We start from the raw sequence: 57,671 nt of genomic DNA, 5'->3' as shown, positions 1-57,671 counted from the left end.
ATTGTGTTGAATACACATTTCGGACAAGTTGTTCTCCCGATTGGAAAACCTTTTGGCATTTTTAAAAAGTAGGCTCTGTTAATTTTTATTGATGATTTTAAAAGAAGGTTCGAAGCAGGAATACACTTCGCTTTCCACGGGCGAATGCCAAGCCTCCTCGTCACTTCGCTCTTGCGGGGTCTCGCCTCTTTCGCTTTTCCCGTAGGAGTCTTCGTGTATTCCTGCTGCTTGGTGCTTCAAATATAGACAAAAACAACAATATTGTTTTACAGAGTTAAAAAGTAAATAAAAAGAGGCTGCTTTATAAGCCTTTAAACCCTGAAAAATCCACTAGAAGAATTTCTTAGTGGATTTTTTTCTTACACTGATTATTCATAACAATCATGCTTTTGCTTTTAAAATCCCGCTTTGCCGAAAAAAAACAATAGACATAACATACATAATAGCTGTAAAAGTGGTCACCGCAAGGAAATAGTTAAAGTAATGATAAAGCTGACCGGCGATCAATGCACCTACCGTTGTACCTATGTACATAAGTGAATTGGATAATGCGGCGATTGTTCCTCTTGCAGTTGCGGATAAAGATTGCAGCAAGCTCATCATAAGAGGAAACAAAATGCCGCCAATAAAGAACAGAAAGAAAAATGAAATTTCTACAAGGGAAATATTAGAGTAAAAGGGAAGACAAAAATATAAGATGCCCATCAGTGTAATTCCGCCTAAGAGGGCAGAAGTCGTACCGATTTTATGAATATATCTGCTGCCGAAAATGCTGCCGCATAAATTCCCTAGTCCTAATACAAGCATAGCACCGCCTATCTGACTGACACTAAAATTATAATCGTGGTTCAGCCATGTTCCTAGAAAGGTAAATGTTGCAAAATTTCCTGTTTGAAAAAGAAAGTAGGCTAAAAATAATATAGAGGTTCTAGACTGGGAGAATAATGATTTGTAACGATGAAATATGGATTCTTTATTTTGGATATTTTTATTATTTTCTATAGAAGGAATGAGAAATATGATTAGAAAAAGTAGAATAAAAGAACAAGACGATAAGATAAAAAATGGCATATTCCAAGAGAAAGAAGCAAGGCAGCTGCCGATAGGCAATCCAAATAATTGGGATACTGCTAAACCAGCAGTTACTATCCCCATGCTTTTTATTATCTTTTCTGGTGAAACCAACAAAGGAATCGAAGCCCAAACTTGCGGAGTTACAAATGCAGCACTAACTCCGGCGATAAATCTCATCGTACACATTAGCCAAAAATTTATGGCTAATCCGCATAAAAAAGTAGAAATCATAAAACAGATCATTCCGTAGATCATCACTTTTTTTCGATTAAGATTATCAGAGATAGGTCCAGAAATAAAAGCGAAAATGGCGTATCCCAACGCATAGGAACTGACCATCCACCCAGAGATATCTGTCGGTACATGATAAAGTGCAGAAAGTGTGGGCAATAATGGAGAAATCAAAAAAGTATCTGTTCCTATAACAAACATCACAAAGAAAAATAAAATGATTACTTTATTCATAAAAAATCCCCCTAAACATTTAATAGTTTCAAAACTTTAAAACTTTGGAACAAAAAGTGAAATAAATTCGCAAAAATTTCAAGCTGTACGCTAACATTTATCCCACTCTTAACGGGCAGTAAGACCCCCACCTCAAGATGCCGAGAAATCGAGGAAGCTAGGTGGGGGATAACTGCCCGTAAAGGTCCGATAAGTGCAACTAACCATCAGTGGGGGGTGAGGAAAAACCCCCACTGATGGAAGTTTACTTTATCGACAGCTTGAAACTATTTAAAGTGTTTCTAAAAAATTCGGCAAATATTTTTCGAATGTTTCTAAGTTCAGTTTGACATATTTAGTTCGTGAATCTTTTCGTACAAGCGTCAACTTTGCTTCTCTTAGTGTTTTAAAATGATAGGAAGCAGTTGTTTTTAAAATATTGCACCTCTCACCAACCTCTCCACAGCTTAACTCCTTTCCGCTAAGATAAAGTGTACGAACAATCGCAATTCTTGATTCATCTGATAAGGCCTTAAATATTTGTACTCTTATTTCATCATCCAATAGTTTTATATCCATGAAACTATGGTATTATATAAATCTGGAAAAATCAAGTGATTTTTACAGAAAGGATCAAAGTTTAAAAGAAGTCATTTGATTAAAACAAAAGCTATTATTTACTGTGACATTTAAAGAACTATTTGAAGTAAACTGGTGAATTAAAGCCAAAAGATAGCTATAATGAATGCAACAGAAAGAGAAAAGGGTTTCAAGTTTCTTTTCATATAGAAGGAGGAACAGTAACTTTGTATCATCTAACCGAGATGGAGATGCTGATTCAATTATTTGAAAGAGCAGCCTTATTGCTGATTTCTTTATTTTTTATGGCAAGGGTGCCTAAGTTTAAAGAAATCTTGCAAAAGGACAACCATACACCTACTGAATTAACTTTTATAAGCATGATTTTTTGCCTTTTTGCTATATTTGGCACTTATTCTGGCATTGAAGTGGAAGGATCTCTTGTCAATATAAGAACCATCGCGATTATGTCCGGCGGCATATTATTTGGTCCATGGGTGGGAATCATTACTGGTATTGTTTCCGGGATGCATCGCTATTTAATCGATATTGGAGGAGTAACATCCGTTCCTTGCCTTATTACGAGTATTTTAGCTGGTATTGTTTCTGGATATATTTATTGGCGTGTAAAAAAAGCAAACCGCTGGATAATAGGAATCGCTGCCGGAATGATTTGTGAAAGTTTAACGATGGTATTCATTTTATTGTTGGCAGAACCTTTTCATCTTGGTTTGGATATAGTGATAAAAATAGCCATTCCAATGATAGTGGGACAAGTCAGCATAGGATTGATTGTCTTATTGATTGCAAGTGTAGAAGGGGAAAAAGAAAGAATTGCAGCAAAACAGGCGAAGCTTGCTTTGGATATTGCCAATAAAACATTGCCATATTTTCGTTCTATTAATGCAGATTCCCTACATACCATCTGTACGATTATTAAAAATGATATTAAAGCAGATGCAGTTGCCATTACAGATACAAGAGACGTACTTGCATATGTGGGATTCGGCGAAGAAAAATATAATGGAAGCCATGAAATTATCAGTGATTTAACAAAGGAAACCATTCGAAGCGGAAAAATTACGATTCGAAATAATATTGCGGATCATCACACCCCGCAGATTCACTGTTTACTTATTATTCCTTTAGAAGAAAGAGGGATTATTACAGGGACTTTAAAAATCTATTATCGAGAAGCATATACGATTACCTATACTTTGCAAACAATGGCAATTGGTCTTGCCCAGATTATTTCGACATTAATGGAAGTTTCCAGAATAGAACAAATGAAAGAAGCGGCAAATAAAGCGGAATTAAAAGCCCTGCAAACAAAGATTAATCCTCATTTTTTATTTAATGCACTAAATGCAATTGCTTCTACAACAAGAAGAAATCCAGAAAAAGCAAGAGAACTAATTCATAATCTATCTGGGTATATGCGTTATAACTTGGAAGTAGGGGAAGAATTAATCGATATTCAAATCGCTCTTCAGCAGGTTCGAGACTATATTGAAATAGAGCAAGCGAGGTTTGGAAGCAGACTCCAAGTTGAGTATGAAATAGAAGACATTCATGTAAAGCTTCCAAGCTTGCTCATTCAACCGCTTGTTGAAAACGCTGTAGTTCATGGAATATTAAAAAGAAAGGATCCTGGTCTAGTCAGTATTTCTGTGAAAGAGATGGGAGAGAAAATCAGAATTAGTGTGAAGGATACCGGAGAAGGAATAACACAAGAAGTGATTGATAAGTTATACAACAATGAAGTGCCGTCGAAACAAATTGGTTTATCCAATGTCCATCAGCGAATAAAATTGATTTATGGAACAGGACTAGTAATAAAACGATTAAATCCAGGTACAGAAGTATATTTTGAGATGGTAAAGGAGAAAAAATGAAAGCGATTATTGTAGAGGATGAAATTCCGGCAAGAGAAGAAATGGAGTATTTAATAAAAACACACAGCAACATCGATATTTTAGCATCCTTTGAAGATGGTTTAGACGTTTTAAAGTTTTTACAAGAAGAAGAGGTAGATGCTATTTTTCTCGATATTAATATCCCATCTTTGGATGGAATGCTGCTTGCCAGCAATATTAGCAAGTTTGCGAAAAAACCGTATATTATTTTTACAACTGCTTATAAAGAACACGCTGTACAGGCATTTGAATTGGAAGCATTTGATTATATTTTAAAGCCATACGATGAAAAAAGAATTGCTGCCATGCTGAAAAAATTAGAAGAGGCATTTAACAGAAATTATAAGGGATTAACAAAAGAATCAGATTCAAAAGGGCAAGTAGCAAACACAAGGACACAAGGCAGAATAAATCTGCGGAAAAATGATCATATTATTGTGACGGATGTAAATGAAATTTATTATGCAGCAGCAAGTGAAAAGGTAACACTCGTTTATACGAAGGAAGATGAATATATGATGGCAATGAGCATCTCTGAATTTCATTCCAAATTGCCTCAAGAAATCTTTTTTAAATGTCATCGTTCTTATACAGTCAACTTAACGAAAATTCATGAAATTGTTCCATGGTTTAACCATACTTATTTGCTGCGATTGAAAGATTTAAAGGGAGAGGTCCCAGTGAGTAGAAGTAAGACAAAAGAATTCCGGCAAATTATGCACTTGTAAATGCCGTTCATTCCGAATTTTGTGCATTTCATTCTGATAATGATTTCACTTTTGTTTCCGGTGGTATAATTTTTCATGTAAGGGTTATCATTAATGGTTTATTTAATGAAAAAAACATACAAAATACTATTCTGAAAAAATAGGAGACTGGAAGGAAAAGAGGAGAACGATATGAAAATGAAAACTGAAAAACGGTGGCAGATTGTAATTGGCACGATTATTGTTCAAATGGGGTTGGGAACCATTTATACGTGGAGTTTATTTAATCAGCCATTGGTGGATGCTTTTGGATGGAAATTAAGTTCTGTCGCTATTACTTTTTCCATTACGAGCTTTGCTTTAGCATTTTCTACTTTATTTGCTGGCAAGTTGCAGGATAAATGGGGCATTCGTCGCTTAATAAGAAATGCAGGCATCTTGCTAGGTCTGGGACTAATATTATCTTCCCAAGTTTCGTCCTTATGGATGCTGTATATTTTAGCAGGTGTTGTGGTTGGTTTTGCAGATGGAACAGCATATATAACTTCTCTATCCAATTTAATTAAATGGTTCCCAGAGAAAAAAGGATTCATATCCGGAATTTCTGTTGGAGCATATGGTACAGGAAGTTTATTATTCAAATTTATAAATGGTTCATTTATTGCATCGTTTGGTGTTTCAAAAGCATTTATGTTTTGGGGGATTATCGCATTGATCATGGTGGTAGGCGGATCATTTTTGATTAAAGAGGCAAAGGCAGCAAGTCAAAAACAATCCTCTCAAGCGATTCAAAAAGAGTATACAGTAAAAGAAATGCTGAAAACAAAGCAAGCATACCTTTTGTTTGTGATGTTTTTCACAGCATGCATGAGTGGATTATATTTAATTGGCATTGTCAAAGATATTGGGGTAAGTTTAGCAGGATTAGATATGGAAACAGCAGCAAATGCGGTGGCATTAGTAGCTATCTTTAATACAATTGGCCGGATAATATTAGGAGCATTATCAGATAAAGTAGGCCGCTTAAAAGTTGTATCAGGTGCATTAGCTGTAACTGCAATAGCGGTTTCTGTTTTAAGTTTTGCACCACTTAATTTCCCATTGTTCTTCGCTTGTGTTGCAGGAATCGCCTTCTGTTTTGGAGGGAATATTACGGTTTTTCCTGCTATCGTTGCAGATTTCTTCGGACTTAAAAATCAAAGCAAAAACTATGGAGTCATTTATCAGGGGTTTGGAATAGGAGCATTATCCGGTTCCTTTATCGCAGCGGCACTAGGTGGATTTGTTCCAACATTTACGGTTATCGCTATCCTTTGTATTGTTTCGTTTATTATAGCTTTAACAGTAAAACCACCGTACCAAGGAAAATCCATACAAGAAAAGAAACAAAAGCTTCACGGCATGAAGCCATATACAAGACTTGGATAATTGGTTGAAATTATAGTAGAAAAGAGTTTTCCATAGGAGAGCTCTTTTTTTAAGGCAATCCAACTTTTTAATCACTAAGCTTTTTGTATAACATGTATCGCATTTTAATAGTTGAGAGCGCTTTCTAAAAAACTTTGATAAAAGCGAACAACTTTTCTTTAATTCTTCATAAATGTTCGTTTTTTTATATTGACGGATGAAAGACATCTTGATAAACTGAAACAGTAGTGCAAAATGTTTCATAATCGTATAATCTCGTATAATTTTGGGAAATATGGTCCAAAAGTTTCTACCAAGCTACCGTAAATAGCTTGACTACGAGGGAAGTGCATAGAGGGGTTATTAGTATCTAATAGATATTTTTATTAGTTTCCCTTACTATACACCAAATCCCCCTGGTCAACGCTCCTTACATTTTTTGGAGTGTTTTTTTGTTTTATTGCTCAAAGCAGTGTATTTTTACATGCATTTGACTGAATAAATTCGGATTATTCGAAAGGGAATATTCGAAAGAGAGAAAATATTTTAATAATTTTGTATTTTTGTGCTTGTTTTTAAAATATTCTTAATTTATACTGTGAACATGCGATGTTATTTAAGTTAACACCGCATGAGAGAAATATAAAAGATTATGTAATTTAACAGTTGAATAATAGACAGATAGTTAAAATACAGGGGATGATAGGATTTCATTGAATTTATTTATCCATATAGGAAAACCTTTTCCTGAAAAGTCTAGTTTTAATTTTACTAATGTTTTTATAAAGTGGTGAATTAAAGATTTTCTGGGGAGAACTGTATTTCCCACCAAATTTTACTGATTTAGGAAAACCTTTTCCTGAATTTGGATTAAAAAGCAGATTATCCTTCTCTTTAAAAATTCACTAGAATGGATATCGTTAGAATTTTCTTGTGATAGAGTCGAAAAACAACGTAATCATAGTATTTAACTATTTAACTATTTAACTATTTAACTATTTAACTATTTAACTATTTTACATAAGGAGGTTATCGGAATGGCGGGTATGCGATTTAATCATGTAAAGAAAAAATATAAAAATGATGCTTATACAGTTAAAGATTTTCATCTAGAAGTAAAGGATAAAGAATTCCTAGTACTTGTTGGTCCATCCGGCTGCGGAAAGTCAACAACGCTGCGAATGATTGCTGGCTTGGAGGACATAACAGAGGGAGAGTTTTATATTGGAGATAAATTGGTGAACGAAATTGCTCCAAAAGATAGAGACATTGCAATGGTATTTCAAAACTATGCTCTGTATCCACATATGACTGTTTTTGAAAACATGGCATTTAGTTTAAAGCTTCGCAAAGTATCAAAAAAGGAAATTGAAAAACAAGTAATAGAAGCAGCAAAAATATTAGATCTTGAGCATCTGCTGAAAAGAAAGCCTAAAGCTCTTTCAGGTGGACAAAGACAGCGTGTTGCGTTGGGTCGAGCGATTGTCCGTGATCCGCAGGTTTTCTTAATGGACGAGCCATTATCCAATTTAGATGCAAAACTGCGTGTCCAAATGCGGGCTGAAATCAGCAAGCTGCATAAGCGTTTGGAAACAACATTTGTTTATGTAACCCATGATCAAACCGAAGCGATGACAATGGGAGACCGCATCGTTGTTATGTATAACGGGGAAATTCAGCAAGCCGCAACGCCAACAGAAATTTATGAATATCCCGTTAATAAATATGTTGCAGGCTTTATTGGTTCTCCTGCTATGAATTTTATAGGTGGGAAAATTACCGAAGAAGATGGCAGCATCTATTTTACAGCACCAGGAGTAAAGTTTAAGGTTTCCAAAAACAATGATACCGCACTTCGTTCCAAAGGATATGTAAATAAAGAGATTATCCTTGGAATTAGACCGGAAGATTTTTATGATTCGAACAACGAGAATGCTTTAGCTCCAATACAAGTAGAGATAGAAGTTGTGGAAAATATGGGCTCCGAACAGTATTTGTATGTACAGATTAATGGCACACAATTGACAGCAAGGGTAAAAGGAAAAGAAATATTCACAAGTGGTGAGCAGCTGAATTTATATATGGATACGAACAAAGTTCATTTCTTTGATAAAGAAACAGAACTAGCAATACGCTGATTTTTCATAAAGTTCTGGGGGAAATGCAGTGAAGATTATGGATAGCTACTTTTCTTGCAATCACTAGTTTAGTGAAGACAGGCTGTTTTTTTAAAACACTAATGTGTTTCAATATATAAAATATAAGAGAGCAGAGGGGAATTGGAAATGAAAAAAGGGCTAATTTTATTTATTGCAATGATGATGTTGTTGCTTGCTGGATGTAGTGGGAAGTCAGATAGTGATAAGAAGTCAACCGATGATCAAGCAAATGCAGGTGGAACTTCTGAAGAACTAGTACCAGAAGATGGAGCTACTTTGAAATTATGGACAGTTAAAAATAAATTTACAGAAGATGCAATTGCAGAATTTGAAAAGCAATATGGTGTTAAAGTCGAGTTGGAAGATGTTTTTTACACGGAAACGTTAGATCGTTTGAAAACAGATGGACCAGCAGGATTGGGAGCAGATTTGCTTGCGTTCGGTCATGACCGTGTAGGTGATGCAGCTAAGTCAGGACTTATTTTGCCAAATGATTATTTTGAGGAAGAAACAAAAAGTAATACGGAACAATCAGCTATCGATGCCGTAACATTTGATAATATTTTATATGGATATCCACAATATATGTACACATATGCAATGTATGTCAACAGAGATATTGTAGGTGATGCTAAGCTGGATACTTGGGATGAAGTAATGGACATTGCGAAAAAGTACAATGATATTCCAAATAATAAATATGGGTTTATGATGGAAACAAACAGTCTTTATGATGTGAATTCCTTTATGGCAGGTTATGGTGGATATGTTTTCGGAAAGAATGGAACAGATAAAAATGATTTAGGGATTAATAGTGAAGGATCTGTCAAAGGGATGGAATTCTTTAAATCTCTTAAAGAAATTCTACCAATTAAAAATACAGAAATCACACGTGATGTAAAAACTAGTTTATTCCACGAAGGAAAAGTAGGGTTAAATATTGACGGAACATTTAATGCAGCTTCTTATAAAGATGTATCATTTGATATGGAAGTTGTTCCTCTACCAGAAATGCCTGGTGGAAAGCGTCCATTGGCATACTCTGGTATCAGTGGATTATATGTTTCTGCCTATTCAAAATATCCAAATGCAGCAAAACTATTTGCACACTTTATGGCATCAAAAGATAATCAAATAAAAAGTGCAGAAGCATTAGGTAATATTCCAGTATTTAAAGGCGTTGATAGCAGCATGCCTGAATTTAAAGACAATAAATTAATGCAAGGATTTATTGAACAATCAAAATACACAACACCAATGCCTAATATCCCAGAAATGGAATACTATTGGGTGAATGTGGTTCCAGCTTTAGAGCTAATTTGGAATGGTGCAGACATTCAAAAGACTTTAGATCAAGCACAGGAAAAGATGAAAGAAAGTATTGAGGCAGGCAGTAAATAATCGGAGTGAAGAGGTTTTTTTCATCGAGGACCATCTGGAAAAAAAATCCAGATGGTCACAATCTTGTTTGACTGAAGGGAGTTGTAAGGAAGAATGATTCAGGAGTCGAACATAAAGGAATATAAATATTCTAATGTTTCTCTGCATCGCAAGAAAGCAGTTATCCTATCGATTATAGCTATGGGTCTAGGACAAATTTATAATAAGCAATATATAAAGGGAATAATTCTTTTTGTTATTCACCTTTTTAGTTTATATACAGTCATATTTCGGCTTCCACATGCACTTTGGGGATTGACAACATTAGGAGAAAAAGCCACTCGTTTAGAAAAAGTGGGCAGACTCTATCAAAACGTAATCGGAGATCACTCCATCTATTTAATGGTAGAAGGTCTTATTACAACCTTTATTTTAATTATTGTTGCATGTATATATGTTATGAATATTAAAGATGCATTTCGTACAGGGAAACTAAGAGAACAAGGGAAAAAATTAAACAATTTTGGGCAGACGGTTAAATATGTGTCTGAATACAAGTTCCCCCAAATCATTTTATCTGTTCCGATGTTAGGGATATTTTTCTTTACGGTTTTGCCTATCATCTTTATGATATTAATTGGTTTTACAAATTATACAAGAGAAACGATGCCACCTGCACATTTAATAGATTGGCATGGTTTTAAGACATTCACCGATATATTTAAAATAAAAGCATGGAGCAACACATTCTATGGAGTAACAATTTGGACTTTTGTATTTGCTCTTTTTGCCACTCTTTTATCATTCATTGGAGGGTTTGCTGTTGCGTTATTGCTGCAGCAGAAAGAGATTAAATACAAAAAGTTTTGGAGAACTATTTTTATTCTTCCGTTTGCGATACCGATGTTTGTTTCTGTACTAATTCTGCGAAATATGTTCAATGGACAATTTGGTCCGATTAATCAGTATTTGAAAATGTTGGGCATAGCTCAGGCTCCATGGCTATCTGACCCAATGTGGGCAAAAATTACTTTGATTTTAGTTAATTTCTGGTTAGCTTTTCCTATCACGATGCTAATGATCATTGGTATTTTAACCACCATACCAAAGGATTTATTTGAAGCTGCAGAAATGGATGGAGCTAACGGAATACAAAAGCTCCGTTTAATTACGTATCCGATCGTTATGCATGCAATGGCGCCATTGATTATTATGTCGTTTGTAGCAAACATTAATAATTTTAATGTTGTATATTTATTAACAAACGGAACGCCTACAAATGCAGACTACAGATTTGCCGGAAGCACCGATATATTAATTACTTGGCTTTATAAGCTATCTATGATTCAGGGACAATATAATTTTGCTTCTGTTATTGGTATATTTATTTTCATCGTTTTATCTGTATTTGCGATATATAATGTACAGCGTACGAAAGCATTTAAAGAGGAGGATACACATTGATGTTTATATCGAAAAAAAACATTCGTGTTTCATTAAGTTATATCGCTCTAATCCTCATTGCGATCATTTGTATTTACCCAGCTATTTGGGTGATTCTTTCTTCTCTTCGTCCAGGGGCATCTTTATATAGCGAAACATTGATTCCTGCTAAAATCACGTTTGATCATTATCTGTCTTTATTTAAAAAATATCCATTTGCTCAATGGTATTTCAATACAATTAAAATAGCAGTAATCAGTACATTTTTCGGAACTATTTTTACTCTTATAACAGGTTATGTATTTTCCGTCTATCGTTTTAATGGCAGAAAAAAATTAATGAATACGTTGTTAGTTCTTGGATTGTTTCCTGGATTTATGAGTATGATTGCAATTTATATTTTGCTTACCCAAATGAATCTTCTGAATACACATATTGCTATTATTCTCGTATATGTTGCAGGATCACCATTATTTTTCCTATTTGCAAAAAGTTATTTTGACACGATGCCAAAAAGTGTAATTGAAGCGGCACGGATTGATGGTGCAGGTCATTTATTAACTTTTTTCAGAATTATTTTACCGATGTCAAAGCCGTTGATTGTATTTACATCGTTAATGACATTTAATGGAGCATTTACAGATTTTATTTTTGCGAAACTTGTTTTGCGTTCACCAGAGCAAAAAACATTAGCTGTTGGACTATTTGATTTAATTGGAGAGAAAGTCGCAAGTCAGTTTACTGTATTTGCAGCAGGGTGTGTCATGATTGCCTTGCCTGTTACTTTATTATTTATATTTATGCAGAGATATTTAATAGAAGGATTAACTGCAGGAGCAGATAAAGGGTAACGGTCACTATTGCAATGGATTAATGAGCGATAATTCCTTCGTTGCATGGCATCTCTCTTTTAATGAAGATTAATCAATGAATAATGGGAAAAAAATAAAGCCATCACAGTGTAAAAGCAGTGATGGCTATTATTATAGCTCTGAAGGGGGAGGATCTATATTTTGAAAAGAATGATTCAATTATGGCTTGTCGTTTTGTTTGCTGTGTTTTTAGCGGCAGGGTGTCAAAAAAAAGATGAAACAAAAAAAGAAACGGAGTCTGCTATAAAAGAAGAAACGGGCATAAAGAATGATCAAAATAGGATCTATTATGAGATATTTGTCCGTTCTTTTGCTGATAGCAATGGGGATGGTATTGGTGATATAAATGGTATCACAAGCAAGCTGGATTATTTGGAAGACTTAGGCATTGAAGGGATATGGCTAACGCCTATTATGCCATCTCCAAGCTATCATGGCTATGATGTAACGGATTATAGAGGTATTAATCCAGCATATGGAACATTAGAAGATTTTAAGAAATTGGTGAAAGAAGCACATTCTCGCAACATAAAAGTGCTAATGGATTTAGTTATCAACCACACTTCAATTGATCATCCTTGGTTTCAAAAAGCATTAAAAGGGGATCCTGCCTTTAAAGATTACTATGTTTGGGCAGGCAAAGACTCAAACAAAAATCAGGTAGGTGATTGGGGTCAAAAGGTTTGGCACGAGAAAAATCAGCAGTTATATGAAGGATCTTTTTCAGATTCCATGCCAGATTTAAATTATGATTCCAAATCAGTTCGTTCTGAAATGGAAAATATAGGGGAGTTTTGGCTGGAGAATACAGGAATTGATGGTTTCCGTTTAGATGCAGCAAAATATCTGTACAGCTTTTATCAATCACCAAAAAACAATGAAAAAACGATAGACTTCTGGAAAGAGTTTAATGAAAAAATGCAAAAAATTAAACCGAATGTTTTTTTAGTGGGAGAGGTTTGGGATACCCCTGGTGTCGTTGGTCCATATCTAAAAGGATTAAACTCTGCATTTAATTTCGATTTATCTGAAGTAATGATTAATACAGCAAAACTCGGAGATGATCGGGGAATTGTTTCGAGAGTGAGCAATGTCCGAGATTTTTATCAAAAAAATAATCCGAATTTTATGGATTCTATCTTTCTTACAAATCATGATACCAATCGCCTAATGAGCAGAGTGAACAACGATGTAAATAAAGCAAAAATGGCAGCTGCACTATTGTTGACATTGCCAGGAAATCCATTTATTTATTATGGGGAAGAAATTGGGCTGGAAGGCAATAAGCCTGACGAATATCTTAGAGAGCCTTTTATCTGGAATCAAACGAATGATCCAGCTCAAACGGACTGGATGGAGGAAAAATATAATAATAACAAGCCAGAAATAGCATTATCGGAACAGATGAAAGACAATGATTCATTATTTAATCACTATAAAAATTTAATCCACGCAAGAAAAAACAGCTTGCCGTTAAAATCAGGAGAAATAGCGGAGGCGCCTTATAAAGAAGCTGGTTTGGTTGCATTTAAAAGAGTAGCAGATAAAGAAGAAGTAACGGTGCTTCATAATGTCAGCAGCAAGGAAATAGCAATAAAAAATGTAGAAAAAAAGAACAATATTTATTTTGCAACTTTCAACATTTCTAATGTGAAAAATACCATCACATTGCCTTCATATAGTACCCTCATCTTAAAATAGAAATAGAAACCAGTAAAAAGGATTGTTTTCTTGAAAACAATCCTTTTTGCGCATTATTTATTATAATGACAAAGGTGTTTATTAGGATATTTTTCTACTAGTTGGTTCCAAAAATCAAATTATTTCGAATGAACTACTGGATTATCCCACTCTTAACGGGCAGTAAGACCCCGCCACAAGATGCCGAGAAATCGAGGAAGATAGGCGGGGGATAACTCCCCGTAAAGGTCCGATAAGTGCAAGTATAGATCAGATTAGCTGATGAATCTTACAGGTTCTATTGTATAAAAGAAAAAAACATTGTATATTTAATCTAATTGAAAATGATAATCAATACTATTTATTGCATAGGAGTGAATGGTAATGGAACAGGAAGAATTATATGATGTGACAATAATTGGTGGAGGGCCAGCGGGGCTTTATTCAGCATTTTATAGCGGACTTAGAGAAATGAAAACAAAATTAATAGAATATCAGCCACAATTAGGCGGGAAAATCCATGTATATCCTGAAAAAATGATTTGGGACATTGGGGGGCTTACCCCAATTTCAGGGGAAAAGTTAATTCAGAAGCTTGTGGAGCAAGGATTAACTTTTAACCCTGAAGTGGTGCTAAAGGAGAAAGTAGAAAAGATAACAAGAAATGGTGAGGGGATTTTTGTATTACAAGCTGCTTCAGGTCAGGTGCACTTTTCCAAAACGGTTATTGTTGCAGTCGGAGGTGGGATTTTAAATCCACAAAAGCTCGAAATTGAAGGGGCAGAAAGGTTTGAAGTGTCTAATTTGAATTATACGGTAAAATCTTTAAAATGGTTCAAAGATAAAACAGTCATCATTTCAGGTGGTGGAAATACAGCAATAGATTGGGCGAATGAATTGGAGCCTATTGCTAAAAAAGTATATTTAACATACAGAAAAAGTGCTTTAGCAGGACATGAAGCTCAAGTGACTCAATTAATGAACAGTTCGGCTGAGTGTTTCTGCCATACATCAATCACCAAGTTAATTGCCTGTGAAAATCATGATGTAATTGAATATGTAGAACTAACGAATCACGACACTGGTGAAGTTTCCAATTTGCCAATCGATGAAATCATCATAAATCATGGCTATGAACGGGAAACTTCTTTGCTTCGGAATAGCGAATTGAATATTGATATGGCTGAAAATTATTATATTGCAGGCAACGCTGCCAGCCAATCTTCTGTAGATGGGTTATACGCAGCGGGAGATATTTTACATCATGACGGGAAATTGCATTTAATAGCTGGGGCTTTTCAAGATGCTGCAAACGCAGTAAATAAAGCCAAACAATTTATTCAGCCAGATGCTAATAGATTTGGAATGGTTTCTTCTCATAATGAAGTTTTCAAAAAACGAAATAGAGAATTAGTAAAACAAATGATGAAGTAGAAGAAGGTTCAAAGTAAAAAAGTTTGATCATGGTTTGCTGCCTTATAACCATTATCAAACTTTTTTACTTTTAGTAGATTAATTACCATTCTCCAAAATATATAAATATTCAATCATCCGCGTTGCTAAAACCATTCATTAATAAATTCCAAAGTAATAAGAAAAGGAATACAATAAGCATACAGGCTTAATATTGTTAGTCTAAACTATAACCGAATTATTATTCTTGCTATGATAATTTTTAAGAAAAGAGCATAAAAATAATGAATAACAAGAGGATCATTTGTTTGAATGGTATTAATATTCATGAACGTGAAGCAATTTTTGTAAAAGAATACCTCAAATACGTCTTAAGTCTGATTGTACATTCCATTTTAAGTCCATAGCTATTTCTCGCTATTTTCGCTATTCTAAAAAAGAGAAAAACCATTTATCCCACTCTTAACGGGCAGTAAGCCCCCCGCCTCAAGATGCTGAGAAATCGAGGAAGCTAGGTGGGGGGGAACTTCCCGTAAAGGTCCGAGGAGGTACACAAACTAAAATCGCCACTTCCTGTGGCAACGTTTGTGTGATCCACATCCTGTGGACCTTAAGCCTTCCATCAGTGGGGATAAAGAAAACCCCCACTGATGAAAAGTTCACTTTATTTAACTATAAACTTCTTGTTAATAGATGGTAAAATAAGGAGTATAAGTCAGGAGTCGATGATATGAATCCATTTTCACTTTTTCTTATTCGGTCTGGGATAACGATCCCGGCAGGTGTGCTTACTTGGTTTAGCAGCATTCTCTTTTTGGATCAAACGTTTTTCCCTTCCGTTCTATATGCTATAGTTGTTGGCTCTGCCGCCTATTTCATAACAGATGGTGTGATTAAGCATAGATTTTTAAAGAAGCAGGATTTAACGAGAAAAGAATATAAATATATTAATAAGGAACTAAAAGGCGCAAAAATCAAAATTGCTCGTTTAAATAGAGCGGTATTTGCAGTACGCCATTTTTCTTCTCTTAAACAGAGAATTGATCTTATACGAGTAACGAGAAAAATATATCGTTTAACGAAACAAGAACCAAAACGATTTTATCATGCAGAGAAATTTTATTACTCCCATCTAGATTCTATTGTCGAGATTACAGAGAAATATGCATTATTATCAACACATCCTAAAAAAAATCGTGAACTGCAATTAACTCTCCGTGATACAAGGAATACGTTAGAACAATTGACAAAATCAATTGAAGAAGATCTTCATGAAATTCTTACTGATGATATTGACGATCTACACTTTGAATTGGATGTAGTAAAGCATACTACTTTCAAGAAGAAGGATGATAACTTGTTTGATGAAAGCAGGAACCTGAAATGAGTGAAGAATTAAATATAGCTTCCACAAACAAAAATTTATTTGATGAACTATTTTTCCTGCCCCTGGATGCTGTAGATATAAATGAACAGAAAGAGAAGGCGAAATCCATTCGCCTTCTTGACGTACTTTCAGAAGAGGAGAAAAAAAGAGTAATGGAACTGGCTCAAAATCTTGACCCAGCTAATCATAGAGATATGATTTCATTTGGCGCTAAGGCACAAAAGAATCTACTTTCTTTTTCTCATGCGATGTTGTTGCATGTACAAAAAAAGGATGTTGGAGAAGTTGGCGATATTATTGGGGAACTAATGGGAAAGCTCTACGAAATTAATCCGGATGACTTAAGGATGGAAAAAAAATCGTTTTTTACACGGATTTTTGGAAGAGTTTCACATTCTGTTCAGGAAGTATTATCAAAATATCAAAAAACGGGAGCTCAAATTGATCGAATTAGTGTAAAGTTAGAGCGCAGTAAAAATATTTTATTAGCAGATATTCATTTATTAGAACAATTATATGAAAACAATAAAGAATATTTTTATACACTTAATATTTATATTGCTGCAGCTGAATGGAAGCTGGAAGAATTAACAAATGAAGTCATTCCAAAAATGAAAATAGAAGCTAAATATGATCAAGATGAAATGAAACATCAAGAAGTAGAAGATATGCTGGAGTTTGCAGAACGTTTGGAAAGAAGAATTTATGATTTAAAAATAAGCAGACAAATTACACTCCAAACAGCTCCGCAAATTCGGTTGATTCAAAACACGAATAAAACCGTTATAGACAAAATTCAATCCTCTATTTTAACGACTATTCCATTATGGAGAAATCAAGTAGGCATTGCATTAACACTGCTGCGACAAAGACATGCAGTAGAAACGCAAAAAAAGATGAATATGGCGACAAAAGAAATTATACAAAAAAACGAAAAATTAATAAAAAGCAATACATTGGATAACAGCCATAACAATGATTTAGAAGATATTCATTTATTAAAGCAGACACAGCTGGGCTTAATTTCAATATTAGAAGAAACTCTCTACATGCAGGAGGATGCCCGCAAAAAAAGAATACAAGCAGAACAAGGTTTTGTCTTAATGGAAAATAAATTAAAAACAGCGCTTATGCAGATGAAAAAGGAATGAGGGAGGATAAGGATAACGCCAGTATGGTTGTTGGGCCTTGTCCGCTTTTTTTATAGGCTGTTCGAATCAATCTGCTATCTCCTTATCTCCTGTTAACTCACTTGTTCATCTTTTCTGTTATTTTTGCATGCTTTGTTTTTCTTCTATCAGTTTATTAAAATGCATTCGCTTATTTAGGATATAAAAAACAGGAATTCCAAATGCCATCACAGCAAATTCCCCCACGGCAGTCGTATACCATGTATATAAAAATGGCAGATCAAAAGCTAAATAAAGTTCAAACGCGATGAAAAACATAGTAATCGTAAATACAATGGTGTTTATGATCATTCGATTTATGGTGTTTTTAATATACCGGCCGATAAAAATAGTAACAAACAGAGCTATGAGTGATTGGGCAACACCAAAAATAAGATCATATGCCTTCATTGGTGAAAAGAACAAATTAGCTGAGAATACGCCAACAATAATTCCATACATGTATTTTTTATTAAATACAACGAGATGGTTAAACATTTCCGAAATTCGAAACTGGATATTTGTAAAACCAAAAGGGGCAATGATGCCAGATACAGCAATATAAAGTGCAGCAATCATGCCGTTTACTGCGATTGTTTTTATTTTCATTTTTTTTCTCTCCCTTAGTTTTTTTACGTGGGATGGTCCCGAACCACGACTTCCAATATATAAATCCAAAAAAAATGTTATAGCATCATTCCTATGTAAGTCAATATTTTTTTAGTACAAGAAAAGCGGAGGCGCCCGTTTAACGACGAACGGACTGGAGCGCTTCGAACGAGATAAAGGAAACACGAAGAGCGAAGCGATTCGATGTTGACTTATCGTAAGGAGAAGAGTGAAGTATGAGAGTCGTTGGGAGCAGTAGCTGGATCGAAGAAAAGCGGAGGCGCCCGTTTAGTATATTTTTTTATAGAATTAATGGAAAATTTAGAATACAATAAGGAGGAAACTTAGATTCACGAAATAAAAGAAAGAAGGGATGCATATGACAGAGAAGTTTATCAGCAAAACGATGGAAGAGAGTTTTAGTCAGCTATTAGCAAATCCTCTTGTAAAAAAGGGACTGGATTTTTTGAAAAAAGATGCAGAAAATACGCTAGAGGAACAAATAGAACTCACCTGCATTCCAGCTCCAAGCTTTTTAGAAGAAGAAAGAGGAAATGTTTATAAAGAAAAACTAGCGTTATTAGGACTCTCAAAAATAGAGAAAGACAAGCATGGAAATGTTTTTGGCATTCGATATGGCACAGGAGAAGGTCCGAGATTATTTGTAAGTGCTCATTTAGATACGGTTTTTCCAGAAGGTACGGATATTCTTGTAAGGAAGAAGGAGGGAAAAGTATTTGCCCCAGGAATTTCTGATGACGGAAGAGGTTTGGCAGCTGTCTTATCTGTCGCGAGGGCATTTAATGATACCAATATACAAACAAAAGGAGATATTATTTTTGGAGCTACAGTAGGAGAAGAAGGTTTAGGTGATTTAAGGGGAGTAAAAGGATTCTTTCTTAATCGTAGCGATATTGATGGCTTTATTTCCATTGAACCGGGTAGTCCAGAGAATATTGTCTATCTTGGTACTGGAAGTCATCGGTATCAGATAACATATAAAGGATCTGGAGGGCATAGTTTTGGAGATTTTGGAATTCCAAGTGCCATTCATGCATTAGGAAGAGCTATAAGCAAGATTTCTGATATACAAACACCTGTAGATCCAAAAACAACTTTTACAGTTGGAACAATTAAAGGAGGAACTTCTGTTAATACAATAGCGGAAGAAGCGAGCATGATGCTTGATCTTCGCTCTAATTCTCAAGAAGAACTTCTTCTGTTGGAAAAAAAAGTGCTTCCGCTGTTAAAGCTGGCTGCTGAAGAAGAAAATACACGCTGGAAAAGTGAAAAAACAGCTATTGAAGTAGACATAAAATTAGTGGGAGATAGACCTGCAGGATCACAAAACAGCAATAATGCCATTGTTCAAACGTCATTAACAGCTGCTAGAATGCTAGGATTTAACCCTGAGCTTTCCTCTGCAAGCAGTACAGATTCAAATGTGCCAATAAGTTTAGGGATACCTGCAGTTACTTTAGGCGGCGGAGGTGATTGCGGCGGAATACATACATTAGATGAGTATTTTGATCCGAAAAATGATTATTTAGGACCGCAAAATTTATTTTTAACGATATTAGGACTTGTTGGTGTAAAAGGTGAAACGGAAGCATTGTTAACCAAATAAAGTAAACATCCCCCACTGATGGTTAGTTGCACTTATCGAACCTTTACGGGCGAGTTTCAACACCTATCTTCCTCGATTTCTCGGCATCTTGAGGCGGGGGTCTTACTGCCCGTTAAGAGTGGGATAAATCAGTTTCGAAGTGAAGAGTTAGATTCTTCACTTCTTTTTTATGGAAAAAATAAATGAAACGGTAGAAAACAGTTGTTTAAAGCGCTGTGTTCGCCTTCAGCAAATTATCGTTAATAGTCTACATGCGATTAAAGATCGAAAACAAGGGGAATTAATCATCCGATTAAAGTATGATGGAAAAAATGCCTTTATTGCAGTGGAGGATAATGGATATGGAATTTTGCAAGAAGAGCAGAACAATATTTTCGAAAAAATAAAAAAGATATAGAGAGAGAATTAGGATTGGGCTTGCCTTATAGTATGCTGTTAGCAAATGCACAAGGAGGATATTTATCTTTACAGATTTTTCGAACGGGTAATCCCACCCCCTTTAGGGGTGGGATGAAAGTGAGATCAGATACGGAGTGCCACGAAAACCGAAGGTTAGTGGTACTCTAAGTATCTGAAAATAGAGAATAGACAAGGTGACTTCTCTTGTTTTTTATTTTCAAAATTATATAATAATAGAAACAAATTTGTTATAAATGTGCATATAAAAACAAATCGGTAAAAAATTTAGCTTTGCGAGAATGGAAGTGTCCGAAGTGTAAAGAAATACACGACCGGGACCATAATGCGGCTAAAAATATCTTGGCCGAAGGGTCGAGAATACTTTCTGAAATGAACCAAACTCAAGTAGCGTAAATGTCATTTCTAACCGTGGGGCACACGGGGTTAGCCTAAGGAGAATCGCTAGAGAATAGATTCTCTTTGCAGACCGAAGGTTTGTAGGACATAGGAAAACTCATAGCAGATAGAATGTGTGAAAGAAAACTCTATCTAACGAGCTTTGGGATAAAGAATCCCACTGCTTCAGCTGTGGGAGTAGTCAAAAAAATCAGATGGTTCCTCTACAATATTTTTATTGAAAGTATCTCTATGTGCCAAATAGTAAAAAGTATAAGGAAGCAGTCTATTTTATTATTTCCTTAACGAGTATACAAAAAAATAAAAAATGATGCTTTTTAAGGGGTGTTGAGTTAATGGATGTACGCAAAGAAAAATTTTGCAAAGAATCTCTAGTGGTGAAAACGAGCCGAATCTTCCCAATTGATACAAATAATCATAATTCTTTATTTGGAGGAAAGCTGATGAGCTACATTGATGATGTAGCATCCATTTCGGCTTCCAGGCATTCAAGAAGTGATGTTGTAACAGCTTCTACTGATTCTGTGGATTTTCTAATTCCAATTAAACCAACAGATTCTGTTTGCCTTCAATCGTACGTTTCTCATACGGGCAGGTCGTCAATGGAAGTGTTTGTAAAAGTAATTGCAGAAAATTTAAAAACAGGCGAACGAAAATTAGCAGCTACATCCTTTTTAACGTTTGTAGCACTAAATGAAAATGGAAAACCTACCCAAATTCCAAAAGTCGTTCCACAATCGCCTGAAGAATTAATGCTCTATAATACTGCTGAACAGAGAGTGAAAATCAGAAAAGACAGAAGAGAACATAGCAAAGCTTTTGCAAGTGTTGTAAATACAGATATACCTTGGATGTAAAAATAGAATAATAGAATAGATATGGAAAAAGCAACTGCAGAATAACGAGGTCATGCATCCACAAAATGGTGGATATGGCCTTTTTTTATGTCGTAACTAGTTACATTTTACTAAAAAATGTGTAAACACATGTTTAATATATATAGTAAATGTCGAATTTTAGGTATATTTTCTATCAAAACTTTCGTAAACCGAAGTTAAATGTCGGAATTTGCACACTTTTTCGAAAATATATTGTTAGAAAATCTAACAAAAACAAAGACACTTGTCTGATACAGGATTATAATCCAAACAAGGAAGTGCTTTTTTGGGATAATATTCCTAAGGATAGTTTGGGATTTTATCTAGCATTTTCCTAAAGAAAGAGAAAAAGAAAAATTAGGGGGCTAATTATGATTTCGAAAAAAGTACTATCGCTAGCGATGACAGCCACTTTAGCACTCGGCTTCATGAGTGGGTGTGCTTCATCCAATAATACGGACAAAGATAGCGGTTCTGACGGAAAAAAAGTCATTAAAATCGCTACACAATCTCCATTATCGGGTGGAAGTGCGACTCTAGGTGAAGCAATTAAATTAGGAGCTCAATTAGCGATTGATGAGCAAAAAGATAAGTTTGCTAAGTTAGGGTTTGAACTTAAGTTGGATGCACAGGACGATCAAGGGGATCCGAAAAAAGGGGTAGCAAATGCAAATATACTTGGTGCTGATCAATCCGTTTTAGGAGTAGTTGGCCACTTAAATTCAGGAGTTTCCATTCCTGCTTCTGAAGTATATGAAAAATATAAAATTGTCAGCGTATCACCAGCAAGTACAGCAACTGATTTTACTGATCGCAACCTTAAATCAGTAAGCCGTGTTGTTGCCCGTGATGATTTCCAAGGTCCAGCTGGTGCAAAATATGCTGTTGAAACATTAAAAGCGAAAAAGATCTTCGTTATCCAAGATAAAACTGCCTACGGTTCTGGATTAGCAGATGCATTCAAAGGCGCTGCAGAAAAAATGGGAGCTGAGATTGTTGGATTTGAAGGCATCACTGTTGGAGAAAAAGATTTTAATGGTGTCCTAAACCAAGTATCATCTAAAAAGCCGGATTTAATTTACTTTGGCGGTTTATATGCTGAAGGCGGACTTTTAGTAAAACAAGCACGTGATAAAGGTATTGATGTTCCATTTATGGGCGGAGATGGTTTGGATTCTTCAACATTTGTTGAAATTGCCGGCGATGCAGTGAAAAATACATTCTTAACATCCGTTGCAGGTGATACTACTAAAACAGAAGAAGGCAAGAAGTTCTCTGATGATTATAAAGCGAAATTCAACAAACCGATTGAATCTTACTCTGCATATGCTTATGACAGTGCTGGTGTATTATTAGCTGGTATTGAACAAGCGATTAAAGACAACGGCGGCAAAATGCCGACTCGTGAAAAAGTAATGGAAGCAGTTCGTGGTACGAAGGATTACAAAGGGGTAGTAACACAAGTTGGTTTTGACGGTAAAGGCGATAACACATATGCAAAAATCTTTATCTATAAATTTGATGAAGCGAAATATCCGGCTACATTAGATGGAGAAATTAATAAAGAATAATTAAATAAGAAGGGTATGGATATTCCCCGTACCCTTCTTCAATTTTTAAACAGGGGTAATAAAATATAGAAATTAGAGAATTAAATATATATGTAGAGTAATAGTTAGGAATCATTCAAAAGTATAAAAAAGGATCTGACCAAAAATTAAACTGAAGATTGCTTTAATCACCTTAAAAATGAAAAAAACTTTTTAAAAGTTAAATAGATTAAAATTTAAAAACAAAAGTGTGGGGAAGATAATGCTGACAGAAATACTACAAACATTACCGCAAGTATTGATTGATGGATTAACTCTTGGAGCTGTTTATGCTGTTATAGCACTGGGATATACGATGGTATATGGGATTTTGGAGTTAATAAACTTTGCTCATGGAGAAATCTTCATGACAGGTGCATTTATAGGAACGGCTGTATTAATTATTTTGACAAGCCTTGGCTGGACATCGATGCTGCCAGCAGTATTTTCATTAATCATTATGCTTGTGATATCCAGTTTAATCACAGGACTAATGGGAATGGGGATTGAACGTGTAGCGTATCGGCCATTAAGAAAAGCGCCGAAACTCATTGCACTTATTTCTGCTATTGGGATTTCTTTCTTACTGCAGGATATTGTCCGTTTTATTACAGAGTTATATAAAGGCAATTACATTTTAACTTCTCCGAGTTTTTTTAAAGGACAAATAAAAGTTCCGCTAGATTCTATTATTTCTGGTATTCATAATCCAAGTTTTAAAAGTTCTTTTTTAGTCGTTATTATCGTTGCCATCATATTAATGGTTGCTCTGGATTTATTTGTTAATAGAACGAAATGGGGGATGGCGATGAGAGCCGTTGCTCAAGACAGAGACACTGCATCCTTGATGTCTATTAACGTAAACAAAGTGATTTCTGTAACATTTTTTGTTGGATCAGCTCTTGGCGGTGCAACAGGAGTCCTTTTTGCCATTCAGTATGGAACGATTGATCCCTATATTGGTTTTATTCTAGGCTTAAAAGCATTTACGGCTGCAGTTCTAGGAGGAATTGGAAATATTCGTGGAGCTATGGTTGGCGGATTGATTATTGGTCTAGTAGAAATGTTTACAGCTGCGAATCTTTCTGTTATCACTGGTGGACTTTTAGGAGCTGAATATAAAGATGTTGTTGCTTTTGCTATTTTAATTATTGTCCTAATCTTTAAACCAGAAGGCTTATTTGGGAAAGCCGTAGCAGAGAAAGTGTAGGTGGGAACAATGGCAAACTTAATGAATACACTACAAAACAATAAAATGGCACAAGCAATACTATTTTTTGTATACGTCTTAGTAACAAGTGCTAGTTTATATCTTGCACAACAATCAGTAGTGGCATTTTTACTACTATTATTCTCCCTCTTAATTTTGTACTTCTTAAAGTTAGGAAATAAAATAAAATGGGCGTTGGGAATTATTATTTTAGGATTTGTTCTTCCTTTTTCGGCCAGCCACGGTCCTGCCTATCAGTCTTATATGGAAGTTGCCACAATGGTGGGGATTTATGTATGCATGGCGCTGGGCTTAAATATTGTGGTTGGTTTGGCTGGATTGCTTGATTTAGGGTTTGTCGCGTTTTTTGCAGTAGGTGCTTATACATATGGTATTTTTGCAACGGCGCAAGCTTCTAATTTTATGCCTTTTGGACACTATCCATTATCAGGCAACAGTTTTTGGATCTTTATCATTATCGGTCTTTTTGTGGCTGCATTATTTGGTGTTTTGCTGGGAATTCCAGTTCTGCGCGTTAAAGGAGACTATTTGGCCATTGTTACTCTAGGTTTTGGGGAAATTATTCGAATTGTATTTAATAATTTAGATAAACCGGTCAATATTACAAACGGAGCAATGGGACTTGCAAGCATTAGTCCTCCAGAAATATTTGGCATTCAATTAATATTCCCAAATCAATTTTATTACGTCGTATTAGTCGTATTTGTCATTGTGATTTATACCGTAACAAAACTAGAACATACAAAATTGGGCCGTTCCTGGAAAGCGGTAAGAGAAAATGAAATTGCGGCACAAGCAATGGGGATCCCACTTGTAAAAACAAAATTAACCGCATTTGCAATTGGTGCTTCTTTCTCAGGGATGATGGGTGTTGTATTTGCTGCAAAACAAACATTTATCGATCCTACAAGTTTTACGTATTTAGAATCTACTACTATATTAGTTATGGTAATTCTGGGAGGAATGGGAAGCGTTCCTGGAGTTATTTTAGGTGCTTCGGTTATTACCATCCTTAATCTACAAGTATTAGCGGAAATTACTTCGTGGCTAAGTACAGTAACGGCTATTCCTGATGCCTTATCTCCGGCAAAAATGCAAAGGTTTATTTTTGGAGCATTATTGATTGTTATGACATTATATCGACCACAAGGTTTGATTCCGGTGAAAAATATTAAATTTAATGCAAAGAAATTAAAACAGGGAATTGGTCCGAAATAAAAACTCTGTAATGGATTAAATGCATAAGGAGGAGCATCAAGTGAATATACTCGAAGTTAAAGGATTAACAAAAACTTTTGGCGGCCTTGTCGCAAATTCAAATATTGATATGTATGTGGAGAAAAATTCGATAACGGCAGTAATTGGACCAAACGGAGCAGGAAAAACAACCTTTTTTAATATGATTACAGGTGTATATAAACCAACATCTGGAGAAATTCTTTTAGAGGGAAGATCGATAGCAGGCTTAAAACCGCATATTGTTGCAAAACAAGGCATTTCCCGAACCTTTCAAAATATCCGCTTATTTGATGAAATAACGGTTTTAGAAAATGTATTAGTTGGAATGCATAATCATATCAAAGGGAATATTTTAGGAACCCTGCTTCAGCTTCCTAAATCAAGACATGAGGAAGAAGAAGCGAAAAAAGAAGCGTATCGCTTATTGGAATATGTAGGACTTGCCGACTTATTAAATGAAGCTGCCGGAAATTTATCGTATGGTGCTCAAAGAAGATTAGAAATCGCCCGTGCCTTAGCAACAAAGCCTAGTATTTTATTGTTGGATGAGCCTGCTGCTGGTATGAACCCAAAAGAAACCAGTTTATTAACAGACTTAATACAAGATATGTGTGAAAAACTGGATTTAACCATTATATTAATTGAACATGATATGAAGCTGGTAATGGAAATTTCGAATCATATTATTGTACTAGATCATGGAGAGAAGATTGCAGAAGGCGGACCGGAAGACATTCGCTCCAATCCAAAAGTAATAGAAGCATATTTAGGCAAAGGTGCAAGCGCAGCTGCGCTTGCTTAAAGGGGGGAGCAGCATGGAGAAAATACTGGAAGTTAATCGTATCGAGGCATCCTACGGTGGAATTCAAGCCTTAAAGGGAATCAGCCTGCATGTGGATAAAGGAGAAATTGTTACCCTTATAGGGAGCAATGGAGCAGGTAAATCAACGACTTTAAAGACAATTAGTGGACAGGTTCCCATCAAAAAAGGATCTATTTTTTATAAAGGAAATGACATTACCAATATAGCTGCACATAAAACAGCTGTATTAGGGGTTTCGCAGGTGCCAGAGGGAAGAAGGATTTTTCCAAAATTAACGGTGCGGGAAAACCTATTAATAGGTGCCTTTGCTGTAAAAGATAAACAATTGATTGAAACTAGAATGAAAAAAGTATTTGAGTATTTTCCTAGATTAAAAGAACGGGTGGAACAAAAAGGCGGAACGATGAGCGGCGGGGAACAGCAAATGCTTGCGATTGGACGAGCTATTATGATGCAGCCGGAAGTATTAATGCTGGATGAACCTTCCATGGGATTGGCGCCTATTATTGTGGAACAAATATTTGAGATAATTAAAGAGCTGAATAAAGAGGACATGACGATTCTATTAGTAGAGCAAAATGCTTTCCAAGCACTGCAAATTGCCGACAGGGGATATGTTATTCAGACAGGTCAAATTGTATTAGAAGGATCAGGCGAGGAATTAATAACAAATAAACAGGTACAAGAAGCATATTTGGCGTAACTGAAAGAAGCTGACTCGTTTTGAAGTCAGCTTCTTTCCTACATAAAATGAATCGATCAGTAGTATTAATAATGAAGAAATTTAACACAAACCGGTTCAGGTGCTTCAATTTCAGATTGAAGCAAAGTTAGTTTGCCGGTTGTTTGATCTCTTTCAAATAATGCTAATGTATTTGATTGTTCATTTGATGCAATAAGAAATTGCTCTGTTGGATCAAATGCAAAGTCACGTGGCCAATCTCCCTCTGTGGATGTATGATCTACAAACACAAGTTGTCCAGTTTCCTTGTTAATACTAAATATGGAAATAGTGTGGTGGCCTCGATTTGCTGCATAAACAAATTTACCATCAGAAGAAACATGAATCGCACTGCCTTGATTATTTTCTGAAAAATCGATAGGAATGGTAGAAATATACTGCAGCTGTTCAAAACTTCCTGTTTCTGAATCATATTCCAAGGCAATAACTTCGGAGCTTAATTCTGTCATGACATAAGCGAATTTACCGTTGGGATGAAAAGCAATATGTCTTGGCCCACATCCAGGTTTTACAGATAAGCTGCTTACTTCTTTTAATTCGCCATCAACTAGCTCGTATGTATCTACTTTATCGATTCCTAAATCAACAGATACAATATATTTTTCGTCAGGAGTAAATCCAACATAATGCATATGTGGTTTTTCTTGACGTGATTTATTAGGCCCAGTGCCAGTGTGCTCAATAACAGAAGAAACTGGATTTAAGGAACCGCTTTCTTTATTAATAGGATATACTTCAGCTGTACCTTTATGGTAGTTGCCAGACAATACTGTATTATTGTTTTGATCAACGCTCACATGACATGGAGAAGCTCCTTCTGTAAATTGGCTATTAAGAAACTGAAGTTTGCTGGATGAAGAGTCGATTGAATAAGCAGCAACACCGCCTAGAGCTCCATCTTTACCAACTGCATAAAGGTATTTATTATCTTTGCTTATCGTTAAATAGGTAGGATTATCAATTTCAGCTACTAAATTGATATTTACAATTTTCTTCTTTTCAGTATCTAGTGAAAAGGAATATATTCCTTTACTGCTTGATTTAGTATATGTACCAATATAGCCAGTAAATGTTTTTGATTTTGTCATGTACAATTCTCCTTTAAACATAATTTAGTTCATTATAACAAAATATTTGAACATTTAAAAAATACAAGCTTGAAATAGGGATAAATAGTTTCATTTGTTCTCTTTAATCCATAGACGCCATATAAAACAAAGTATGTAGTTAGTTGCATTCTTTTTTTGAAATGGCTGTTTTCGGATAGATTGTTGCTTATAAACTCGCAGCCTGCATACACTTCGTCCGTTTAGCGAGCGTCGAGACTCCTCGTCGCATAACCCAACCCCCTGCATAAAAGTCTCGACTTTCTCGCATTCCCACAGGAGTCTACGTGTATGTAGGCTACTAAGTACTCTTATCCCATTTTTTTAGATAAAAAACAACAAACTGGGGAAAACAGCATTTGAAATAAGACATTTAAATAATGCTAAAGTATAGTGAAAGCTTAGTTCTTGTTTTCCCTCTCCTGTTAAAAAGTAAACAAATTGACTAGTTTGAGGTTTTTATAAAATAATAACATCCTCTGGAGAAAAATAGAGGATTTCGACGTTATTTGTCGAATATAAGAGGTAATTTAAGATAATTAGTGATTTTGGCGAATAAAGAAAAAATAAACGGAGCATACTATTTATTTGCGGATTTCAAAAAAGAATTCAATCCGTCAGTATGGCTGAAAGGATAGGGAAATGAAGAAGAGAATTTGGTTTAATCAATGGTTCACAACAGTAGCGCATTTTATTGATATGATCCGATACAATTCAGATGGTATGGAATTTGAAGTATATGGAACCTCGACAAATGAGGATGCATTGTATCTAAGTTATTGTGATGCAGCATTTAAGGAGCCAGCTGTCTCCGGAGAAGAATATATCCTATTTTGTCTAGAGTTTTGCCAAAAGCATTCTATAGATATTTTTGTTCCTAGAAAAGAAAATGTATTAATTTCTAGACATTTAACTAAATTTCATGAATTAGGTGTTAAGGTTTTAGTATGTCCCAGTCCAACTTTAATGGAAATTTTAGATGATAAAGAACAAACATATCGCTTCGTTCAAAATCATCCTATTTTAAATAAATATGTTAGCATTCCAGATTATTTTATCGTATCCAATGCAGAAGAATTTAAAAATGCTTATGGACTATTAAAAGAAAGAGGACATAAGGTTTGTTTCAAACCAGTAGTTGGTGAGGGGGGAAATGGATTTCGTGTTGTGCATGATAAAGTAGATTCGATTCGAGAATTGTTTTATCAAGGGATATCTTCAAAAATTTCTTTTGAACATGCTCTTTCTATTCTACAGCAGCAAGATACGTTCCCGGCATTAATGGTTTCAGAGTACTTGGATGGATATGAATATAGTATTGATTGTTTAGCGTATGATGGAGTATTAATGGCTGCAATTCCAAGAAAAAAAGGAAAGGGACGAATTAGAGAATTAGAAGATAATCAAGATTTAATCTCTATAGCAGCTGAAATTAATGAAGCTTTAAAGATTTCATTTGCATATAATATTCAAGTTAAGTACAAAAACGGTGTACCCAAGTTATTAGAAATAAATCCAAGAATGTCTGGTGGTCTTCACTACAGTTGCTTAGCAGGAATTAATATTCCTTATCGTGCAGTAAAATTATTAGTGCAAGGAAAAGAAGCTGTGGAAACTTTTCAACCACATTTTGGAATTAGATCGAGCTATATAGAAAAAGAAGTTATTTTAAAAAGTCATACTTTCGATTCAAAAGTGCTGCGATAAGTGATCGAAAACGTTTGCCTGCCCAAAACTGCCATATTAGCGGCAGTTTTTTTGCTATTACAAAAATTTTTAAATTATATCGCTTTTTGAGATTATAACAAATAACAATATATAAAAGGGGATGTTTCTTTACTTGCCAGATTCCAGCAGCTGCCATAATTCGTTTTCGCATTTCAAAAGCCGACATCATTATCCTAGGTTGAAACGTTCTTTATAAGGAACTTAAAGTATTGACATAACGAACATTAGAGGTATATGATTATAGAAGATATAGGTAAGAAGATTTTTTTGTACTTTCGTGTTCTTTATTAAGAACTAATAACGATAAAAGGAGGGATATCATGGGGGCATTTGCAGTAGCTTTAAAAAGAAGATGGTATGAAAGACAAGTTAAAAAATATTTAAAGAAAGCAAACAAAGCAGGGTGGGGATTAGATAGGAATTTATATTTTCAAAAATATTGCTACTATCTTCAAAAAGTACAAGAAGAGTAACTAAAAGTAAAATCAGTGAAATTTTAATCGTAGATTACCATACCACTATTTTTTTACTGAACCAGATAACGTATACACCTTTATCTTATTAGTTATAAGATATGATGCTGTGGAAAAGTAGGTTGCTTTATACACTTTTTATTCACATAATAACCTTTGGTTTATAAGTATTCCACAGGTTTACACACATTATCCACAGAAAAACTGCGGGGGAATATGCGGGTTTGTGGATAACGTTTACTATCAAAGGAAGCGTTTACTTAAACTTGTGGATAAGATTTTTTATGGGAATAAAAAGCTAAAGCAAACCTAACTATTTGTTATTTCGAATTGTTTTGTCTTGCCGCAGCCCTATCTGCTTTTTTAAATTCATGATTATATGTTACTTCCTGCATACTGGATAAAGTATGTTTTGACTTTTGCTGCTTCTTTTTTTCCACTGATATCATCCTTTCTTTTTTACTCACTTTATATTTGCAAACTGGGTGCTGTTTAGTTTATTATAGTTTCTCCTATTAATGAAAAAAATACTCAATAAAGATCGGCAATAGCATCTTTTATGGAACAGAATTTAAAAGAGTAACCATGATTAAGTAAGATCGTTGGTGAAACATTTTGACCTTCTGTGATTAAAATGTTCATCTCTCCTAATAGTGTTTTTAACATAATAGCAGGAATTGGCAAGAAATGAGGTCGATGTAGATGTTTACTAATTATTAAACGGTTGATGCAAGAAAGTCACTTGCAGGATGATTCTTTTCCATGAAAACTTTTTTCAGAAGTGCCATATATGCCAATAGCGCTAGCGTTCAGCAAGAGTTTAGGTGCAATAGGCAGCTGTTTTATTAATTTGGTTGTGGCTTATAGGCGGCTGTTTACTAATTGTTCTTTGATTTTTTTTGTCCATCTTCCGCTGTTCAGTGATTTGCCTGCTAAATTAATTACTATATCGATAGTAGTTCTTTGCAAATATTGCTCCGGTTGGTTACCTTCATTAAGCCACTGAATAAAATGTAAATTCTCCATATTTTTTTGTGTACCTGATCTTGTTAAACAATAGACGGTATGACCACTTTCAAATAAAGTATTTATTAGTGCTTGGCCAATTAAGCCAGTTCCTCAGCAAGTAGAAAATTCATTATATTCCCCTTTATATGACATTATTTTGAATATCGGGTAAAAGGCAATGAAGTTCTCTTTTATGATAAATGAAAAAAATTTTTTTATATATTGTATGATACATGTATAGTAGCTAAGAAAAAATGAATAAGGTATATATTTTGTATATTCCCGATAAGTACATAAAAAATCATTTGGGAGGATCTAAATTGATTATTTCTAAAATTTCCAGACAAAAACAGATTGCGGATCGATACAATATTTTTACGGTGAAACACGGACGAGAAGAATTCGCCTTTAGTGTAGATGAAGCAATATTAGTTAAATATCAGCTCCAAAAGGGATTAGAGTTAGATTCTTTATTGTTAAGCGAAATCCAATTTAATGATGAAATAAGAAAAGGATATCACCTTGCCGTAAAATATTTAGCAAAAGTAAAACGAACAGAGGCTGAGGTTGGAAGCTACTTAAAAACGAAAATAGAGGGAGAATTTATTATTTCGGAGGTTATTGCAAAACTGATGGAAATGAAATTTCTCGATGACGAAGATTATGCATTTTCCTATGTAAGAACTCAAAAAAATACAACTGATAAGGGTCCGCAAGTTATCAAAAGAGAATTAAAAGAAAAGGGCATTGCACCACAATTCATTCAAGCTGCCATAAATCAATTATCATATGGCGATCAAGTAGCATCAGCTGAAAAAATAGCCCAAAAGGTAATTGGAAGCAACAAAAAAGAGTCTAATCGAATGCTTCTTCAAAAGCTAGAGCAGACATTAATAAGAAAAGGGCATAGTTCTGATATTATTCAAGAAATAAAAAATAATCCTGATCTTATGGATGAAACAGGTGATGAGATGGAGATGCTGCGTATACAAGGTGAAAAAGCACAGAGGAAATATTCAAAGTATACCGACTATGAATTCAAACAAAAAATGAAACAATATTTATATAGAAAAGGGTTTGCGATCGAGCAGATTGAGATATATTTGGACGAGTTATCAGAATGATTTCCTGTAGATAGGCTTAATGATTGCTGTAAAAGATATTTTTCTTATAAAATAAAGTAAACTAATCTTCAGTTGGGGAGAACCATTTTTTATACAAAATATACAGAGGAAGGATTTTGTGTATGCAGACCAAACGATATAGCATGATGACAGAATTTGAGCTACGCACAGAAATATCCTCATTAAATGAAAAAGCAAAAAAAGCAGAACAGCTAGGCATGGTTAATGAATATGCGGTATTAGAAAGAAAGGCAGATTTAGCTAGAGCATATTTGGAAAATCCAGCAGATTATAAAGAAAATGAAGTATATAAAATAAAAGGTGATTCAGGGGATTTATTTAAAATTCATTATTTAAATGGAGTGTTTGCATGGGGAACTCGCAATAACAGCTCAAAAGAAGAAGGTATTCCTATCTCTTTATTAAAAAGATAAGCCAATCACAAGGTACTGTTTATCCTCAGGCTGTCGAGTTAGGCAGCTTTCTTCGGTCAACGTAAAGCATGCTCGATCAGACTGAGGTGTTTTGTTTATAGTTATTTATTTTTCTCGATGAGAAGAAGCGTTCATTCTTTCTTGTGGATGTGTATTGGTCGTACCATCTGCCCGCTTTGATGCAAATTCGGGTTTCGCCTGAGGTTCGCCTTCGAATTTATTTTCGTTTATATTGTCTACACCTTTACCCATATATAAGCCCCTCCAATTTAAAATAATGGTATATGTAATAAACGCAGCTTGCCTGTTCATTACACAGTTAGTATTTGTTACAACAAAACAAACTATTAGTGGTACATATTAAAAAAAGAAAGAAGGTTAAAACAAATGATGCATGATTATCAAAGAAGGCTAGTAGATCGGTTATTGGAAATAAATCAATCTATCTCTGTCACGCAGGCTCAAACATGGATTGAATTATTATGGGAAGATTTTGAAAGCACTTATGCAAAAGCAGGAAGGGAATATCAAGGGATGGAATTAACAGAAAAGGTAGTGAGTCAGTGGATTGAAAATTTTGGTGAAAAGATTCATGAGTTTGTTGCTCAAAATCCAAAATACAAAGATTTTTTCCTAGAAGACAAAAAGAAATTCCATTAATAAAGGAGATAAAAACCCCCCTCATTATACAAATGCTGGGGGTCTAAAGTAGTTTCTTCTGCTATTAATTGGTTAGGATGTCTAGTTTTTTTCGTAGTTTTTCTTCACTGAAAATCCAGCCCGTGTAAGAAGTAATAATTTGATAATCTTGATCAAGATGAACAACTGCGACAAAAGGATAATGCCCATTGCTGCGGTACCGAAGGTCTATAAATCGAACTTGGATTTGATCTTCCATTTCCTGTACTTCCCATCGATAAACAGGGGAAAAAGATAAAAAAGCAGAAAGGTTTTTATCTTTTTGCGCAGCAGTTAACGCTGGAGTTATTGGGATAGGAATTCGCTCATATTCATCATAAATTTCTATCTGGTAATTATGTGCTCTTCCTACATAAAAGGACTCGTTTGTCATGACAGCAACTCGCCAATGATTATATCTCATGGTAGGAGATAAGATAACGGACGTCGCATCAGGAATCATTTCTGTGATTTTTCTTTTTACTTTACGCTGTGCTAAGTAGCGGAGTACATAATAACTTACTAAAATAATGTAGATGGCTAAAAATGTATAGCCTGGATCTGCACCAAAAACCCATAAAAACAAACCAATTACGTGTAATGTGAAAATTATTGGATCAAATGTATTAATAAACCCTAACGCCACCCACTTAGAAGAAAAGGGTCTTAATGCTTGTGTTCCATATGCATTGAAAATATCTACAAATACATGTAAGAAAACGGCCAAAAAAGTCCATAACCATAAATGGAGGAGACTAGCTTCTGGGAAAAAAGGGTATATAACGGCAACGATTAATAAAGGCCATAATAGTACAGCAGGAATACTATGGGTGATGCCTCGATGGTTTCGTATATATACCGCATTATTTTTTAACTTTAATACCGTATCAATATCGGGAGCCTGAGATCCGACTAATGTAGCAACCATTACGCTGATTGTAGTCGCCTGGCTTCCTGCGACTACAGGATCTAGTGTTGCAAGTCCTCCTAATGCGAATCCCATGACTACATGTGTACCAGTATCCAAAAGTAACAAACCTCCCTAAGTTATAACGATGTAGATTGGATAATTGTTCTAAAATTTCTATGAAAAAATATCTTTCTTTTTTCTCAAACAAAAGATACAATTTGGGCGGCAGAGATCCCAAAAATTTCGATATTACTTTATTGTATTAGAATAATTATTAATATATATTTCATTCTTGGTTATATCATTGTTGAAAAAATGAAACGGGAGAATAATTTTCATCCCATAGAAATTAACATTAAGATACTATTTTATTTAGTGCAAGCGAAATGGGTAAATATATAATTTGTTATTCCCCAATTTTAATAAAATTAACATTATTGGAGGTTGGAAGTGGAAAGTATTAAAGAGAAATTAAAAAGTATAGCTATTCAAGAATTTCAGAGAGATCTATTAAATTGGTTTTCAGAAGAACAAAGAAATTTGCCATGGAGACAGGATCAAGATCCATATAAAGTATGGGTATCAGAAATAATGCTGCAGCAAACGAAAGTAGATACAGTAATTCCTTATTTTAACCGTTTTATCGAGCAGTTCCCATCTATTGAAGTACTTTCAGAAGCAGAGGAAGAGAAGGTGCTGAAGGCTTGGGAAGGACTGGGGTATTATTCACGTGCTCGGAATTTACATACTGCCGTAAAGGAAGTGAAAGAAAAGTATGGAGGTGTTGTGCCGAATACTCCTGTTGAGATTGCGACGCTTAGAGGGGTAGGTCCATATACAGCTGGGGCTATTTTGAGTATAGCTTATGGAGTGCCGGAACCTGCAGTAGACGGCAATGTAATGAGGGTCTTATCAAGAATACTTTCCCTATGGGATGATATTGCAAAACCAAAGTCGCGAAAAGTGTTTGAAGAAGCAGTTAGAGGACTGATTTCTCATGAAAATCCTTCTTATTTTAATCAAGCTTTAATGGAATTAGGTGCTTTAATCTGTACGCCTACTTCGCCGTCCTGTTTGTTATGCCCTGTACGTGAACATTGTCAGGCATTTCACAATGGAACGCAAACAGAATTGCCAGTAAAAACGAAAAATAAAAAGCAAAAATCGATAAATCTTGCAGCTGTTATACTAAAAGACAAGGAAGGAAGAACGCTGATTCACAAGCGACCATCAACAGGTTTGTTAGCGAATTTATGGGAATTTCCAAATATGGAAATTGTACAAACCATCCGAAGTGAAAAAGAGCAGCTAAATGAAGAGATGTTAACAAAATATGGAGCAAAAATAGAAGTTGGCGATATATTAACAAGAATAGAACATGTTTTTTCGCACTTAATTTGGAATATTAACGTTTATGCTGGATTTCTTGTGGACTTGGAGGAAGAATCTGAAAGTTTGAAAAGAGTAACACAAAAGGAAATCGAACCGTATCCTTTTCCCGTTTCCCATCAGAAAATGCTTAAATACTTAGAGGATATCGATGCAGAATAAAATATTAGTGGCTATCGACATCCACTCGATTTAAGATGCTGACTCAAGAGGAGGGTTAAGACAAACTCTCAATGCCCGAAACGCAGGGAAAGTGAAGAAAAAGGTCCTTAAGAAAAGCTCTTAAGGCCAATCTTTTTTTATCCCACTCTTAACGGGCAGTAAGACCCCCACCTCGGGGATGCCGGGAAATCGAGGGAAGCTAGGTGTTGAAACTCGCCCGTAAAGGTCCGATAAGTGCAACTAACCATCGGTGGGGGAAGAGGAAAAACCCCCACTGATGGAAGTTTACTTTATCATAAAATTTTGTCTTTGGGACAGCATCTCATATTTCTTTCAAATAGACACCAAAGTTGCTGCTTGTTTAGTCGTAATTTACTTCGGTGCCATGCGTGTAGTCTGCTTCATTGCGGTGCAATCCACCTCGATTTTCAATCTCTTTAATAATTTCTTTATGAATCGATTGTCCTTCTGTATTCAGATATGGGGTCATTTGCTGTAAGGAATGATGAAAAAAAGCCAATTCGCTATTTTTCCAATTTGATTTATCCATCATAGATAATTCTGTCATATCTCTGCCAACATACATATAATTCATCCTTTCTTAATATAAAGATCTATATGTATTGTGTTTATGTTGATTGCTAACTATGCATGGTAAGAGGTAAAATGAAAACAAATGAAAGAGAAAGGAACTAAAAAAATGACACAAAAAGTAGCATTAGTAACAGGAAGCAGCAGAGGGATAGGAAAGGCAACGGCTATCCGCTTAGCTGAGGCTGGCTATGATATTGTTATAAATTATGCAAGAAGTAAAAAAGCAGCGGAAGAAACAGCGAATGAAATTAAATCATTAGGCAGAAAAGTGCTTTTAGTGAGAGCAAATGTTGGGGATGTAGACAAAATTAAATACATGTTTGAAGAAATTAAAAAGGAATTTGGCAGACTAGATGTTTTTATAAACAATGCGGCATCTGGTGTGCTAAGACCTATCATGGAATTAGAAGAATCACATTGGAACTGGACAATGAATATAAACAGTAAAGCGCTGCTGTTCTGTGCACAAGAAGCAGCAAAGCTAATGGATGGCGGGGGAAAAATTGTCAGCATAAGTTCATTGGGCGCAATCCGCTATTTAAAAAACTACACAACAGTAGGGGTAAGTAAAGCGGCAGTAGAAGCATTAACTCGTTATTTAGCTGTTGAACTGGCTCCAAGTAATATTGTAGTAAATGCAGTATCAGGTGGGGCTGTTGATACAGAAGCGTTAAAGCATTTTCCAAATCGAGATGAATTATTAGGCGATGCAGCCGCAAAAACACCAGCAGGCAGAATTGTGGAAATTGACGATATAGTAAATTCAGTGATGTTTTTAGTTAGTGATGAAGCAAGCATGATTAGGGGACAAACGATTATTGTAGACGGCGGTATTTCTTTATTAGTTTAATTTTAATATGCTCGATGAAGACATCAAGCATTTATCGAGTCTGAGAGAGGAGAGATCCTCTTTTTTTTTATGGCTGTTTTTCTAAAATACAGGAGATAAATAACATTCTAAATTATCTGTTTTATGGATTATATTGGTAATGAAATTATACGGATAGAACCATAAATTCTGGGACAAATTAATGAGCGTGGAGGTGATAGTAATGGCTAAAAAAGCTGGTGTTACACAATCAGGAACTAACATCCAAGAGGTTAAACAACAAAACGCTCAAACTGCTGGTCAAGGTCAATTTGGTACAGAATTTGCTAGCGAAACAAACGTAGCAGAAGTTAAAAAATTCAACCAACAAGCAGAAGCTAAAAAATCTCAAAATACAAGCAAATAATTTCTGAACATGTAAAACAAAAGGCACTTTCTTTTCGAGAAAAGTGCCTTTTGTTTTTTTTTGATAGATAAGAAAGTATAAAATTTTTGAAGTTAGACTAGTGTCTAGCTCCAGCGCCCTATCGACTTCAACGCTTCCCTCACCTCGTCTACGATAAGTCAACATCGAATCACTACGTTCTTCGTGTTTCCTTTATCTCACTCGATTCAGTCCAGCTTATTCCGTCGATGAGCAAGGGCGCATGCGCTTTTCTTGTCTATTCTTTCAAGTATTCTCTTCCGGCGCTAAACGTGAACTTCCGCTTTTCTATCATTCGACAAAAATTCTTTTTAGTCTACAGAACTTGTCAAAGGAATATCATAAGGAAGAAAGAATAACTTAAGTAGAAAGAAGCCATTTGTAAAAAATATAATTTGGGATGTGTTTTTTCATGGATCTATTTAACGGACTAGTTGGAGAACAAATGAAAACAATGGATAAGCTTCTATATCTGCAAGGCGAGTTGGAACGTTGTGAAGTGATTGAACTAGAGCTGCAACTATTGCAAAAGGAAACGGAATTAAAAGCGATTCAGTTGGATATTCAGAAAATGAAAGAAGAATTAAAAGATATTCATCAAAAGTTTGATTTGCAGACAGAGAAAGTGATTAAAGTCTATCAAGAAAATGAACTAAAATTATCTTCCAGCTAGAATAGGTTTAAAACAGCAGAGGTAATGGAAAAGATAGATATTGAACACAAATATCTTATTAAATATTTATCGCGCAGGAGAATTGTTTTTTTAATAAACAGTCTATATGGTTATTTTCAAACCATTGTAATAAATTCAATGGTTCTTTTGTTTTAAATTTTCCTTTTAACCGTTATAATATAATATAGAAAAAAGAGGAATTGTTCTTTGTTGCCTTTATTGGAATAATAATGTTTTAAACGTAGCAGGTTGCAAAGCGTCCACTAATGAAAGTAGGGGAGAAAAATGGTCGTACCTATCGAGGGTGAACCAATACAAATTCATAGCTACAAACATAATGGGCACATCCATCGAATCTGGGACGAAACAACAATACTTAAAGGGACGCAAAATATAATAATTGGCGGTAATGATCGTACTATTGTTACAGAAGCTGATGGAAGAACATGGGTGACTCGGGAGCCTGCAATTTGTTATTTTCATTCACAGCATTGGTTTAATGTTATTGGCATGATTAGAGAAGACGGAATTCATTATTACTGTAACCTTAGTTCCCCTTTTATTTACGATGGTGAAGCAGTAAAGTACATTGATTATGATTTAGATATTAAAATTTTTCCTGATATGACTTTTAATCTGTTGGACGAGGATGAATATGAACGTCATCGGATTGAGATGAAATATCCTGATGCAATTGACAGTATATTAAAATCGCATGTTAATCAATTGATTCATTGGATTCGCCAGAGAAAAGGTCCCTTTGCACCAGATTTTATTGATTTATGGTATGAAAGGTACTTAACGTACAGAGGTTAATACCTTGAAAAAAGCTTGTTAATTAATGGACAGGCTTTTTTATTTTGTTTTATAAGGCAATAGTGGTAAAATGATCCGATGTTCAAAACAGTCTTTTGCCCTTATATATGATTTTTAGCATGTTTTTTTGAGAATTGAAAGTAATATGGCCATATAAACTTTTCAAAAAGCGCGGAGGAAAATTCAGCCTAGTTAAATAATATCTATTTTTAGAAATGAGGAAATATGATTGGATAGTATAAAGAGGTATTTGCATTTTGTTAAACCATATCGAATGCAAATAATAGGAACAATAATAATTGGTATTATCAAATTCGCCATCCCCTTGTTGATCCCACTATTGTTAAAATATGTGATTGATGACATTATAAATAATAATGGAATGAACACTAATGACAAGATCCATCATTTGCTTATTTCGATGGGGATCATGACGGTTATTTTTGTGGTAATGAGACCGCCGATTGAATATTATCGTCAATATTTTGCACAATGGACGTCCAATAAAATACTGTATGATATTCGTGATCAGCTATTTTCCCATTTGCAAAAATTAAGTCTAAAATATTATTCCAATACGAGAGCAGGAGAAGTTATTTCTCGTGTCATTAATGATGTGGAACAAACAAAAAACTTTATACTGACAGGATTAATGAATTTATGGTTAGATGGGGTGACCATCTTAATTGCCATTGCCATAATGTTTACAATGAATGTCAAGCTTACAATTGTTTCCATTATACTGCTCCCGTTTTATGCACTTTCGGTCAAATTCTTCTTTGGCAATTTACGGACTTTAACAAGAGAAAGATCGCAGGCTCTTGCTGGTGTTCAAAGTTTTTTGCATGAAAGAGTGCAAGGGATTGCAGTTATTAAGAGTTTTGCAAGAGAAGATCATGAACAACAGCTATTTAAAAAATTTAATAATCGTTTTTTAGAGAAGGCAGTTGATCATACAAAATGGAATGCAAAAGCATTTGCAGTTGTAAATACGATAACAGATATTTCTCCATTATTAGTGATTGCCTATTCTGGATATCAAGTTATTACTGGAGATTTATCTTTAGGTGAAATGATTGCTTTTTTTGCTTACATTGAAAGGTTATACAATCCTTTAAGAAGAATGGTCAATTCATCCACATCCATCACGCAATCCATTGCCTCTATGGACCGTGTATTTGAGTTGATTGATGAAAAATATGATATTAAGGATAGAGAAGATGCTGTTGCATGTACAAATGTAAAAGGAGAGATTGAGTTTAAGCAAGTGGATTTCTCCTATCATCCAGATGAAGCACTCGTATTAAAAAACGTATCCTTAAAAATTAATCAAGGAGAAACGATTGCTTTTGTAGGAATGAGCGGTGGAGGAAAGTCTTCACTGATTAGTCTTATCCCTCGATTTTACGATGTGGTAAATGGAAGTATTGAATTGGATCAGCAAGATATTCGCTCGTTTAAAGTCCGGACTTTGCGGGATAAAATTGGCATGGTGCTGCAAGAAAATCTTCTATTTAGTGACAGCGTTATGGAAAACATTATGATCGGCAATCCTAATGCGACACCTGAACAAGTAGTGGAAGCGGCGAAAGCAGCGAATGCTCATCAATTTATTATGGATTTGCCGGAAGGATATGAAACAAAAGTAGGAGAAAGAGGAGTAAAGCTAAGCGGAGGACAAAAGCAAAGAGTTGCGATTGCTCGTGTATTCTTAAAAAATCCTCCCATCCTAATTTTAGACGAAGCAACCTCTGCGTTGGATTTAGAAAGTGAACAATCTATACAAGAATCAATAGAGAAGTTGGCAAAAGACAGAACCACCTTAATTGTGGCACACCGTTTATCGACAATAACACATGCTGATCGTATTGTATTGCTTGATCATGGCAGAATTGTTGAGGATGGAAGTCATGAGGAATTAATGCGAAAACAGGGTTCCTATTATAATTTGTTTCAAATACAGCAGTTGGATAATTAATAAAAAAGATGAGCGTAAAGCGTTTTTATACTTGTTTCACCATATTTTGGTGATTGGAGTAGAGACGTTTTGACAATCATCTTTTTTTTATTTTATCAACATTTTATCCCACTCTTAACGGGCAGTAAGACCCCCACCTCGGGGATGCCGAGAAATCGAGGAAGCAAGGAAGCAAGGTGGGGGATGACTGCCCGTAAAGGTCCGATAAGTGCAACTAACCATCAGTGGGGGATGAGGAAAAACCCCCACTGATGGAAGTTTACTTTATCGAAATATGATTTTTTAGTATTTTTCAGAAAAATAAAAGATATGCTGGCATAAATGAAATACAAGATTAATACTATAAAAATATTAAAAAAATGAGTAAATCAATGGAATTCATTAAAAAAACTTATTTTTAAATATTAATTATAGGAAATATTCGAAAAATTATAGACTAATAAAAATTTTTTTAATAAAATATATTTTGTGAATAGAAATAAAATTGGGATAATTCTTAATGTAGGAAGGAGTACCATATTGAGCCAAACTCCCGTATTGGAAGTTAAAGAGTTAAAAACATCCTTCTTTTCATCTGATGGAGGAGAAGTAGCAGCAGTTGACAATGTGAGCTTTTCTATAAATAAAGGAGAAGTGTTAGGAATTGTCGGCGAATCTGGCTGTGGAAAAAGTGTAACATCCCTCAGTATTATGCAATTAGTTCCTCAACCCCACGGGAAAATTGTTGGTGGGGAAATAAAGCTGGACGGTAAAGAGTTAGCCAATGCCTCAGAAAACGAAATGAGAAAAATCCGCGGCAATGAATTATCGATGATCTTTCAGGAGCCAATGACGTCGTTAAATCCTTTATTTACAATAGGAAGCCAAATGAAGGAAGCAATTACATTACATAATAAGATAGGAAAAAAACAAGCATTTCAAAAAGGGGTGGAAATGCTTAAACTGGTAGGATTACCTCGGGCAGAGCAATTAATGAAAGAATATCCACATCAATTATCCGGCGGCATGAGACAAAGGGTGATGATTGCAATGGCATTATCTTGTCAACCTAAGTTATTGATTGCAGACGAACCAACTACAGCGTTGGATGTAACGATTCAAGCTCAAATTCTTTCTTTAATGAAAGATTTGAATGGAAAATTGGGCACTGCGATTATTATGATTACCCATGATTTAGGAGTAGTGGCAGAACTTTGTCAAAGAGTAATCGTTATGTATGCTGGAAAAGTTGTAGAAGAAGCGCCGGTTCGTGAAATTTTTAAAAATCCGAAGCATCCATATACCATCGGGCTGCTGCGTTCTGTGCCAGATGTTCGAAATAAACAGGATAAACTATATTCTATTTCAGGAAGTGTTCCAAAACCAGGTTCGATTAAGACAGGCTGTGCTTTTGCAGATAGGTGTGAATTTGTGCATGAACGCTGCAGAGCGGATGATCCATTGTTATATAAGATAGGAACGCAACAGCATACGGTTAGATGTTTTTTGCAAGAGCCAGGAGGTGTAAGATGACAGGGGCTTTGTTGGAAGTAAAAGAATTAAAGAAGTTTTTTCCTATTAATGGGGGCATTTTAGGAAAAAAAGTAGGAGAAGTAAAAGCGGTGGATAGTGTTACTTTTTCTGTAAAAAGGGGGGAAACACTCGGATTAGTAGGAGAATCGGGCTGTGGAAAATCAACTACAGGCCGCATGCTTATGCGGTTAATTGAGCCAACATCCGGACAAGTAATATTTGAGGGAAATGATATTACGAAATTAAGTGAAAAAGAGATTCGTAAAGCCCGCAAAGATATGCAAATGGTTTTTCAGGATCCATTTGCTTCTTTAAACCCAAGACAGACAGTGGAAAAAATTTTGGAAGAGCCGCTGATTGTACATGGAATAGGAAATAAAGAGGAACGGCAGCAAAAAGTAAAAGCAATGCTGGAAGTAGTAGGATTAAGCAGCTATCATGCAAAACGTTATCCACACCAATTTAGCGGCGGACAAAGGCAGCGCATTGGAATAGCGAGGGCGCTTATGACAAATCCCAAGCTTATTATTGCGGATGAACCTGTTTCGGCTTTGGATGTTTCTATCCAATCACAAGTATTGAATTTAATGAAAGACTTACAAAAAGAATTTCAATTGACCTATTTATTTATCGCCCATGATTTAGGAGTGGTGAAGCATATTAGTGACAGAATAGGTGTTATGTATTTAGGCAGATTAGTAGAATTGACAACATCTGATCAGCTATATGATATGCCGATGCATCCATATACACAGGCATTATTATCATCTATTCCGATTCCTGATCCCGATGTAAAGCAGGAAAGAATTTTGCTTAAAGGAGATTTGCCAAGCCCTTCTAATCCACCTTTAGGATGTGCTTTTCATACACGATGTACAAGCTGTATGGAAATATGCAAATCAACAAGACCAGAGATGGTTGAATTGGAGCCAGGTCACTTTGCAGCATGTCATCTTTATCCTTCTGCAAAGCAGTAATGATAGAGTGCACGTTGTATGAATGATAAATAAACAACATATATTGGGGGAACAATATGAAAAAGCAAATCTTTGTATTTCTTGCTCTTGTGTTAATGCTTTCTTTAGCGCTGGCAGGATGCAGCAGCAAATCAAACTCTACTAAAAAAGATGAAAAACAAACGACGCTAGTGTTTGGACGAAGCGGCGATTCTGTATCTTTGGATCCAGCTATTGTTACAGATGGCGAATCGTTTAGCGTGACAAAAAATATTTTTGAAACATTGCTTGAATTTGGGGAGCAGGATACAGAGGTAAAAGAAGGACTCGCAACAGATTGGAGCAACACGGATGATGGTTTATCGTATACATTAAAACTACGTGAAGGGGTAAAATTCTCTGACGGCACAGACTTTAATGCTGAAGCGGTTGTTTATAACTTTAACCGTTGGGCAGCAGGGAAAAATGAAGAATTTCCATATTACACATCACAATTTGGCGATGTAATTAAAGAGGTAAAAGCTACAGACGATCACACCGTAGTATTTACGCTGAAACGTCCATTAGCGCCATTCTATAAAAACTTGGCAATGTCTCCATTTGCAATTGCTTCACCAACAGCACTTGAAAAATACGGAGATAAATTCGGAGAAAATCCTGTGGGTACAGGTCCATTTGTGTTCAAAGAATGGAAAAAGAATGACCGTATTACCGTTGAGAAAAATAAAAACTATTGGGATAAATCTTTACCAAAATTAGATTCTGTTATTTTCCGCGCAATTCCAGACAACTCTGCACGATTAAATGCGTTGAATTCTGGAGAAGTGGATTTAATTACAGATGTTAACTTTAGTGATGTGAAAACAATTGAATCAAATAAAGATTTGCAAGTGTTCTATCGTCCATCTTTAAATGTTGGCTACTTAGGCTTAACAGCAACTCGCGGGCCATTAAAAGAAAAATTGGTTCGTCAAGCATTAAACTATGCTGTAGATAAAAAAGCGCTTATTGATGCATTCTATGCTGGTGCAGCAGATCCGGCAAAGAACCCAATGCCGCCAGTAATTGCCGGTTATAATAATGATGTGCAGGATTATGAATACAATCCAGAAAAAGCGAAAGAACTTTTAAAAGAAGCTGGCTATGAAAATGGATTCTCCATGGAATTATGGGCGATGCCTGTGCCGAGACCATATATGCCAGATGGCAAAAAAGTTGCTGAAGCAATTCAAAAGAACTTTGCTGATGTTGGGGTAAAAGCGAAAATTGTTTCTTATGAATGGGGAACATATTTAGAAAAAGCGCGTCTTGGAGAAGCAGATTCCTTCCTTTTAGGATGGACTGGCGATAACGGCGATGCGGATAATTTCTTGTATGTATTATTGGATAAAGACAGCATTGGATCAAACAACTATTCCTATTATAACAATCCTAAAGTTCATGATTTATTAGTAGAAGCTCAATCAACTGCAGATCAAGCAAAAAGAGATGAACTTTATAAAAAAGCGCAATTAATTATTAAAGATGATGCTCCGTGGATACCGCTCGTTCACTCTAAACCAGCTTTAGCAGGCAAAGCGAACCTTAAAGGCTTTCTCCCACATCCAACTGGTTCAGATGTTTTATCTACTGTTGAATTTAAATAATTTGCTAATAGAAAAGGGAGTTCTTATTAAAGACTCCTTTTTCTATTCAAGGTATTCGGTAGGGTTATTTTTTAGAGACACATAGTTTGAACAGAGGTGAATAGATGCTTTCCTACACAATTAGACGTTTATTTTCATTAGTTCCAGTGTTATTAGGTCTTTCTTTTATTGTCTTTATTATGATTAGAGCAATTCCGGGAAATCCGGCACAGTTAATACTAGGGCAGCTTGCGACAAAGGATGCCATTGCCGATTTGACAAGACAGCTGGGGCTTGACCAGCCGTGGTATACCCAGTATTTCAAATACTTAGGTGGTTTGTTTACAGGTGATCTTGGGATTTCTATTAAAACAAAGGCGCCCATAAGTTCAGAAATTTGGCCGTATTTGGCAGCTACAATGGAGTTGTCGTTCTGTGCAATGGCTATTGCTATCGTGATTGGCGTCAATGCAGGTATTATCAGTGCGTGGTTTCAGAATTCATGGTTCGACTATGCAGCGATGGTTTTGGCATTATTAGGAGTTTCGATTCCAATTTTTTGGCTGGGGTTAATGGGACAGTGGATTTTTTCCGTTAATTTAGATTGGCTTCCTACCTCGGGAAGGGAAGAAGTGAGGAATCCGATATCTGCAATAACAAACCTTTATATACTTGATACAATCTTACAAGGAAGAATGGACCAGCTAGGAGAAGTGATCAAGCATCTTATCTTGCCTAGTCTCGCACTTGCCACCATTCCAATGGCGATTATTGCAAGAATCACAAGATCTTCCATGCAGGAAGTAATGAAATCAGATTTTATCCGTACAGCGAGAGCAAAAGGGGTAAGAATGTTTTGGGTGGTATATAAACATTCACTAAAAAATGCGACGATACCTGTTTTGACGGTTATTGGTCTGCAAACAGGATTATTGTTAGGCGGAGCAATATTAACGGAGACTATTTTTAGCTGGCCTGGAATAGGGAGATACATATTTGAAGCAATAAGCAATCGGGATTATCCTGTTATTCAATCTGGAATTTTAATCATTGCACTTATTTTTGTGTGCATCAATTTAGTGGTGGATTTATTATATGCAGCAATTGATCCGAGAATAAAATATAGATAGGAGGGATCTATTTGGAATTATCAACAGAAAAAAATACATCAATAAGCACAAAAGAAGAGAAAGTAATTTCTCCTTGGGGCGAGGCATGGAAAACGTTTAAAAAAAATAAACTAGCAGTTGTTGGAACAGGAATCGTTTTATTTTTTATCCTATTAGCGATTTTTGCTCCACTTCTAGCATCCGAAGGAATTAATGAACAGAAATTGCCGGAGCGATTATTGCCTCCTTCTGCAGATCATTGGTTTGGAACGGATGACTTTGGAAGAGATATTTTATCCAGAATCATTTATGGTGCCCGCATTTCCTTATGGGTTGGATTTCTTTCTGTTTTCGGTTCTATTATAATAGGATGTTTTTTAGGAATTGTTGCTGGTTATTATGGAAAATGGCTGGATAGCCTTATTTCAAGAATATTTGACATCATGTTAGCTTTTCCTAGTATTTTATTGGCCATTGCGATTGTATCCGTACTTGGACCGTCTTTAAGAAATGCACTAATTGCCATTGCCATTATTAATATACCTGCATTTGGAAGGTTAATAAGAGCTCGTGTATTAAGTATAAAAGAAGAAGAGTACATTATGGCAGCGAAAGCAATTGGGATGAGCGACAAACGCCTCTTGTTGGTGCATGTACTTCCAAATAGCATCGCTCCCATTATCGTTCAAGGAACACTTGCTATAGCAACTGCAATTATCGAAGCGGCTGCGTTGGGATTTTTAGGACTTGGCGCAGAAGCTCCAAATCCAGAATGGGGAAAAATGCTTTCAGATGCTAAAACCTTTTTAGTACAAGCGCCATGGACGATGATTTTTCCAGGGCTTGCGATTATGTTGACCGTGTTAGGATTTAATCTTATGGGCGATGGGCTGCGAGATGCAATTGATCCAAAAATGAAAAATTAAAAGAAAAGCGACTCAAAAAATCGTTCTGCATTTTTAAAGTCGCTTTTTCACTTTTTTCAAAGTAAGTGAAACTTCTAATAAGTCGGAACGTAATCATATATAAGTTTAGAAGAATTAGGAAGAAGGGTGCTATAAAAATAAAAAATAAAGGGGAAAAAAATGTTAAAGCTAGTTAATATTCAAAAATCATATTTTGTTGATAACGAGCCAATTCCTGTTCTAAAAGGAATCAATTTGGAATTTAAGAAAGGAGAGCTTGTTTCCCTGTTAGGTGAATCTGGATGTGGAAAGTCCACACTCTTAAATATCATTACAGGGCTTGATGTTATAACAGACGGGGAAATATATTTTTATGATCAAAACATCACAAAGTTTAATCAAAATGAATGGGCGCAATATCGTAAAAATAATATTGGCTACATATTTCAAAGCTTTAATCTTGTTCCACATTTATCTGTGCAGGAAAATGTAGAGCTTGTCATGACATTAGATGGACAGTCGAAACAACAACGGCAGGAACGGGCAAAAGAGCTGCTCGAAATGGTAGGATTAGGAGATAAATTAAAGTATGAACCGAATCGATTAAGCGGTGGACAGAAACAGCGTGTCGCTATTGCTAGAGCTTTAGCGAATGATCCAGATATTATCGTAGCAGATGAGCCGACTGGTGCCTTGGATTCGAAAACGGCTATTCAAATTATGGAGATATTAAAAGGGCTGGCGGAGCAAGGGAAGCTGATTATTTTAGTTACTCATTCATTAGAACTTGCGGAATGGGGAAATCGAATCGTTCGTTTGAAGGATGGCGAGGTGCTTTCTAATGAAGAGCGGAAGGCTGTTGCTGAACAAGAAAACAGCCCTGTGGAAAAAAAAGGTGGAAAGCTGAGCTTTCTCTCCAGTGTAAAGCTTGCGGGACAAAACTTAAAACAGAAAAAATGGCGGACATTATTAACAGCACTTGGAGCTTCAATTGGGATTGGCGGTATTGCTTTGATGGTTGGACTTGGCATTGGGGCCCAAAACAAAGTGAATAGTGAATTAGAAAAATTGACCGATCAAAGAAGTATTGCCATTCAAACAGACCAAAAAAATCCACAAGTCATTTCAGCAGATAAAATACAACATTTAAAAGACAACCCAAATGTTTCTAGTGTTGCAGGGACATACGCCTTTTATGGCGGTGTAAATAATACGGATCCTAAGAAGGCACCTATCAGCCTTATACTTGCTGGATTAAATCCTTTTGATCAAAAAGGAGATTTTGAAAAAAATAATATCATGGAAGGTTCCTATCCAAAAGATGGAGAAAAGGGGATCTTTATAACGGAAAAGGATGTAGACAATTTATTTGGAAAAAATGCGGATTATAAAGACGTAATTGGAAAGAAAATTAGTATGACTGTTTCCACCCAGTTGGACGGTGTACAGCGGGTATTTAAAACGGTTGATGTGGAATTACCCGTTCTAGGCGTCGTAAAGAACGGATCTTTTGGACTTTCCCTATGTTATATACCGTATAATTTGGCTGAGCAAATGTATAAAGAATCAACAGGCGAAAAAGGGATGCTGCAAGCAAACATCATTGCTAAAAATACACAAGTAGTGGATAAAGTGAAAAAAGCTGCTGAGAAGGAAGGCTTATTTGCGAAAACGAGCAGTGAACAGTTGGATCAAATTAATTCATACTTCGTTATGATTCAAGCTGCACTTGGAGCATTCGCTGGCATTTCTCTAATCGTTTCTGCCATTATGATTGCTATTGTGATGTACGTCAGTGTGTTAGAAAGAACGAGAGAGATCGGCACAATGAAAGCTCTTGGAGCCCGTGGTAAGGACATTAGAAGGATCTTCCTGTCGGAAGCGGCAGTTATTGGTGTGCTGGGAGGATTATTTGGTGTTATTGGCGGATACTTGCTTGGCCTGGCAGGAAACGAAATTTTAAAAGCTGTTTTAAAAGAAAATGCTTTTACTGCCTTTGTTGTACCAGGCTACCTAGCAGCATTCTGTATTATTTTCAGTACATGCATAAGCATGATAGCTGGGTTTATTCCTGCGAGAAGAGCAGCTAAATTAAATGCTGTAGATGCTTTAAGATATGAATAACGAAGAGTAAGCTGGAGCAAGAAATTTATCCCACTCTTAACGGGCAGTAAAACCCCCACCTCGGGGATGCAGAGAAATCGAGGAAGCTAGGTGTTGAAACTCGCCCGTAAAGGTCCGATAAGTGCAACTAACCATCAGTGGGGGATGAGGAAAAACCCCCACTGATGGAAGTTTACTTTATATGCCTGCATATAAAAAAGGGAAGCCGAAAGTGTATAAAAATACCTTTTGGCTTCCTTGTTTTTCAGGTTAACATGTTTACATCAAAAACGAGTTTTACCGATTATTCCTCGATTGTTACTTCACTTTCATGCTTATGATGAAGCTGCATGGTTGTGATGAGTGTATCCAAGTGATCTACGTTTTCATCGTATTCAATTAATGCAGAGATAATTTGCATAGCATGATATTGAAGGTTTTCTTCTTGTAATTTTTGTTCAGAATAGTAATTCATCAGCTGTATAAACAGTTCTTTGCGATTAACTGTGATATCTCCTTCTTCAAATGTAACATTTGGTTTTACCTTCCCGATAAACTTTAACATCACATGTTCATGATGATGTATTAAACAGTCAAGCTGCTGTTGGATAATATTTTGAAAATTATCAGGCAATGACAATATTTCATTTTCAAATCGATGCAGTTTTTTTAACGTATAAAATGATCGTTTTAACGTTGTGATCATTTGTCTGTAAATGACTAGTTTTCTTGCTTTTAATAAGGTTGTCTTTTTAAAATAATTGCGTTCTTCCTTATACATCAAATAAAGCTGATCAATTTTTATTATTCGATCGGATAGTCGATCAATATCATTTTTTAATAAATGATGTTCAGAAGCGTGACGTATCGTTAACCGAATCCATTTTGTAATTTCTTCACTAATATCAGAGATGCTATTGTAAAGCTTGTTCTCATACTTAGGAGGCAAGAATACAAGATTCACAAGAAATGCCGAGCCGATGCCGAGCATAATCGTGGAAAAGCGTATAATCGCAAATAATATAAAGTCATTTGTTGGTGTTTCCATAATGGCAATTAACGTAACCATGGAGAGGATAATGGTCTTCTCCAATTTAAGTTTTAGGTTAATAGTAATAACAATAATAGCTGCTAAACCGATAATAAAAACATTATTGCCAAAGCTTAAAACAAAGATAACGGCAATAATAGCCCCGATAATATTTCCTTGTATTTGCTCCACGATGGATAAATAAGAACGGTAAATAGTCGGCTGGATCGCAAAGATTGCAGAAATTCCCGCAAATACAGGGGAAGGAGCATGCAATAACTGTGCAAGAAATAAAGCTAAAACAATGGCGATACCCGTTTTAAGAACACGCGCCCCTAAAGTCATATATAGATAATTCCCTTCCATTCCAGTTTTCAATGCATTTTCGTATACCTTTACTTTAAACGAAAAATAGCAAAACTAAACAATCAATAATGTACTATACAGTGATTAGCTGCTAACTTCAATAGACTGTTGAAAGAATTTTATAGAAATCTCCATTTCTGTTCGCCTTTCCTTAGAAGATTCCTTATTATTCCCTCCTTCTGAAAAAATTCAAGTTCATATTCAGTTCATAAAGAAGATTTATGATGAACTCAAACAGTTGATGAATTGTAAGCATTTATAATGAAAGGATGTCCTGTATATGGCAAAAATCTTGATTGTCGATGCCGACCCGTATATTCGAGAATTGATAAAAATGCTTCTTACTAAAGAAGGCTTATCGATATTGGAAGCATCAGATGGTCTATCAGCATTAGATTTTTTAAAGTCGGAGAAAGTAGATCTTATTGTTATGGATATTATGATGCCAAATATGGATGGCTGGAAGCTTTGCCGGGAAATAAGAGCCTATTATTCTCCTACTCTGCCCATATTAATGTTGACTGCCAAAGGGGAAACGGCTCAAAAAGTAGTGATCGATTAGAGGAGAAAGAATGAGAACAAAAGAAATAGTGAAAAGAATCCTTGGCATTTTGTTTGTGATAATTTTTTTATTTTTATGCTGGTCAGCTGCCTTTCATATAACTTTTTGGTTTTTTGGAAGAGTGGAGGCAACGATATAGGCTTAAACGGAACAAATCATCAATTCCTTTCTCGGTTTTTTCCTTTTTGGATGCATCATGGTAATCATCTCGATCTTTGCACATAGGAAAGGGGGCAGAGACCAATTCTTTATTCCACTAATAGAAGCAATGGAGAATATGGCGCAGGGGAAATTTAATATTGATCTTGCTTCATATAGGGAATTAGCCCAATCACGGAATCATGTCTTTTATAAAGTGGTAAGAAGCATTGAAAATACGGCGGAAAAATTGGGGGGAATGGAACAGATGCGGCAAGAATTCATCTCCAATGTTTCCCATGAAATTCAATCTCCACTAACCTCTATTAGAGGTTTTGCTAGCGCTTTGCAAAATAATGATATTTCTGTTGAAGATAGAATGCATTATTTGCAAATTATTGAAACCGAAAAAGTAAGGCTATCTAAGCTGAGTGATAATCTGTTGAAGCTTACTTCGTTAGAATCGGAAAATCCTCCTTTTGAACCGAAAGTATATCGACTGGATCAGCAATTGCGGAGAGTCGTTCTATCTTGTGAACCGCTATGGACAGAGAAAAACCTGGAAATGGATATTTCATTAAAGCAAACGATGATACAGGCAGATGAGGAGCTAATGAACCAAGTTTGGGTGAATATTATCCATAACAGTATCAAATTCACTCCAATGGATGGGAAAATCACGATATTATCAACGGAAAAGAAGGATGGAAAGATAGCGGTAACCATCAAAGATACTGGCATTGGGATACCTGAAGATGTTCAAATGCATATCTTTGAACGATTTTATAAAGTAGATTCATCTAGAAATCGCGGAAATGGCGGCAGCGGATTAGGCCTTTCAATTGTAAAAAAAATCATAGCTCTTCATAATGGAGAAATTAAGCTTGTTAGTCAATGGAATGAGGGGACGGAAATGACGATCATTTTACCTGAAAAATCGGCAACAGCAAACATAAAAAGGTAAGAAAATTAGGCAAGGCAAAAGAAAAAGGACTTCTATCAATCGGCTGAACCGAGAATAGAAGTCCTTTTTTGCATAGATAAAAATGCTTTTTAGTTTTGCTCTTCTGCTAATTCGAAAAATGCTTGATCCACTGCATGGATGGTGGCTTCAATATCTTCTTCTGTATGTGCAATGGTGATGAACCAAGCTTCATATTTAGAAGGAGCAAGCATAACCCCTTGTTTTACTAATTTCTTGAAAAATCTTCCGAACATTTCGCCGTCTGTATTTTCTGCTTGTTCATAGTTCATTACTTTTTCCTTCGAAAAGAAAACGGTCAGCGCTCCTTTTAAGCGGTTCAGTGTGATGGGAATATTGTATTTGCTTGCTGCTTCTAAAATCCCCTTTTCAAGCAGTACGCCTAATTTATCAAGATGATCATAAACACCCTCTTGTTTTAACACTTCTAAACAGGCTATTCCGCATAAGATAGAAGCAGGGTTTCCCGCGTGAGTTCCGGCTTGATAAGCTGGGCCGATTGGCGCGACTTTATCCATTATTTCTTTTTTTCCGCCATATGCACCAATTGGAAGGCCGCCGCCAATAATTTTTCCGAGAGCTGTTAAATCTGGTTTTACTCCAAGCAAATCTTGAGCGCCGCCGTATGTAAAACGAAATGCTGTTATCACTTCATCATAAATAACTAGTGCCCCTGCTTTATGAGTGAGTTCATTCACACTTTGTAAAAAATCTTCAACAGGCTCTACAATACCAAAGTTTCCAACGATAGGCTCTACTAAAACTGCTGCAACCTGATCTCCCCATTTTTCCAAAGCTTCTTTATAAGCTTCTATATTATTAAATGGAACTGTAATAACATCTTCTGCGATTACTGCTGGAACTCCAGCGGAATCCGGCGTTCCTAGTGTAGAAGGTCCAGAACCTGCTGCCACTAATACAGGATCGGAATGACCGTGGTAGCAGCCGGCAAATTTAATAACTTTATTTCTGCCTGTATAGGCACGTGCAACACGAATGGTTGTCATAACTGCTTCGGTTCCTGAATTCATAAAGCGTATTTTCTCTAAAGAAGGAATTGCCTCTTGCAGCATTTTCGCAAATTTCACTTCATGAGGTGTTGATGTACCAAGCAATAGTCCTGTTTCAGCAGCTCTTGTAATTGCTTTAGTAATATGTGGGTGAGCATGCCCTGTAATTACTGGTCCGAACGCTGCTAAATAATCGATATACTGATTTCCATCCACATCAAAGAAATAAGCTCCTTGACCTCTTTCCATTATAACTGGTGAGCCACCGCCAACTGCTTTATAAGAGCGAGAGGGACTATTTACCCCGCCTACAATAATATCCAAAGCTTCTGTATGTATTCTTTCTGAATTAGTATGTTGCATTATATTCCTCCTAAAACTTTTATATTCAAAAGATATCTCCTATAAGTTTAGCACTTTTCAGTAGAACGTAAATGAAAAATCATTTTCCAAAAAAAATTGTCCGTTTCTGTTCAATATTAGCAAGAAGGTTGGATTTGAATGAAGGAAATAGAGGAGCAATAATCATATTTGCAGAAGACAAGCATACATATTAATACATTCATGATATTTTTGTATAGGGAGGGAGAAGCGTGTTTTTTTATTTTTTGTTAGCTTTAATCATTTTTTTTATTATGATGAGCTTGCGTACGTTATTTGTCCCTTATCGTTTAAAAGAAAAATGGGTTTCGTTTGAAAATTTTATGTATCTTTTTTTTGTTTATATCACGATTATGATAGGCTTTGGCTTAATCTATACATTGTTTCAACTTAATGGGATGCGGGTCTATAATGATGGACAGCTTCTTGCTGGCCCTCTTAATTTTTTTGATACACTTTTAACAGGAGTATATTTTAGCGGAGTTACTCTTTTTTCTGTTGGATTTGGAGACTTAATTCCCGTAGGGGCGGGAAGAGTTATCGTTGTAATAGAGGCGCTGATTGGCTATACCATTCCAGCAGCGTTTGTCGCGCGGGCTGTGTTGGATATGGAAAATTAACCGATTTCCTTTCATTTAATAATCTTGTTTGTTGAAAATCTCTTTTTGATTCGTTAGTCTTGTAGTAACAAGGTATAGAATTGGAAGGGAATGATGTAGCAATGGCATTAAACATAGGGGAAAAAGCGCCGGATTTTGAATTGCCTGCAAATACAGGAGAAAATATTAAGCTATCTGATTTTAAAGGGATGCATGTTGTACTCTATTTTTATCCCAAGGATATGACGCCTGGATGTACGACAGAAGCATGCGACTTTCGCGATAACCATAGCGAATTTGAAAATCTGGATGCAGTTATAATCGGCATCAGTCCAGATCCTGTTGGAAAACATGAAAAATTTATCCAAAAGCATGGATTGCCATTTTTGCTTTTAGCAGATGAAGAACATAAAGTGGCAGAGCTTTATGATGTATGGAAATTAAAGAAAAACTTTGGAAAAGAATACATGGGAATTGAACGGTCCACTTTCTTGATTGATAAGGAAGGAACAGTGGTAAAAGAGTGGCGAAAAGTAAGAGTAGCTGGGCATGTGGAAGAGGTTTTAAAGACGATCAATTAAAAGGGCTGCCTAATTTAGTCGGAAGAAGGCATTTGTCCATTCCGATATACAAGGTGTGAATACATTATATTAGGGCATACCTCCTCAGATGTATGATGTTTCAGGTCGATAATTATTATCGATCTGTTTTTTTAGGCAAAAAAAGCAGCCTATGAAAAATAAATGGAAATCTTATGTGATAAGAAGTATAGAAAAATAATAATAATCAAGTGAAAAACAAACGGAATTTTTGAATAAAATATGGCGATAAAGTGGATGAAATCGCATTTATATTGACAAAAGCAACGTAAAATTAGTACACTATTTATAAAGATTATAAAATAAGAATACTTTTTAGAAATGGGGTGCATGTCTGTGGAACATAATGAGTTACAAGAAGCTCTTGATAAATTAAAAGAAACAGGAGTGCGCATTACCCCGCAGCGTCATGCGATACTTGAATATTTAATTAGCTCAATGTCACATCCGACTGCCGATGAGATTTATAAAGCTTTGGAAGGTAAATTTCCAAATATGAGTGTGGCAACTGTTTATAATAATTTAAGAGTTTTTCGGGAAGTAAATCTCGTGAAAGAATTGACATATGGAGATTCTTCCAGTCGATTTGATTTTATCACTTCGCATCATTACCATATTATTTGCCAAGAATGTGGAAAAATAGTGGATTTTCATTATCCGGGACTTGATGAAGTAGAACAGTTTGCCAGCCATGTTTCAGGATTTAATATCAGTCATCACCGTCTAGAGATTTATGGAACATGTCCTGATTGTGCCAAAAAAGATGCGCACTAATATTGGAAAAGAGACTGCCCGATAAGTTATTTGCTAAAAGCTAGTAGAAAATAACTTATTCCTGGGAAGCCTCTTTTTTTTGTTTTTCTGAATATATTTTGGTTGAAGCTGTTTGATATGCAAATAATATAGCAGGATTTGGAAAAAGATAACGCGATTAATCGTCGTGTTATAATGAAGAATATTTTGGGTGCGAAATGGTTTCATTAATTAGCTAAATGCCTAGTTATAAAAAAGATAGCAATGCATGATAAATGTTTAATGGAAAGATAATAACTAAGTATGCAGGATATTGCCCGTATATGTCGAAATATTACGAAAGAATTTTTAATACAGAGAGGGAGGAATAATGATGGAAGACATTCTTCGTCCTATTTATCAAGAAAGAGCCAGTCAAGCTAACACCTTGGGAGTATTAATGATCGAAAAAAAACAAAAAGAAATGACCGTTACTGATACATTTGACAGTGTCATGCTTATTGTTGTGCATGAAGCAAAACAACCTGTTTTTGTTAAACATTATACTTACTTAGGAAAAAAGGCAGCCTTACATATTGTTACAGAAAGTCAATTGAAGAAATGGATTTTGCTCGGCAATAACAAAAAAATATTTGAATGGATATATAATGGTCGAGTTTTATTTGATCGCAATGAGTTTGTCGACCAATTAAAAATGGAACTTAAAGAATTTCCAATTGCACAACGAAAACAAAAGATGGGCTTAGAGTTTGCAAAGCTGATAAGAAGATATATGGATGGGAAAGCATTTTTTGAAAATAAACACTACTTGGATGCATATAATGATATAGTTCATTCCTTGCATCATTTAGCTAGACTTGCTGTTATAGAAAACGGCTTTCATCCAGAGGTTACTGTTTGGAGTCAAGTAAAGCAAATCGAGCCGGAGATTTATAAACTTTATGTTGAATTGGTTAATAGTGAAGAAACAATTGAAAAACGTCTGGAGCTTTTATTTTTGGCAAGTGAATTTTTAATACATTCCAGAACGGAAAAAAGTATTCAGCATATAACAGATGTGCTGCTGCAGAAAGAGCATTGGTCGTTTAATGAACTAATGGAAAATGAAGAACTCTCTATATACTCCGTAGATTTTGGAATGTTATTTGAGTATCTTATTGAAAAAAACAAGGTGGAAGTAGTAAACATAGAAACAAAAAGTCCTAGTATTTTTCACCGTTATTATAAGGTTCCAGAAAAAAATAAACAAAATTCATAAAAAGTATTGACCATTATAAAAAATCTTGTTATATTTATATCCGTCGCTGAAAACAACAACAAATGTTGAAACAACGACGGAAATATTTTTTTGAAAAACATGTTGACAATAATGTTAACAAAATGTTATTCTGATAAAGTCGCCTCTGAGTGACATAGAAAAATTGCTCTTTGAAAACTGAACAAACAAAACGTCAACAATAAACGTTTATAACCTTTGTTGTAAACGAAAAAAAGTAACAAAAAGCTAGAGTTTAGCTTCGGAGCTAATCTT

At 35.4% G+C, this 57,671-nt stretch carries 57 protein-coding genes and 2 riboswitches (1 of these 59 running past the window's edge); of the genes, 45 read left to right on the top strand and 12 right to left on the bottom strand.

The annotated features are described in order from the left end of the window. On the top strand, positions 1–72 hold the 3' end of the coding sequence (locus ACTYBU_RS11280; RefSeq protein ID WP_445489777.1) for an acetate uptake transporter. It extends 546 nt beyond the left edge of the window; 72 of the gene's 618 nt are visible here — the last part of the coding sequence; its start codon lies beyond the left edge, outside the window; it ends in the stop codon at positions 70–72. A gap of 309 nt (positions 73–381) precedes the next feature. Here ACTYBU_RS11280 and ACTYBU_RS11275 read toward each other — a convergent pair whose 3' ends face one another. Further along, the gene (locus ACTYBU_RS11275; protein ID WP_445489776.1) at positions 382–1,539 is read right to left on the bottom strand and encodes an MFS transporter; all 1,158 of its coding nucleotides are present in this window, start codon (positions 1,537–1,539) and stop codon (positions 382–384) included. A gap of 270 nt (positions 1,540–1,809) precedes the next feature. Next, positions 1,810–2,097, bottom strand: a complete 288-nt coding sequence (locus ACTYBU_RS11270; RefSeq protein ID WP_445489775.1) for an ArsR/SmtB family transcription factor — start codon at positions 2,095–2,097, stop codon at positions 1,810–1,812. Positions 2,098–2,342: 245 nt separating this feature from the next. Here ACTYBU_RS11270 and ACTYBU_RS11265 point away from each other — a divergent pair, with 245 nt between their 5' ends. The 11 genes from ACTYBU_RS11265 (at position 2,343) to ACTYBU_RS11215 (ending at position 17,612) form a co-directional block, all read left to right on the top strand. After that, positions 2,343–3,992: a LytS/YhcK type 5TM receptor domain-containing protein gene (locus ACTYBU_RS11265; RefSeq protein ID WP_445490079.1), complete on the top strand. Its 1,650-nt coding sequence runs from the start codon at positions 2,343–2,345 to the stop codon at positions 3,990–3,992. Further along, positions 3,989–4,741 (top strand): LytR/AlgR family response regulator transcription factor, encoded by a 753-nt coding sequence (locus ACTYBU_RS11260; RefSeq protein WP_445489773.1) that lies wholly within the window; start codon positions 3,989–3,991, stop codon positions 4,739–4,741. The genes ACTYBU_RS11265 and ACTYBU_RS11260 overlap by 4 nt, the downstream gene beginning before the upstream one ends. A 171-nt stretch (positions 4,742–4,912) precedes the next feature. Continuing rightward, on the top strand, positions 4,913–6,148 hold the full coding sequence (locus ACTYBU_RS11255; RefSeq protein ID WP_445489771.1) for an L-lactate MFS transporter: 1,236 nt from the start codon (positions 4,913–4,915) through the stop codon (positions 6,146–6,148). Positions 6,149–6,383: 235 nt separating this feature from the next. Continuing rightward, positions 6,384–6,486: riboswitch (purine riboswitch) on the top strand. Between the two features lie 678 nt (positions 6,487–7,164). Then, positions 7,165–8,265, top strand: a complete 1,101-nt coding sequence (locus ACTYBU_RS11250) for an ABC transporter ATP-binding protein (RefSeq protein WP_445489769.1) — start codon at positions 7,165–7,167, stop codon at positions 8,263–8,265. 147 nt (positions 8,266–8,412) lie between these two features. Then, complete coding sequence (locus tag ACTYBU_RS11245) at positions 8,413–9,687, top strand: sugar ABC transporter substrate-binding protein (protein WP_445489767.1); 1,275 nt, start codon at positions 8,413–8,415, stop codon at positions 9,685–9,687. Positions 9,688–9,780: 93 nt separating this feature from the next. Further along, entirely contained in the window at positions 9,781–11,130 is a 1,350-nt protein-coding gene (locus tag ACTYBU_RS11240; RefSeq protein WP_445489765.1) for an ABC transporter permease subunit, read from the top strand. Beyond that, positions 11,130–11,960: a sugar ABC transporter permease gene (locus ACTYBU_RS11235; RefSeq protein ID WP_445490078.1), complete on the top strand. Its 831-nt coding sequence runs from the start codon at positions 11,130–11,132 to the stop codon at positions 11,958–11,960. Before ACTYBU_RS11240 ends, ACTYBU_RS11235 begins: the two co-directional genes overlap by 1 nt. 171 nt (positions 11,961–12,131) lie before the next feature. Next, positions 12,132–13,682: an alpha-amylase family glycosyl hydrolase gene (locus ACTYBU_RS11230; RefSeq protein ID WP_445490077.1), complete on the top strand. Its 1,551-nt coding sequence runs from the start codon at positions 12,132–12,134 to the stop codon at positions 13,680–13,682. Positions 13,683–14,045: 363 nt separating this feature from the next. Further along, complete coding sequence (locus ACTYBU_RS11225) at positions 14,046–15,095, top strand: NAD(P)/FAD-dependent oxidoreductase (protein ID WP_445489763.1); 1,050 nt, start codon at positions 14,046–14,048, stop codon at positions 15,093–15,095. A 709-nt stretch (positions 15,096–15,804) separates the two neighbouring features. Further along, positions 15,805–16,461 (top strand): 5-bromo-4-chloroindolyl phosphate hydrolysis family protein, encoded by a 657-nt coding sequence (locus ACTYBU_RS11220; protein WP_445489761.1) that lies wholly within the window; start codon positions 15,805–15,807, stop codon positions 16,459–16,461. Beyond that, positions 16,458–17,612: a toxic anion resistance protein gene (locus ACTYBU_RS11215; RefSeq protein ID WP_445489760.1), complete on the top strand. Its 1,155-nt coding sequence runs from the start codon at positions 16,458–16,460 to the stop codon at positions 17,610–17,612. The genes ACTYBU_RS11220 and ACTYBU_RS11215 overlap by 4 nt, the downstream gene beginning before the upstream one ends. Before the next feature lie 117 nt (positions 17,613–17,729). Here ACTYBU_RS11215 and ACTYBU_RS11210 read toward each other — a convergent pair whose 3' ends face one another. Then, the gene (locus ACTYBU_RS11210) at positions 17,730–18,239 is read right to left on the bottom strand and encodes a QueT transporter family protein (RefSeq protein ID WP_445489758.1); all 510 of its coding nucleotides are present in this window, start codon (positions 18,237–18,239) and stop codon (positions 17,730–17,732) included. A gap of 8 nt (positions 18,240–18,247) precedes the next feature. After that, a riboswitch (PreQ1 riboswitch) is annotated at positions 18,248–18,292 on the bottom strand. A gap of 326 nt (positions 18,293–18,618) precedes the next feature. On the opposite strand from ACTYBU_RS11210, the gene ACTYBU_RS11205 reads away from it, so the two are divergent. The 9 genes from ACTYBU_RS11205 (at position 18,619) to ACTYBU_RS11165 (ending at position 27,145) form a co-directional block, all read left to right on the top strand. Beyond that, a complete protein-coding gene (locus ACTYBU_RS11205; RefSeq protein ID WP_445489756.1) occupies positions 18,619–19,866 on the top strand; it encodes a M20/M25/M40 family metallo-hydrolase in 1,248 nt (415 codons plus the stop codon). Positions 19,867–20,035: 169 nt separating this feature from the next. Continuing rightward, positions 20,036–20,263: an ATP-binding protein gene (locus ACTYBU_RS11200; RefSeq protein WP_445489755.1), complete on the top strand. Its 228-nt coding sequence runs from the start codon at positions 20,036–20,038 to the stop codon at positions 20,261–20,263. Between the two features lie 245 nt (positions 20,264–20,508). Then, positions 20,509–20,679, top strand: coding sequence for a zinc ribbon domain-containing protein (locus tag ACTYBU_RS11195; RefSeq protein ID WP_445490076.1), 171 nt, complete (start codon positions 20,509–20,511; stop codon positions 20,677–20,679). 338 nt (positions 20,680–21,017) lie between these two features. Then, positions 21,018–21,539, top strand: coding sequence for an acyl-CoA thioesterase (locus ACTYBU_RS11190; RefSeq protein ID WP_445489754.1), 522 nt, complete (start codon positions 21,018–21,020; stop codon positions 21,537–21,539). 392 nt (positions 21,540–21,931) lie between these two features. Further along, positions 21,932–23,131, top strand: a complete 1,200-nt coding sequence (locus ACTYBU_RS11185; protein WP_445489753.1) for a branched-chain amino acid ABC transporter substrate-binding protein — start codon at positions 21,932–21,934, stop codon at positions 23,129–23,131. 241 nt (positions 23,132–23,372) lie between these two features. Further along, positions 23,373–24,359: a branched-chain amino acid ABC transporter permease gene (locus ACTYBU_RS11180; protein ID WP_445489750.1), complete on the top strand. Its 987-nt coding sequence runs from the start codon at positions 23,373–23,375 to the stop codon at positions 24,357–24,359. Positions 24,360–24,368: 9 nt separating this feature from the next. Then, positions 24,369–25,598 carry a branched-chain amino acid ABC transporter permease gene (locus ACTYBU_RS11175; protein WP_445489748.1) on the top strand — a complete coding sequence of 410 codons (1,230 nt, stop codon included), beginning with the start codon at positions 24,369–24,371 and terminating at the stop codon, positions 25,596–25,598. Positions 25,599–25,638: 40 nt separating this feature from the next. Further along, positions 25,639–26,421 carry an ABC transporter ATP-binding protein gene (locus ACTYBU_RS11170; protein ID WP_445489746.1) on the top strand — a complete coding sequence of 261 codons (783 nt, stop codon included), beginning with the start codon at positions 25,639–25,641 and terminating at the stop codon, positions 26,419–26,421. A 13-nt stretch (positions 26,422–26,434) separates the two neighbouring features. Then, positions 26,435–27,145, top strand: a complete 711-nt coding sequence (locus ACTYBU_RS11165) for an ABC transporter ATP-binding protein (RefSeq protein ID WP_445489744.1) — start codon at positions 26,435–26,437, stop codon at positions 27,143–27,145. 65 nt (positions 27,146–27,210) lie between these two features. On the opposite strand, the gene ACTYBU_RS11160 is transcribed toward ACTYBU_RS11165, so the two are convergent. Then, positions 27,211–28,272, bottom strand: a complete 1,062-nt coding sequence (locus tag ACTYBU_RS11160; RefSeq protein ID WP_445489743.1) for a lactonase family protein — start codon at positions 28,270–28,272, stop codon at positions 27,211–27,213. Positions 28,273–28,932: 660 nt separating this feature from the next. Here ACTYBU_RS11160 and ACTYBU_RS11155 point away from each other — a divergent pair. Further along, a complete protein-coding gene (locus ACTYBU_RS11155; RefSeq protein WP_445489741.1) occupies positions 28,933–29,997 on the top strand; it encodes an ATP-grasp domain-containing protein in 1,065 nt (354 codons plus the stop codon). 341 nt (positions 29,998–30,338) lie between these two features. Beyond that, a complete protein-coding gene (locus ACTYBU_RS11150; protein ID WP_445489740.1) occupies positions 30,339–30,491 on the top strand; it encodes a hypothetical protein in 153 nt (50 codons plus the stop codon). A 320-nt stretch (positions 30,492–30,811) separates the two neighbouring features. Here ACTYBU_RS11150 and ACTYBU_RS11145 read toward each other — a convergent pair whose 3' ends face one another. The 3 genes from ACTYBU_RS11145 to ACTYBU_RS11135 form a co-directional block, all read right to left on the bottom strand. Then, a complete protein-coding gene (locus ACTYBU_RS11145) occupies positions 30,812–30,940 on the bottom strand; it encodes a YfhE family protein (protein ID WP_445489739.1) in 129 nt (42 codons plus the stop codon). 82 nt (positions 30,941–31,022) lie between these two features. Then, the gene (locus ACTYBU_RS11140; RefSeq protein ID WP_445490074.1) at positions 31,023–31,157 is read right to left on the bottom strand and encodes a DUF1731 domain-containing protein; all 135 of its coding nucleotides are present in this window, start codon (positions 31,155–31,157) and stop codon (positions 31,023–31,025) included. Between the two features lie 195 nt (positions 31,158–31,352). Beyond that, complete coding sequence (locus ACTYBU_RS11135) at positions 31,353–31,598, bottom strand: NAD-dependent epimerase/dehydratase family protein (protein WP_445490072.1); 246 nt, start codon at positions 31,596–31,598, stop codon at positions 31,353–31,355. A gap of 221 nt (positions 31,599–31,819) precedes the next feature. Between ACTYBU_RS11135 and recX the strand changes: the two genes are divergently transcribed. Continuing rightward, positions 31,820–32,623: a recombination regulator RecX gene (gene recX / locus ACTYBU_RS11130; RefSeq protein ID WP_445489737.1), complete on the top strand. Its 804-nt coding sequence runs from the start codon at positions 31,820–31,822 to the stop codon at positions 32,621–32,623. A 122-nt stretch (positions 32,624–32,745) separates the two neighbouring features. Next, positions 32,746–33,057 (top strand): YfhH family protein, encoded by a 312-nt coding sequence (locus ACTYBU_RS11125; protein ID WP_445489735.1) that lies wholly within the window; start codon positions 32,746–32,748, stop codon positions 33,055–33,057. Between the two features lie 105 nt (positions 33,058–33,162). Here the strand turns inward: ACTYBU_RS11125 and ACTYBU_RS11120 are convergent, their stop codons facing one another. Further along, positions 33,163–33,309, bottom strand: a complete 147-nt coding sequence (locus ACTYBU_RS11120; RefSeq protein WP_445489733.1) for a small, acid-soluble spore protein K — start codon at positions 33,307–33,309, stop codon at positions 33,163–33,165. Positions 33,310–33,447: 138 nt separating this feature from the next. Here ACTYBU_RS11120 and ACTYBU_RS11115 point away from each other — a divergent pair, with 138 nt between their 5' ends. Next, positions 33,448–33,717 carry a YfhJ family protein gene (locus tag ACTYBU_RS11115; protein WP_445490070.1) on the top strand — a complete coding sequence of 90 codons (270 nt, stop codon included), beginning with the start codon at positions 33,448–33,450 and terminating at the stop codon, positions 33,715–33,717. Positions 33,718–33,781: 64 nt separating this feature from the next. Here ACTYBU_RS11115 and ACTYBU_RS11110 read toward each other — a convergent pair whose 3' ends face one another. Then, entirely contained in the window at positions 33,782–34,762 is a 981-nt protein-coding gene (locus ACTYBU_RS11110) for a metal-dependent hydrolase (protein ID WP_445489731.1), read from the bottom strand. A 333-nt stretch (positions 34,763–35,095) separates the two neighbouring features. Here ACTYBU_RS11110 and mutY point away from each other — a divergent pair, with 333 nt between their 5' ends. After that, complete coding sequence (gene mutY / locus ACTYBU_RS11105) at positions 35,096–36,196, top strand: A/G-specific adenine glycosylase (RefSeq protein ID WP_445489729.1); 1,101 nt, start codon at positions 35,096–35,098, stop codon at positions 36,194–36,196. 361 nt (positions 36,197–36,557) lie between these two features. Here mutY and ACTYBU_RS11100 read toward each other — a convergent pair whose 3' ends face one another. After that, a complete protein-coding gene (locus ACTYBU_RS11100) occupies positions 36,558–36,782 on the bottom strand; it encodes a hypothetical protein (protein ID WP_445489728.1) in 225 nt (74 codons plus the stop codon). 114 nt (positions 36,783–36,896) lie between these two features. Here ACTYBU_RS11100 and fabL point away from each other — a divergent pair, with 114 nt between their 5' ends. From fabL to ACTYBU_RS11045, 11 genes are all read left to right on the top strand, one after another. Beyond that, positions 36,897–37,640, top strand: coding sequence for an enoyl-[acyl-carrier-protein] reductase FabL (gene fabL, locus ACTYBU_RS11095; RefSeq protein WP_445489726.1), 744 nt, complete (start codon positions 36,897–36,899; stop codon positions 37,638–37,640). 202 nt (positions 37,641–37,842) lie between these two features. Beyond that, a complete protein-coding gene (locus tag ACTYBU_RS11090; protein ID WP_445489725.1) occupies positions 37,843–38,025 on the top strand; it encodes a gamma-type small acid-soluble spore protein in 183 nt (60 codons plus the stop codon). A gap of 430 nt (positions 38,026–38,455) precedes the next feature. Then, positions 38,456–38,716, top strand: coding sequence for a YgaB family protein (locus ACTYBU_RS11085; protein ID WP_445489723.1), 261 nt, complete (start codon positions 38,456–38,458; stop codon positions 38,714–38,716). 285 nt (positions 38,717–39,001) lie between these two features. Beyond that, positions 39,002–39,532 carry a nucleoside tri-diphosphate phosphatase gene (ntdP, locus tag ACTYBU_RS11080; RefSeq protein ID WP_445489721.1) on the top strand — a complete coding sequence of 177 codons (531 nt, stop codon included), beginning with the start codon at positions 39,002–39,004 and terminating at the stop codon, positions 39,530–39,532. 229 nt (positions 39,533–39,761) lie between these two features. After that, positions 39,762–41,510: an ABC transporter ATP-binding protein gene (locus ACTYBU_RS11075; protein WP_445489719.1), complete on the top strand. Its 1,749-nt coding sequence runs from the start codon at positions 39,762–39,764 to the stop codon at positions 41,508–41,510. A gap of 519 nt (positions 41,511–42,029) precedes the next feature. Further along, a complete protein-coding gene (locus ACTYBU_RS11070; protein WP_445489717.1) occupies positions 42,030–43,022 on the top strand; it encodes an ABC transporter ATP-binding protein in 993 nt (330 codons plus the stop codon). After that, on the top strand, positions 43,019–43,999 hold the full coding sequence (locus ACTYBU_RS11065; RefSeq protein ID WP_445489716.1) for an ABC transporter ATP-binding protein: 981 nt from the start codon (positions 43,019–43,021) through the stop codon (positions 43,997–43,999). The genes ACTYBU_RS11070 and ACTYBU_RS11065 overlap by 4 nt, the downstream gene beginning before the upstream one ends. Before the next feature lie 56 nt (positions 44,000–44,055). After that, complete coding sequence (locus tag ACTYBU_RS11060) at positions 44,056–45,624, top strand: ABC transporter substrate-binding protein (RefSeq protein WP_445489714.1); 1,569 nt, start codon at positions 44,056–44,058, stop codon at positions 45,622–45,624. A 104-nt stretch (positions 45,625–45,728) separates the two neighbouring features. Beyond that, entirely contained in the window at positions 45,729–46,733 is a 1,005-nt protein-coding gene (locus tag ACTYBU_RS11055; RefSeq protein WP_445489713.1) for an ABC transporter permease, read from the top strand. Between the two features lie 11 nt (positions 46,734–46,744). Then, complete coding sequence (locus ACTYBU_RS11050) at positions 46,745–47,638, top strand: ABC transporter permease (protein ID WP_445489711.1); 894 nt, start codon at positions 46,745–46,747, stop codon at positions 47,636–47,638. Positions 47,639–47,797: 159 nt separating this feature from the next. Then, complete coding sequence (locus ACTYBU_RS11045; RefSeq protein WP_445489710.1) at positions 47,798–49,741, top strand: ABC transporter ATP-binding protein/permease; 1,944 nt, start codon at positions 47,798–47,800, stop codon at positions 49,739–49,741. A 283-nt stretch (positions 49,742–50,024) separates the two neighbouring features. On the opposite strand, the gene ACTYBU_RS11040 is transcribed toward ACTYBU_RS11045, so the two are convergent. Further along, the gene (locus ACTYBU_RS11040) at positions 50,025–51,095 is read right to left on the bottom strand and encodes an FUSC family protein (RefSeq protein WP_445490068.1); all 1,071 of its coding nucleotides are present in this window, start codon (positions 51,093–51,095) and stop codon (positions 50,025–50,027) included. 301 nt (positions 51,096–51,396) lie between these two features. Here ACTYBU_RS11040 and ACTYBU_RS11035 point away from each other — a divergent pair, with 301 nt between their 5' ends. Both ACTYBU_RS11035 and ACTYBU_RS11030 read left to right on the top strand, forming a co-directional pair. Continuing rightward, complete coding sequence (locus ACTYBU_RS11035; RefSeq protein ID WP_445489708.1) at positions 51,397–51,678, top strand: response regulator; 282 nt, start codon at positions 51,397–51,399, stop codon at positions 51,676–51,678. 196 nt (positions 51,679–51,874) lie between these two features. Then, the gene (locus ACTYBU_RS11030) at positions 51,875–52,780 is read left to right on the top strand and encodes a sensor histidine kinase (RefSeq protein ID WP_445489707.1); all 906 of its coding nucleotides are present in this window, start codon (positions 51,875–51,877) and stop codon (positions 52,778–52,780) included. A gap of 89 nt (positions 52,781–52,869) precedes the next feature. Here the strand turns inward: ACTYBU_RS11030 and ACTYBU_RS11025 are convergent, their stop codons facing one another. Beyond that, the gene (locus ACTYBU_RS11025) at positions 52,870–54,171 is read right to left on the bottom strand and encodes a glutamate-1-semialdehyde 2,1-aminomutase (protein WP_445489705.1); all 1,302 of its coding nucleotides are present in this window, start codon (positions 54,169–54,171) and stop codon (positions 52,870–52,872) included. 71 nt (positions 54,172–54,242) lie between these two features. Between ACTYBU_RS11025 and ACTYBU_RS11020 the strand changes: the two genes are divergently transcribed. The 5 genes from ACTYBU_RS11020 to ACTYBU_RS11000 all read left to right on the top strand — a co-directional run bounded on the left by ACTYBU_RS11020 (position 54,243) and on the right by ACTYBU_RS11000 (position 57,398). Further along, entirely contained in the window at positions 54,243–54,365 is a 123-nt protein-coding gene (locus ACTYBU_RS11020; protein ID WP_445489703.1) for a hypothetical protein, read from the top strand. A gap of 36 nt (positions 54,366–54,401) precedes the next feature. Continuing rightward, on the top strand, positions 54,402–54,809 hold the full coding sequence (locus tag ACTYBU_RS11015) for an ion channel (protein ID WP_445489702.1): 408 nt from the start codon (positions 54,402–54,404) through the stop codon (positions 54,807–54,809). A 101-nt stretch (positions 54,810–54,910) separates the two neighbouring features. After that, positions 54,911–55,369, top strand: a complete 459-nt coding sequence (bcp, locus tag ACTYBU_RS11010) for a thioredoxin-dependent thiol peroxidase (protein ID WP_445489700.1) — start codon at positions 54,911–54,913, stop codon at positions 55,367–55,369. A 348-nt stretch (positions 55,370–55,717) separates the two neighbouring features. Further along, positions 55,718–56,161, top strand: a complete 444-nt coding sequence (perR, locus tag ACTYBU_RS11005) for a peroxide-responsive transcriptional repressor PerR (protein WP_445489698.1) — start codon at positions 55,718–55,720, stop codon at positions 56,159–56,161. 352 nt (positions 56,162–56,513) lie between these two features. After that, complete coding sequence (locus ACTYBU_RS11000) at positions 56,514–57,398, top strand: nucleotidyltransferase-like protein (RefSeq protein ID WP_445490066.1); 885 nt, start codon at positions 56,514–56,516, stop codon at positions 57,396–57,398. The last annotated feature ends 273 nt before the right edge of the window (positions 57,399–57,671 follow it).

It is taken from the genome of Niallia sp. 03133 (assembly GCF_052663225.1).
Note: the sequence above shows the minus strand (reverse complement) of the source record. Positions and strands in the feature narration are given on the sequence as shown.

What these genes read in the sequence shown, in the direction of transcription:
- ACTYBU_RS11220 (WP_445489761.1), top strand. Translation starts at nt 15,805, where the DNA reads ATGAATCCATTTTCACTTTTTCTTATTCGGTCTGGGATAACGATCCCG.
- ACTYBU_RS11060 (WP_445489714.1), top strand. Translation starts at nt 44,056, where the DNA reads ATGAAAAAGCAAATCTTTGTATTTCTTGCTCTTGTGTTAATGCTTTCT.
- ACTYBU_RS11035 (WP_445489708.1), top strand. Translation starts at nt 51,397, where the DNA reads ATGGCAAAAATCTTGATTGTCGATGCCGACCCGTATATTCGAGAATTG.
- ACTYBU_RS11235 (WP_445490078.1), top strand. Translation starts at nt 11,130, where the DNA reads ATGTTTATATCGAAAAAAAACATTCGTGTTTCATTAAGTTATATCGCT.
- bcp (WP_445489700.1), top strand. Translation starts at nt 54,911, where the DNA reads ATGGCATTAAACATAGGGGAAAAAGCGCCGGATTTTGAATTGCCTGCA.
- ACTYBU_RS11030 (WP_445489707.1), top strand. Translation starts at nt 51,875, where the DNA reads ATGGTAATCATCTCGATCTTTGCACATAGGAAAGGGGGCAGAGACCAA.
- fabL (WP_445489726.1), top strand. Translation starts at nt 36,897, where the DNA reads ATGACACAAAAAGTAGCATTAGTAACAGGAAGCAGCAGAGGGATAGGA.
- ACTYBU_RS11200 (WP_445489755.1), top strand. Translation starts at nt 20,036, where the DNA reads ATGGAAAAAATAAATGAAACGGTAGAAAACAGTTGTTTAAAGCGCTGT.
- ACTYBU_RS11250 (WP_445489769.1), top strand. Translation starts at nt 7,165, where the DNA reads ATGGCGGGTATGCGATTTAATCATGTAAAGAAAAAATATAAAAATGAT.
- ACTYBU_RS11065 (WP_445489716.1), top strand. Translation starts at nt 43,019, where the DNA reads ATGACAGGGGCTTTGTTGGAAGTAAAAGAATTAAAGAAGTTTTTTCCT.
- ACTYBU_RS11125 (WP_445489735.1), top strand. Translation starts at nt 32,746, where the DNA reads ATGCAGACCAAACGATATAGCATGATGACAGAATTTGAGCTACGCACA.
- ACTYBU_RS11040 (WP_445490068.1), bottom strand. Translation starts at nt 51,095, where the DNA reads ATGACTTTAGGGGCGCGTGTTCTTAAAACGGGTATCGCCATTGTTTTA.
- ACTYBU_RS11085 (WP_445489723.1), top strand. Translation starts at nt 38,456, where the DNA reads ATGGATCTATTTAACGGACTAGTTGGAGAACAAATGAAAACAATGGAT.
- ACTYBU_RS11120 (WP_445489733.1), bottom strand. Translation starts at nt 33,309, where the DNA reads ATGGGTAAAGGTGTAGACAATATAAACGAAAATAAATTCGAAGGCGAA.
- ACTYBU_RS11115 (WP_445490070.1), top strand. Translation starts at nt 33,448, where the DNA reads ATGCATGATTATCAAAGAAGGCTAGTAGATCGGTTATTGGAAATAAAT.
- ACTYBU_RS11215 (WP_445489760.1), top strand. Translation starts at nt 16,458, where the DNA reads ATGAGTGAAGAATTAAATATAGCTTCCACAAACAAAAATTTATTTGAT.
- ACTYBU_RS11025 (WP_445489705.1), bottom strand. Translation starts at nt 54,171, where the DNA reads ATGCAACATACTAATTCAGAAAGAATACATACAGAAGCTTTGGATATT.
- ntdP (WP_445489721.1), top strand. Translation starts at nt 39,002, where the DNA reads ATGGTCGTACCTATCGAGGGTGAACCAATACAAATTCATAGCTACAAA.
- ACTYBU_RS11045 (WP_445489710.1), top strand. Translation starts at nt 47,798, where the DNA reads ATGTTAAAGCTAGTTAATATTCAAAAATCATATTTTGTTGATAACGAG.
- ACTYBU_RS11185 (WP_445489753.1), top strand. Translation starts at nt 21,932, where the DNA reads ATGATTTCGAAAAAAGTACTATCGCTAGCGATGACAGCCACTTTAGCA.
- ACTYBU_RS11140 (WP_445490074.1), bottom strand. Translation starts at nt 31,157, where the DNA reads ATGTTAAAAACACTATTAGGAGAGATGAACATTTTAATCACAGAAGGT.
- ACTYBU_RS11145 (WP_445489739.1), bottom strand. Translation starts at nt 30,940, where the DNA reads ATGATATCAGTGGAAAAAAAGAAGCAGCAAAAGTCAAAACATACTTTA.
- ACTYBU_RS11190 (WP_445489754.1), top strand. Translation starts at nt 21,018, where the DNA reads ATGGATGTACGCAAAGAAAAATTTTGCAAAGAATCTCTAGTGGTGAAA.
- ACTYBU_RS11205 (WP_445489756.1), top strand. Translation starts at nt 18,619, where the DNA reads ATGACAGAGAAGTTTATCAGCAAAACGATGGAAGAGAGTTTTAGTCAG.
- ACTYBU_RS11265 (WP_445490079.1), top strand. Translation starts at nt 2,343, where the DNA reads ATGGAGATGCTGATTCAATTATTTGAAAGAGCAGCCTTATTGCTGATT.
- ACTYBU_RS11020 (WP_445489703.1), top strand. Translation starts at nt 54,243, where the DNA reads ATGAAAAATCATTTTCCAAAAAAAATTGTCCGTTTCTGTTCAATATTA.
- ACTYBU_RS11230 (WP_445490077.1), top strand. Translation starts at nt 12,132, where the DNA reads ATGATTCAATTATGGCTTGTCGTTTTGTTTGCTGTGTTTTTAGCGGCA.
- ACTYBU_RS11165 (WP_445489744.1), top strand. Translation starts at nt 26,435, where the DNA reads ATGGAGAAAATACTGGAAGTTAATCGTATCGAGGCATCCTACGGTGGA.
- ACTYBU_RS11155 (WP_445489741.1), top strand. Translation starts at nt 28,933, where the DNA reads ATGAAGAAGAGAATTTGGTTTAATCAATGGTTCACAACAGTAGCGCAT.
- ACTYBU_RS11245 (WP_445489767.1), top strand. Translation starts at nt 8,413, where the DNA reads ATGAAAAAAGGGCTAATTTTATTTATTGCAATGATGATGTTGTTGCTT.
- ACTYBU_RS11160 (WP_445489743.1), bottom strand. Translation starts at nt 28,272, where the DNA reads ATGACAAAATCAAAAACATTTACTGGCTATATTGGTACATATACTAAA.
- ACTYBU_RS11150 (WP_445489740.1), top strand. Translation starts at nt 30,339, where the DNA reads ATGGGGGCATTTGCAGTAGCTTTAAAAAGAAGATGGTATGAAAGACAA.
- ACTYBU_RS11055 (WP_445489713.1), top strand. Translation starts at nt 45,729, where the DNA reads ATGCTTTCCTACACAATTAGACGTTTATTTTCATTAGTTCCAGTGTTA.
- ACTYBU_RS11225 (WP_445489763.1), top strand. Translation starts at nt 14,046, where the DNA reads ATGGAACAGGAAGAATTATATGATGTGACAATAATTGGTGGAGGGCCA.
- ACTYBU_RS11175 (WP_445489748.1), top strand. Translation starts at nt 24,369, where the DNA reads ATGGCAAACTTAATGAATACACTACAAAACAATAAAATGGCACAAGCA.
- ACTYBU_RS11000 (WP_445490066.1), top strand. Translation starts at nt 56,514, where the DNA reads ATGGAAGACATTCTTCGTCCTATTTATCAAGAAAGAGCCAGTCAAGCT.
- ACTYBU_RS11100 (WP_445489728.1), bottom strand. Translation starts at nt 36,782, where the DNA reads ATGTATGTTGGCAGAGATATGACAGAATTATCTATGATGGATAAATCA.
- perR (WP_445489698.1), top strand. Translation starts at nt 55,718, where the DNA reads ATGTCTGTGGAACATAATGAGTTACAAGAAGCTCTTGATAAATTAAAA.
- ACTYBU_RS11210 (WP_445489758.1), bottom strand. Translation starts at nt 18,239, where the DNA reads ATGAAAATAAAAACAATCGCAGTAAACGGCATGATTGCTGCACTTTAT.
- ACTYBU_RS11255 (WP_445489771.1), top strand. Translation starts at nt 4,913, where the DNA reads ATGAAAATGAAAACTGAAAAACGGTGGCAGATTGTAATTGGCACGATT.
- ACTYBU_RS11090 (WP_445489725.1), top strand. Translation starts at nt 37,843, where the DNA reads ATGGCTAAAAAAGCTGGTGTTACACAATCAGGAACTAACATCCAAGAG.
- ACTYBU_RS11260 (WP_445489773.1), top strand. Translation starts at nt 3,989, where the DNA reads ATGAAAGCGATTATTGTAGAGGATGAAATTCCGGCAAGAGAAGAAATG.
- ACTYBU_RS11270 (WP_445489775.1), bottom strand. Translation starts at nt 2,097, where the DNA reads ATGGATATAAAACTATTGGATGATGAAATAAGAGTACAAATATTTAAG.
- ACTYBU_RS11275 (WP_445489776.1), bottom strand. Translation starts at nt 1,539, where the DNA reads ATGAATAAAGTAATCATTTTATTTTTCTTTGTGATGTTTGTTATAGGA.
- ACTYBU_RS11180 (WP_445489750.1), top strand. Translation starts at nt 23,373, where the DNA reads ATGCTGACAGAAATACTACAAACATTACCGCAAGTATTGATTGATGGA.
- ACTYBU_RS11240 (WP_445489765.1), top strand. Translation starts at nt 9,781, where the DNA reads ATGATTCAGGAGTCGAACATAAAGGAATATAAATATTCTAATGTTTCT.